Consider the following 57,271-nt stretch of genomic DNA (forward strand, 5'->3'; position numbering starts at 1 on the left):
CTGATATCAATTAAGCGCTGTCTATACTGGGTTATACAATCATTGACTGTTTGTAATTCAAATTCATTTAGGGCTTCACCTTTTACAAACTTGTGAGTTAACAACGTGCCTTTAAAGCCTTTATGCCATTGAATCAGCACCTCTTTATCTGTCCAAAGCTTCGCCTTACCCGCATCAACTTTTAACACCACATGTAGATGATTGCTCATCACGGCATAAGCACAAATATCAATCGCAAAAATGGTCGCTAATTCTACAATACGTGAATCAACCCACGCTCGGCGATGCTCAAAGTTCTCACCTGTGGATTTATCAAAACCACACAAAAACGCCTTACGTACCACACGCGAACAACAGTGGTAGTAAGGCGTATCTTCTAAACTCACGAGGGTTTGTCTTGGTCTAGCCATCTTCAAATACCGTTTAATAAGGGTAAATAAAGCCTAGTTCAGTGTTGAATATTTAACCAGTAGGAATGGGTGGCCATGTCATTTAATTTATTTTCGGGAATGGGTGGCCATGTCATTTTCGGTGGCCATGTCATTTTCCATTTTGAATGGGTGGCCATGTCATTTTAATAAAGCCTAGTTCAGTGTTGAATATTTAACCAGTTGGAATGGGTGGCCATGTCATTTAGAATATTTGACCAGTTGGAATGGGTGGCCATGTCATTTGTTTTAGCCATGTCATTTAGCCATGTCATTTAGCCATGTCATTTATCAATATCACCTGTTAATTTAAAATTCGTTTGTTGTTTAACTCAAAACAACTGACTCATTATCACACACATAATTAATAAGATAACAAAAATCTGGGTTACAATTAAATATTGGTATACACTTTATATCAATTACAGATATAAAGTGTGCACGTAATGAGTTTGTTGAAAGCGTTTTCAGATAAAATGGTTTTTGCAAAAAAACACGGTCATTCGGGCCTTTTTACAATGCATGACTTGAGCTTAATGCTTAATGTCAAGCTAGACGCCAATTTTCGCAATAGGATTTCTAGAGCATGTAAATCTGGCGTTCTTGAACGTGTAGCTAATGGAATTTATGTTTCACCCTACGCGCTACCTGACTCGACAGGAGTTTTAGAAAAGCTTGCAATGCTACTACGTTGGGATCATTTCAACTATATTTCTCTCGAATCTGAACTTAGTTACCAGGGCATCATTTCTCAAACCATGTTTAACTATTTAACTGTTATGACAACCGGTAGAAGTGCTACTTTCGAAACTATGTACGGCACTATTGAGTTTGTACACACTAAAAAGAATCTCGATAATATTCACGATTCGCTATATTACGACCATGGTAATGGGATGTTTCGCGCAAATCGCAAAAGGGCTACATCAGACTTACGTAAAGTTGGACGCAATCTTGATATGATTAACTAGAGGAATTGTTATGAGCTTTCTTGATGAATTGAAACACGCCGCTATTAAGGATAAGGTTGACTACCTTGGTCTGGAGAATGTGATTGAAAAAGAGATTCTTCATCATGATATTTTGAATGTTATGAAAGAGCATGGCTTACTCAATGATTTGACGTTCATTGGTGGCACTTGCCTTCGGTTATGCTATAACTCAAGCAGGTTGAGTGAAGACCTCGATTTTGCTGCAGGTCATGATTTTAAGCCTTCTCAGGTGGATGGATTTGAGAATGAAATAGAAGCTTATCTCAAAAGAAAGTATCAGTTGCCGGTTAGTTGCCGAAAGCCCGTAGATCCTTCAATAGAAAGTGGCTTAAACACATCTACCTGGAAAATTACAATAACAAAACACGCCTTTCGTCCCGATTTACCAAGTCAAAAAATGCATATCGACATTTGTTCAATTCCAGCTTTTGATCCGCAGCCTAGGCCGGTCCAAAACCATTACAACACTCAATCGCAGATCACTGGGCTAATGTTAAATGCCTCATCTCAAGATGAAATTCTCATCGACAAAATGATAGCTTTTGCTTACAGATCTCGACGTATAAAGCCGCGTGATGCGTGGGATATAGCTTGGTTAAAGCAGCAGCAAATCTCTCAAAATCCCGAATTACTGTTCCAGAAATTAGAAGCAAGAAAGTTAGATTTAGCTGAATTTGCTTTTAAATTAGATAAGAATGTATCCGTTTTGATGAGTAATGACGCATACAAGGTCGATTTTGATACAGAAATGAAGCGTTTTTTACCTTCTGATGTGTCAAAACGAACCCTAAGTGATGATTTATTTTGGCCGTACCTAAAGAATACAATTGATTCTGAGGTACAGACCTCAAGGCGAATAATTGAAGGTCAATCAGTACCAACCACATTTAAAATGTAAGTTAACAAGCCAGTGGGATTAGATAGAGTTTTTTAAAGGATTGAATGAGTTTTCTAATTCTGGGACGCAACTAATACAAATTAATAACGTTTGTTTTTAATGGCTAGTGTTACGCTAGCCATTATTCACTTTTGATGACTATCTAATCGATCGTATGGGCGCAGCACTAACAGGTCAGTCCATTATAGAGTGGTTGTTCTAAATGATTTCTTGTCCAAAAGTGAGTTTGAAAGTGATCAAACTTTATTATTAAAAAATAACTTTCATGCTCAGATAAATGATCAAACTATTGCCTTATCACCTTTCAAGATAACGCTAATTTTTTATCAATCTTTATTATGGTCACACAGTTAACGCAACTGAGTGAAACATTAATACAGGTATATAATCAGCCATTTGGATGTGAATGGTATACTGTTGATAAGCGACATTGATTTGGCATTTTATGAATATTGAACACTTAAAGTTATTTGTCCGTGTGGCCGCGACTCATAATATTAGCTTAGCTGGCCAAGAGTTAGGCTTATCACCTGCGGTTGCCAGTGCGCATATTAATAAGCTTGAAGATAATTTAGGGGTGCGCTTAGTACACCGAACTACCCGTAAAGTGTCGCTAACTGAAGAGGGCGAATCATTTTTGCCTCATGCAGTTGAAGTGCTTTGTAGTGTTGAGGCGGCGCGCGGCGCAGTGGGGGCTGGCGATTCAATCCCAACAGGCACCTTACGTATTGCTGCTCCTGCCTCTTTTGGTCGTATGCATATCACACCCGCTTTAAAGGGGTTCTTGCAACAATACCCGCAATTAAAAGCGGATTTTCGCTATTCAGATGCCATTATCGACTTAGTTGAAGGGGGATTTGATGTCGCTATTCGTGACGCGCAGCTAAAAGATTCGACCCTTGTTGCGCGTAAATTAGCGCCAGATAAACGCATTATATGTGCTGCGCCAAGTTATTTAGCTGAGTTTGGTGAACCTAAAACCCCACAAGATTTAGTTAATCATCAATGTATTAACTTAATGGGAATTGAAACTTGGAGTTTTGATACCCCGCAAGGCATGGTCAGCATTAAAACCAGTGGCAGCTTTAGAACCGATAACGGTGATGCTGTGCGCGATGCCACCATTGATGGCTTGGGGATTTCGCTTAATTCCACTTGGAATGCCTATCAAGCATTAGCGTCGGGTGAATTGGTGCAGGTGTTAACAGACTTTTCATTAATCAGCGAAACTGCTATTTGGGCAGTGTATCCTAGCTCGCGTTTAATTGCCCCTAAAGTGCGGGCATTTATCGATTACTTCCATGCTTATTATGGGCAACCACCTTATTGGGATAAATAACCCATAAGTTAGGCGTACCAGTTAGCGGCGCACCTTGTAAAAAGGGTTAACTCAGGGCGTGATCAACAAGGCTGCTCAGAGCAATTAATCTATTAAAAAATAAACCCCAACCATTAATACAATGATTGGGGTTTTATTATGTGTTAAATGCTACCAAGAAAAGGTTTGAATAACGTTGTCTTTTGCGCTTGGTAAGCGTTCAATTGTTTGGTTAATGCGGTTTAAAAAAGCAGTTTGCATTTGGGGTAATGCGCCTTTTTGCGGCACCATATTATTACCGTGATCGCCAAAGTAATAGGTGTCAAAGTTTAAGTTTTCAAGCAAGTATTGCTCTTCTTTTAATACTTGCAATTGCGTTGGCATAATAAACTCACCACGTTTTACTTCTTGCTCTAACACGGTCCCAGGTTGAATCGCTAACGCCATTGGCGCAATTTGCTCAGGTTGGGTGATATTCAAAATGTCGGTGGTTGCTTTAATGTGCTCCATTGAACGTTCACGTCCGCCTAAACCAAAAATAAACGATAACAATACATCAATGCCAGCTTCTTTAGCCATCGCCATGCCTTCAATGACATGTTCTGGTGTCATGCGTTTTTGAATGTTCTCAAGCACTAAGCGATCGCCAGACTCTAAGCCTGAATAAGCCATATCTAAACCGGCATCTTTAAGCTCTTTTAATTGAGCAACAGTTTTACGTCTAAAGTCATTTAAACCGCTATAAAGCGAAATTTGCTGCGCTTCTGGAAACGTTGTTTTTAACTTAGTGAGCACCTGTAATAAGTAATCTGTTCTAGCAGCCATTACATTGCCATCAATGAGGAATATTGACTCAACATAAGGGTGCATAATGCGTGCTTGCTCAATATCGTGCATAACATCGGCGATGTCGCGTACTTTAAAACGCTTGTCGTCAAACATGCTACAAAACGTACAGGTATTGATGCTGCAACCTAACGTTGTTTGGATCAGAATACTTTTAAACTCTGGCCAAGGTCGATAAACTTTACCCTCGTATCTCATGGTGCTATCTCCAGCCTTACGGGAATGTAAGGTTTTATTAATCAAAATTCCCAGAGCATTCGTGCTGTAAATAGGACTATTTGCTCCAGTAGAGACAGTGTAACAACGCTCTTTATCATTGATAATCTAGCTCGCTATGGAATCAGTTTATAGTTTTTGTTGAAAATTGGAGTGGGGTTTATATTGATTTTCGCTGTGTGGCTATCAGTGTGTGAGGTTAATGGTTTTTAGCTTATTGATTTTGTTGTAAAACAGCCAAAAAAATACCTAAACCGCAGTTTAGGTATATTGCATAACTTGATGGCTAAAGTGTCAATAACGCCACATGTTGTTTGGGTTGAATGGCGCTATTAAGTTAAATTTTCAGCCTAAAACCACGATAAAACAATCATTGCTGTCATCATTTCGTTATTTACTCATGCTGAGTTAAACAACTCGCACTTTTATTTAAGGGCATGGTTAAGCACTGAGTTAAGCACTGAGTTAAGCACTGAGTTAAGCACTGAATTAAGTGCTGAATTAAGTGCTGACTTAAATGCAGCGTTAAGTTCACCACTATGTCGAAGACTCTTCATCACTTAGTTAGCCATGCACTTCTGATTCAGCCCCTCATAAACTAGATAATTAAGCCAATAGTTGTTCTATGAGATCCACTAATTGTTGGTTCTTTTGCGGTTGTATGGCATCAGGATGTGGGGGCGCAAATGCCTGAATGTCATTGTCGTAATATTTACCATGTGCGGTGGCAAACTCATCACTGAGCGCTGCTCTAACTAAAATGTCAGCCCCAATACTTAAATCGCTGCCATGAATGCCATAAGCTTGTTTTACCATTTTGCTGCCCAGTAATGATTTAGGGTTAACTGACACCATCATCGGGCCAGTTTGCTTATAGGCTAAGCCTAATTGGGTTGTCCACATGGTCAGTGCTAATTTACTTTGCGCATAAGCGGCATTGTCTCCTAATGGATGCTTACCTGCTAATGCTGCTGAGTTTACCGGCGATTGCGCTGCTGAAGACAAGTTAACAATCCGGCCATTAGTATCAAATAATGGCAATAAAGCGGTGGTTAAACGATAAGGCGCAATGGTGTTAACCATAAAGCGAATATCTAAACCATCGTCAGTCATTGGGTTATTGTTGGCAAACACCCCAGCGTTATTAATCAAAACATCAAGATGTGCAAAGCGCTGTTTGGTTTCCACAATCATTTGTTCAACGGCAGATTTTGACGATAAATCTGCAATTAGCGTGTCGACTTTAGCTTGTGAATTGATGGGCGATAATTGGTTTTTTACCGATTCTGCTTTGACAGGGTTACGGCCATGAATAATGACATGATGGCCTTGTTCAACTAATTGCTTTGCAGTTTCAAAGCCGATGCCGTCAGTTGCACCGGTAACTAAAATAATTTTTTGCATCAATCTGTTCCTTTATTTTGGTAATGCTATCTCATTACTCACAGTCATATTGGGCTTGGCTTATAACGTTAACAGCGGAAAAAGGGGTTAAGCCCATTATTATCTTAGCGGTTATGCAATATCATCTGTTGCTTCAATTAAAGCATGATGACTGATCGAACCTTTTGTGCGTGCCTGTAAATGTGGGACATATTCAGGGTCACTCATAAAGTTTAAAGCCGCTTGCTTTGACGGCCACTCAATGATTATTCGCATAGCAGGAATGTCAGCTTGACCTTCTAGGCGCTCATGATTAGCTGTTCTTGCTAAATAGCGGCCACCATATTTAGCCATGACTTTACTGGCAGGACCAATGTAATCTGCTCCCCACCCTGAACTGGTTGGGGTGACTTCTAATACTGAATAATGCTTTGTCATGACGAGCTCCCATATTGTCATCTTTTAATCAATTACTTTGTCTTTAGTGAGGTGTATTTAATCCTAGCCGATTAAATACCATGCAACTGATTGTTGAATTATGACGTAGGTTAGCAGTGTTTAGCTAAAAGATAAGCTAGATAAATGACTAATGAGTTTTTAGATTTTGTTGATAATCGAGCTAATTTCACCCTCAATATTATATGCGTTATTAATAATGGGTGATAAATCGCATTATTATTTGTATCAGGCGCTATCATGCGCGTTTTTATTATTGACCAGCATTTATCATGAAAAAATCAATTTTTATTAGCTTGCTTCTCGCGTTCAGTTTAACAGGTTGTGGCGCTTCGCAAACCATTCACCAATTTGAGCAGAATCCTCAAAAAGTGTGTGTTGCAGTCCATAAGGATGTTCGAGAAGGAGTATTAAAGACGATAAAAAGCCAATTTGAAGCGCATAATATTCAAGTGACTACATTAGCTGCAAATTATAATTTATCTCATGGTCGTTACTCCCCATTATTGTTGAGTGATAAAACAAATAATTGCGATGCGATTGTCTTTTACACGGCAAATTGGAATTGGGATCTGGCCCTGTATATGAGCTTTGCTAACATTTGGGCGACAGATAAAACAATGACTCACAGATTAGCTGATGCGAAATATATTGGTGGCAAAGGGTTCAATTTTGGTAAATTTATTAATGCAGATGAAAAAATTAGAGAGTTGGTAGATAAAGTGTTGGTGAGCGGTTTGAAAAGCGGAACATAATCACAAAAATACTCATAAAGCAGTTTAGTCATAGTTATTATTGAAATGTAATCTATTGTTCGACTATATAAAGCAGCCTTAACATTGGGCTGCTTTTTTTGTAAAAAAAAATAGACGCATTAGTGGATTATTTATCGCTTAAGTCACTGTGAACTAGGCTGGCAGCCCAGATGAACTTAACAACTAATAACGATACTTTAAACGGAAGTTTAGCAAGCAAAAATAACACTGTGTTATAACGACAAAATAAGCTGCTGTGATAACGGTGGAGTGAATGATGAGCCATACCTCGAAACGCGCCTTTTTTATTGTTTTAGTCGTTTTTTCAGTGTGATAACTCGCCATGAAAAGTTATCCTTGATAACCGCTTCTGGTTAAAACGCCGTTAGTGCTCTCTTAATATCAAACCATCTAGTTGTAGGTTCATGTGGTATCAGCTCTTAAACAAAAAATGACACAACCGTCTTCGTATCATATCGGTCACAGTTGGTTTGGGTATTTTTACTTAACCGGCCAATATGCGCTGACGTTAACGACAAGCGGTATTGAATTCCATCGTCAGCAGGGGCGCTTTTTAGCGCGCTGTCGCCGGCCGCAATTAGCGCCTGAATCGTTAGTGTTCAGTTGGCCGCAATTGATCTCGCCACCTAAATTTGTCGCAAGCTTTTTAGGCTACCATCTCCAGTTTCAAGCTGACGGCAAACCGTATCAAATTCATTTTTTGAGTTACTTTTCTCAGCGTAAATTTAATCGCTTGGTTCATCGCTTATGGGCCAATGCCAATGAGCAAAAGCTCTGCGATTTAATTAACCGAGTCGAAACCACTATTCAATCTCGATACTTGCGTCAATCTATGCTTGATAAAATACGCCCAAGAATGATGCGTGAACAGCGGCGCTGGTTTCCTTGGTGTCAGGATGTGGAATTGTCGCCTAATTTGCAAATAGCGCTAAAAAAGTTAACCCAATATTGTCATTGGAATACTCGCGACATCGACCAAATTAGAGAGTCTTATATTCAATCTCAATTGCGTCGCTTTAGTGATTTTTTTGAACAAGTTGAATCGAACCCACTAACGGAAAAGCAGCGCCGAGCCTGCGTGATTGATGAAGACAATAATTTATTACTGGCAGGTGCTGGAACCGGTAAAACAAGTGTGATGGTTGGCCGTGCAGGGTATTTGGTTAAAAGCGGCCAAGCCCAAGCGGAGGACATTTTATTACTGGCTTATGGACGAAAAGCCGCCAATGAAATGGATGTCCGCATTAAGCAAAAGCTAGCGACTGACGCCATTAAAACCAGTACCTTTCATAGCTTAGGATTAAAGATTATTGCTGAGGTTGAAGGCAAAAAGCCTAGCTTGTCGCCTTGGGTTGATGATGAAAAAACTAAAAATAAATGGGTACAAAACACCTTAGATGCTCTGCTTGAAGACGGCAGTTATCGAAAGCAACTTTTTGAATACGTTAGCCAATATTATTACGTCGAAAAAAGCCCATTTGAATTTGAGTATGAAGGGGAATATTTTCAATATTTAAACGACAATGATATCCGCAGCCTTAAAGGTGAACGAGTTAAAAGCTTTGGTGAACTTTATATTGCCAATTGGTTTTTTTGTCATGGTATTGAGTATCAGTATGAAGCTAAATATCAGCATGAGGTAAACAGTGTTGAGTTTCGTCAATATCAGCCAGATTTCTATCTACCAGAATACGATATTTATATCGAATACTATGGCACTGACGACGATAATAGCACTGCGCCATACATCGACAATCAGCAATATTTAGCCTCAATTGAATGGAAGCGTGAATTACATAAAAGCCACCAAACAGTGTGTCTTGAGTTTTTTTATCATCAACATAAAAAAGGGCAACTAATTGATAAGTTAGCTCAGGCAATGTCATTGCAGCATATTGAGCCTAAGCCACTACCCGATGAAGCCATTTTAGCCACCTTGAATGAACTTGGCAGGGTGACAGAATTAGCCAAATTGTTTAGCCAGTTAATTGGGTTATATAAATCCGCTTGTTTAGATAATGCCGGCTTGGAAAACATATTTGTAAACGCGCCAGAGAGCAAGCAAACCCGTAAGGCATTTGAGCTGTTAGAGCCAATATTACAGCGTTATCAACAACAGTTAGTTGCCGCAGGTGATATTGATTTTGAAGACATGATTAGCAAGGCAATAGCTTATGTGCAACAAGGACAGTTTATTAGCCCTTGGCGCTATATTATGGTGGACGAGTTTCAAGATATATCCGAACCAAGAGCGCGGTTAGTAAAGGCGCTGACCGATACCGCGACTTCTGTTGTCGGTGCTCGTACTTCTCGCTCAAATGCATCGTTATTTTGCGTCGGCGATGACTGGCAAGCCATTTATCGCTTCAGCGGGGCTGATGTCCGTTTAACCACGCAATTTACCCACTACTTTGGCCCAACCGCAACAACCTCTTTAGATCAGACATTTCGCTTTAACAGCAGCATTGGTGATGTGGCCACCCAGTTTGTGACTAAAAACCCTGTGCAGCTTAAAAAAGATATTCGCAGTGTATCTCAAGTGGCATATCCGGCAGTGTCATTAATTCGCCGAGGCAACCACCAACAAGCCACTGATGCTGCCCCCAGCGCGAATGCCTTAGAGCAAGCCTTAGCGGCAATTAGTCAACGGGTAAGCGATAATATAGATAAACTAAAAACGAAGCCAACAGTGTATTTGCTAGGTCGATTTTGGTTTCAACTACCGGACAAAAATGGCTTATATCAACTAAATAAACAGTTTCAAAATTTACATATTGAATGTCAGTCTTTTCACGCCTCAAAAGGTAAAGAAGCTGACTACGTAGTGATTATGGGAATGAAAACCGGCGCACATGGTTTTCCGTCGCAAAAAATTACCCCGCCAATATTAGATGCCTTTTTACCCCAAGTTGAGGCATTTGAATTTGCTGAAGAGCGGCGTTTATTTTATGTGGCATTAACCCGTGCTAAACACCGTGTATATATAGTGGCTGATATGACCGATGCGAGCCCGTTTGTCATCGAACTAATAAAAGAAAACTATGCCATTGAGCAACATGAATTTAGCACTTCGTTAATCCAAAAAATATTTGCAGATATTCATTGCCAGCGTTGTAAAACAGGAACGTTGAGGCCAAGGACAGGCAAGGTTAAGACATTTTATTCCTGTTCACATTTTCCGCTATGCGACCATAAGGAACAAGGGTGTAGTGAATGCGGCAGCCCAATGACGCGCAATCGTTTTAATGGTTTTAACGTGTGCCTGAATGATGCTTGTGGCCATACTGCGCCATTATGCCGTATTTGCGGTGGTGATATGGTGCTCAGAAAAAGTGCTCGCGGTGAGTTTTGGGGGTGTCAAAATTATCGCGGAAACACCGCTTCTAGCTGCAAGCACGCTATCGATAAGTCAACAGTTGTTATGCCAAGTTAATGGTAGAGGCAGCAAGGCGTTATTTAATTTGTTGCTTTGCCTTGTTATCAATGGAAAAGGCGATTAAACATGAGGTTTATTGAGGGGGAAATGGTAGAGGGGGTTAGTCATCACTGGCTAGAAAAACACGCGGCACTCGACATGTGGTGTGAATGGCTAGAGCAACACATGAACCCTAGAGATAATGTAGTATTGCTTAACCCATTCAAAGGTCACTAATTAAAATGGTTTAAGCCTTTATTGCTTTCAATTGAGCACAAATGCTTTAACGCCTTTAGCGTGTAATCAGCATTTACCTGTTGTAGCGTGTAAATTGATAGAAGTGCCAGATTAAGTGGCCAGTATGATGAAAGGGCAAGATATGAAAGTGACTACCTCAAAGCAATTAAGTAACTGTTTAAAAGATACACGTTTGTCGATGCAGCTTTCACAGGGGAAAGTGGCAAGCAAAGTCGGTATTCGACAAGATACGGTGTCAAAGTTTGAGCAGAACCCAGACTCAACAAAACTAGCGACCTTATTTAAATTGCTTTCGTCACTCAACCTCGAAATTGAACTGAAGCCAAGGGGATCGGAGTATGATTCAGCGAGTGTGTAACCCTCCCTTAAAATTAGAATGTGTTATATAGCAGTTAAGTTTTATCGTAATCCTTGTTTAAAATATGCTCGATATAAGGGATGGTTATAGTGGGTTTAATTGTGGGGTCAAAATGTAAAACGGGCTTTCCATTGCTGGAAAGCCCGTTTCAATACAACAGCTTAAGAATTTCTTCTTAGTTCATGCCGTATCAGTTAATTCATTGTTTTGTGATCTTTTTAGATGTTCCGTGATTCTTATCTAGCCCTTTATATATAAGGTTTTTTGTCTTATTTGTGTTCTATTTTGTTCTTTGTTGTTTTAGGTTAGACTATCCTTTGTGTGTAACTATGCGTGTAACTGGCAAGGGATATGACAAAGAAAACTTTACTAACAGACACTAAGCTTAAGAAGCTCCTGAGAGCCGATTTAAGCAAACAAGAGTCTCACAGCGTTGGAATGGGTTTAAGTGTTCGAGTAACACCCTCACAACGTCAATCTGGAAGCGTTAGGCCTGATAACAACCTGCTTTGGTTGTATCGCTATCGTGTTGGAGATAGAGCCACCAGCCCCAAAGCATTAACGCTTGGCAAGTATCCAGAGATTAGTCTGTCTCAAGCTACCGCGATTAGGGATAAGTGTCGTAAGTGGTTGGCAGCAGGCAAAGATCCTAAGAACGAGCTAGCTATTCAGAAGCAAGATACCCTAAAACCTTTGACTGTTAAGCAAGGGCTTGAGCTTTGGCTAAGTGACTTCAACGCCAGAAAGCGTGTTAACGCAGAAAAACACTTTGCTCAGTTCCGAAAATACATATTTCCTACCCTTGCTGATCTTCCCTTAGAGCAAATCACTAAACCGATGTGGATTCGCTGCTTACATCGTTCTGATGATAAATGGTCAGTCGCTCGCGGTTACACACTCAATAATCTTAAGCAGGCTTTACGTTTCCTAAAGAAACAGGGACACAAGCTAGATACTGATGTATTTGAAATCGACTTTGACGACATAGGCGCAGCCAAGCAGAAGAAATCGAGCCGAGCGGCGGTAGAAGTGCCTGATGGAGAGGGAAACATTGAATGGGATGAATTGCGTGATCTAGTTGAGTTCAGCTTCAACGGAAAGATGGTTCCGTATTATCAAAACCTTTTACAAATCTTGTTGGTGACAGGGGCGAGGACTCAAGAGGTAAGGCTATCCAGGTCTAGTGAGTGGGATTTGAAGCGTAGGGTTTGGACTTGTCCAGCAGAACACAACAAGGTCAAAGACAAAGCGCGGCAAGCTGGTGGTATTGGCGATATTGTTAGACCTATCCCTGAGTTTATCTGTCCACTTATTGAGAGCCTAGTTACCAACAATCCAGACGGTTATCTTCTTGGTGAGCTTAAGCAAGCGCCAGCGGTGAGCGCATGGGGTGGCAAGCTGTCACAGCGTATTGGCTGGATTAGTGACGATGAAGTGAAGCAGCACAAGCAAGCTGGAAAGCCCCTCAAAGATCACCCTAAATTCTTTCGGTTCCATCACCTAAGACATACGTTTAGTACAGCATTGAATGAGCTTCAAACCGATAACTACGCCATTGAAATGATGCTCGGTCATGCGTTGCCAAGGATTGAGGGGAACTACAACAACTCAAGCGCAATGAAGCGTAAAGCTAATTTGCTTAGGGTTTGGTGTTCACATATTGAGAAGCTATTAGAGCGTGGTGAGTTGGCTAGCAACGTGGTGAGCTTTGGGGGTAGTCATGGCTAAGATTGGTGATACTGATTGGCGTTTGACTGACTTCCAAAAAAGCGAGCTGATTAACGGCTTGGGGTTGGGTGGTGATCATTACAGCAAGCTAGTAAGTCAGTTATTTGATGAAACTGAAAAGCAAATGAGACTGGCAGAGTTGCCGAGTGGTAACGGTAGGCCACTCAAGCAAGAGCGATTCGATAAGCTGATACAGCAGGCTACAGCGCTTCAAAGCACATTGAGTGAGCTAGACGGAATATCTAGGGCGTTTCTAGATAGTGAGGTAGTTCCCAAAGCTAGCCTTGTTGAAACCGTCAGATTAGAGTCAGAGTCGAGCTACGAACCAAGTCTGTCGGCTGTTTTGGATAGCTTGAAAAAGCAAACTGAGACCTATGTCAGAAATCACAAGGGATATCTCAGCAAGTGGGAAATGGTTTTAGAGCATTGCTTTATCGCCTATTGGGCGTTGGTATCCCACGATGCTTGGGGTATTGATATCGAATCACACCCTGATAGCACAAGGAAAAGATTCCAGTTCGCTCACAGTCGAAAGAGCCTGTTTGTTAAGTACTGCCTGATCGTTCTTAATGAGGATGAAAGTAATCCTTTGATAGGTGAGGATTCAATAAAGAACTGCCTCAAAAGCGCAGGTTGGTATCAGCGCAGAATGAGAGCCTTTGAAAGGGGGATAAACTAGGGAGGTTAAGGATATGGTTCCTACCCCCTTTAAATAGTCGCATACCAAGAAAATGAACCTCGAACAAACAACAAGAGAGGTTCAATATGTTTTCTTCCAGTCAGCGTTTTCTTACCACCAAGCAAGTTTGTGAGTCACTAGGCGTAGGCCGAACATGGCTCTATAACGCAGAGAAGCAAGGTCGCTACCCTAAAGGCGTCCGTCTTACTCCTCGCTGTGTTCGCTATCGTGCCGATCTCCATGAGCAATTTGTTCAAGGTGATTGGTCGCCAGAAGCAGCATAAAGGGGAGGCACTATGAAAAGTAAAAGCGCCACCCAGCATAAACCAAGCAGCGCCAAAACCGACACTGGCAGCTTAACATGCCGGCCACCAAGCAAGCTAGAAAAGTGCTTGATGACGTTCTTGGGTCAAGGGCTTAAAGGGGTTCATACCCTCGACCAGCAGGTTGCTAGTATATCGCACGTGAAGCGCATGGAAGCGACTGGCAAGTATTGGACGAGTTGTCTTAATACCGATGTGTCGACCATGAAGAAAAAAGGTATCCAGGTATCATCTAAATTTGAGCCTTATCAAAGTGCTTATGGTTATGTGGCTAACTTTAAGCGTTATTGGTTAGCGGATTCTAAAGCCGCTCTGAAAGCAGTTAAGCAGGTTAATTTGCTTCGTCAAAAGCGTAAGGCGACCACTCTACAAATGGAGCAGATTAAGGGCTTTTTATCTCCATATTTAAGGAAAGAAAAAGTTAGTGATTGCTAACTTTTAACCCTATATATACCAAGGGGTGAACAACATAGAACAACACCCCTAGGTTTTTTACCCCTCAAAATTGAAACTTATCCACAGCGCCCTTTATATACAGCCTTGCTTGCTGGGTTAGTAGTTACTAACTCTCTGCTAGGTAATTAATAATACCTATAGAGGGGCTTATTAGGCCTTTAGTCTTTATGACCCAAATAACTCATCAAAAATGGTTCGAATATCGTGATGAAATTTGGTCGATCAATTCATCAAAAAGCGGATTGAGGACGGACATACTCAAAGCAATACTGGGTGAGCTAGATGAAATGCTTTGTCGTCACAGAAAGGTGTTTGTTTGGCGGTTCGATCTTCACTTGCCATACCCCACTGATGACAACAAGCTGATCACGGACTTTAATCGCAGACTCAGAAAGCGAGTGGAGCGACTTTATGATAGTGAATATTGCTATGCTTGGGTGCGAGAGCATGAGAAAGCCAAGAGCCAGCACTATCACTTTGCGTTGATTCTCAATGGAAGCAAAGTTAATCATTATCACCAGCTAGCGGAATGGGTTCGAGATATTTGGGAGTATCACGGTTCAGTGTTCATAGGTGATGCTGGTGGGCGTCATAGTGGCTGTGACTATCACAACCTAGAACGTGATAACCATCAGGCCATTGATGCTGCTAGCTATCACATCAGTTACATGGCTAAGCCTAGAGGGAAAGGGTATCGTCCAAAACAAACCAAAGACTTTGGTTCTTCACGTCTAGCAAAACCTAACAAATGTTAAGTATTGCTAAGGTCATTCAATGATAAGTATGGTCAAGGTTTGTTAGATCTTAAGTAATCTAAAGGCTGAACGTTTAGTTATGTTTAGGTGTCACACGGTTTTCGTGACTAAGCCGTGACAGTTTCAGCGATGTTAACTCAGGTTATGGTATTTGGCTTACAATCTGTAAGTAATCATAAGGTTGTGGCTTGATGTTTCGGGAGGCTTTTGGATGAATCAATTAGAGCTACTAGCAACGGCTATCGTTACGGCCGACACTTGGACACCTCGCAGGTGGGTGGCTAAGTTTGGCGGTATTAACATTGCTCAAGCTACGCATTTAAATAAAGACTATCGAGAAGCGCGAAAGACCATGTTTGCGAGGCTACCAGAGCAGGCAAGCCAAGAGCACTATGGTGGATTGTCAGAACATAGGGTTTGTTATTAGGTTTTGAGCGTTCACGGTTTACCACGCTTCGTGTCTGATTAACCCAGTTAAACCAGTTGGGTTTCTTTGGGTTTTGTGACGGTCGCCTAGCGCTGAAATTTTTAATAATTATTACAGGGAAGTCATTTATGAATTTAAAAATGTTGGTGGCACTTGTCGGGATTAATCTTTGTTTGGTTGGTTATCTGGCTTTTTCGGGGCCATATGAGATAAGAGTGACACCACAAGGTGAGCTTATAGGATTTGGTGGAAAGCTCAAAGAGCTCGCTCAAGGTCGAGAGTTCTGGGTTAAACAGCTTCAATTGGTAGAAAGAGAAATTCGGTGGGAGAGAACGCAGCCACAGCGACAGGCTGAACTCTTAAATGGCCTAAATGAAATCAATGCTGAGGTTGAATACCAAATTGCCAGTTATCGGAATGATTACCCAGGCGAGGTAATGAGCCAAGCTGAACTATTGAGAGAACAGGCTAATAGTTTAAGTCAGCAGGCTAATCACTTGGAGCGTGAGCAAATAAACTCTGAACTTGAGCGCTATCGGTTAGTGAGGATTCAGGAGCTTGTAAGAACTCAATCAGCAATCAAGCAGAGGTTAGTGGGCTTTTAGTTGGTGGGTTTATGTTGCGTGTAACTATGCGTGTAACTACAAAAGAAAAGGGCTTGGTGAGAAATTACCAAGCCCTTTAATATCAATGATTTAGGCGTTTACACCTAGTTCATGCCGTATTTTTTTAATTTTTTACGTAGCGTGCCACGGTTGATACCTAGCATGTTTGCTGCACGGGTTTGGTTACCGCGAGTGTGCTGCATGATGATGTCTAGCAATGGTGCTTCAACTTCGCTTAAAACCATTTCGTAAACTTCTGAAGCTTCCTGACCGTCTAATTGAGAGAAGAAGTTGGTTACAGCGCGCTTAACTGCATCACGTAGTAGCTGTGGTTTGATAGTACCGTTTGCGGTTTCAATTTTACCGACGGTAAGTTGGTGAACTTCTGTGTTAGTAGTAGTCTGATCAAACATTCTATTTCTGCTCTTTATTAATTCTAAACTAATTCATCAAAATAACATTCCAAAAAGGAATGTTGCTGGGCAGCGCTTTCAAGCCGATTAAACTCAGCTCGAACAGAGCGCTGCTCCTCATTATTTAGGTACCATCCAACATGCTTCCTAGCAAATCGGACACCTTTAAATTCGCCATACAAGTCGTAAAGTTTATTAAGGTGCTCGAGCATCACTGTGCGTTGCTCTTGCGTCTTAATTGGCGATAACTTGTTACCTGTTTCCAAGTAATGCTGGATTTCTTTAAAAATCCAGGGCCTTCCTTGTGCACCTCTTCCAATCATCAGAGCATCGGCGCCGGTGTAGTCAAGTACAAACTTGGCTTTTTCTGGACTGTCGATGTCTCCGTTGGCGACAACTGGAATCGAGATATTCTGTTTTATTGCTTTGATTGTGTCGTACTCGGCAAAGCCTTTGTACATACATTGGCGAGTTCGACCGTGAACTGCTAATGATTGAATGCCACAATCTTGGGCAAGCTGGGCGATTTGAATTCCGTTACGGTTTTCTGGGTCCCACCCCGTGCGAATCTTCAATGTGACTGGCACATCCACAGCACCAACCACCGCTTGTAAAATGTCTTTTACTAGCGCGGGGTTTTGCATGAGTGCAGAGCCCGCTAATTTCTTATTCACTTTTTTTGCTGGGCAGCCCATATTGATGTCAATAATGTGCGCGCCTTGCTCAACATTCACTTGAGCGGCGTTAGCCATTAGCTCTGGATCTGCACCGGCGATTTGAACTGAGCGAATACCTTCTTCACCAGAATGCATCATGCGCTGGCGGCTTTTTTCTGTATCCCAAACATCGGGGTTAGATGAAAGCATTTCTGATACGGCTAAGGCTGCACCATAGCGTAAACAGAGGTTTCTAAAAGCTTGGTCGGTGACACCTGCCATTGGTGCCACGATCAGCTGATTGCTCAGTAGATAAGGGCCAATTTGCATTGTGAACTTCACCTTGCTCGTCAAAGGGGCGCTATAGTATCCGTTTTTGAGGTGCTTGAAAAGGTCAATAAATGACCTAAACGAAACTTTTTTTCTTGACTTTTAACTGAGAACATTAATTGCCAAAAAAAGTGTGAAATTTGTTGGGTTTTGAGGATTGGCGCGAGTTGTAGGGTGAAAATAATGTTGAATTTGTTACCTCAAACGAGGCAAGTTAATGGGAGTAATTTTTTGATTGTGTGAAATTTGTCCCATTAACTTTGTGTCTGACAAATAAATACCGCTTATTTGCGCACGCCGTTTAAGCGGCTCCAATCTTCTTTATGTGAAACGGGCTCCATTTCAAACCATTGGCTATAAAACTCTGCCACTTCTTGTGCTTGTTCATGCAATAAACCTGATAAGGCAAGTTGGCCACCTGTTTTGACTTTCTCTGCAATCAGTGGGGCGAGCTCTTTTAGCGGTCCGGCAAGAATGTTAGCAACTAAAATGTCAGCTTGAAGGTGTTGCGGTTGATTTTCTGGTAAGTAAAGTGCCAGTTGATCTGCTACACCATTGCGCTCAGCATTGGCTTTTGACGCGTCAATTGCTTGGTAGTCAATATCAACCCCTGTGACTTTCTTTGCGCCCAACTTAATGGCTGCAATAGCTAAAATTCCTGAGCCACAACCAAAGTCGATGACTTCTTTGTCTGATAAATCAAGGCTGTCTAACCACTCTAAACATAACGCGGTTGTTGGGTGAGTCCCTGTTCCAAACGCTAAGCCCGGATCAAGAATTACGTTAACTGCTTCTGGGTTAGGAATGTCACGCCAGCTTGGGCAAATCCATAAACGTTCACCAAATTGAATTGGGTGGAAGCTGTCCATCCATTCACGTACCCAGTCTTTGTCTTCTACTTGTTCTATTTTGTAGTTGATGCTTTCACCTAAATAAGGGAGCAACTTCAAACGTTCAACAACCGGCGCTAAGTCATGTTCGGCTTCAAATAAGGCGATGACGATGGTGCTATTCCACAGTGGGGTTTCGCCAAGCTTTGGCTCATAAATTGGGGTGTCTTTTTCGTCTTCAAAAGTAATAGAAACTGACCCTTCTTCCATTAACTGATCGCTAAGTGCGTCAGCGTGAGGGCCGTCAGTGACAATTCTAAGTTGGATCCAAGGCATGGTGATTCTCGTTTACGGTATATAGGCGGCTATTGTAAACCATGGTGGAGTTATCCCCAACTATTGCCAAGGGTGATTAAGGTTTGTGGGCGGTGAACGTTAACCTATGCAGATTAACTGGTGTGATAATAGCTGCGGGTAGTGAGCCAAGTTCTGCATGGGTTGCCAGTGTTTGGCGAATGGAGTTGTTCCATTTTGTCGGGGTGCGAAGGTTATCAGCGATCATAGGTGTATGATTTTCATGTGTCAGTGCTGGTGCGCCAAGGTGAAATATATTTTCGCGACGCAACTTCGTGAGTGGCGTTGCCGGTAGCAACACAACGTAGCGTCATTGACGGCTATGAATGTGGGTTGGGTTGTTTAAGGATAAAGGTGAGCGAACTCACTTTTATCCTTAGGCAATTGAATGGTTTTCATCGCCGAGGCTTTTGACTAAATAAAGGGTTATTCAAACCCTTCTAATACAATTTTACCGATACTGCTGTTAGTTTCTAATTGTTGGTGGGCTTTGATAAGGTTAGTGGCATTAATTGTCCCAAAGTGTTCGCCCATCGTGCAGGTTAAGGTGCCGTTATCAATGAGGGTTGCAACCTGATTTAACAACTGATGCTGCTTAATAATATCGTCTGTGGTGAACATGCTGCGGGTAAACATAAATTCCCAATGCAATGATAAGCTTTTAGCTTTCATTTTCATGATATCAATTGGCTGTTCTGGGTCATCAATCAGTGCAATTTTACCTTGTGGGCGCAATGCGCTGATTATCTCGTCAAAATGCGTATCAGTATGGGTTAAGCTCACTACATGAGTGACATCGTTAAAACCTGCATTAATGAGTTCTTGATGTAACGGTTTACTGTGGTCGATGACGGCATCTGCGCCAAGGCTCAGTACCCATTGACGACTTTTTTCCCGTGATGCGGTGCCAATTACGGTTGCACCAGTTAACTTTGCTGCCAACTGCACTAAAATTGAGCCAACACCGCCTGCTGCGCCAATGACTAAAATTCGGGCATCTTTAGCACTGCCATCTTGGGGTAAACCTAAACGGTCAAATAGCATTTCCCATGCAGTAATGCTGGTTAGTGGCATCGCGGCTGCTTGTGCGTGGCTAAGTGATGTTGGCTTGTGTCCTACAATGCGTTCATCAACTAATTGGTATTGAGCATAAGTCCCTGAACGGGTTACATCGCCGGCATACCACACTTCATCACCGACACTGAATAATTCAGTCTTGTCGCCAACAGCTTTGACTACACCGACCGCGTCCCAACCGAGTACCACGGCTTCGCCTGCTGGTGGCTGTCTACGTTGGCGCACTTTAGCGTCAGCGGGATTTACTGCAATAGCTTTAATTTCAATTAAGAGATCATGACCACTTGGGGTAGGTGTCGCCAAGGTGATGTCTTCTAATGCTTTTTCTGCCGAAATGGCCCCTGCTGTATAATAACCAATGGCTTTCATATTCACTCCGTTTAAGATGATTGTGGTATTAGTGACATGCATTTTGCGGCTATTTTTTGTTTAAATAAATAGGGTAATTATTGTTTGTTTTTCAATTATAAATTGATAATAAATTGGGATGATGAAGCAGTAATTATGCGTTTAGCGCAAGGGAAGTGTGGTTTACGCTCTGTAAGCTATGAGGCGTTTTACAAAGCACAAAGCACAAAGCACAAAGCACAAAGCATCAAGCGTAAAGCAAGCGCAGAGGAGAATGGCAAGGCTACGGTCGTCGGTTAGGTTGATGATATAAGCTAAAATCAACGCCTAAAGAGGCGAGCTAAGTGAGATTATTGGCCATTAACAGTGTTGATTACGCCTTTGCGGTTGCCAGTGGAGCCAGCTTAATGAGTTCAGCTAAGTTATTAGCGTCAAGCTTGTCCATCAATTTTGCCCGATGCACTTCAATGGTCCTCACTGATAAGAACAATGCTTGGGACATTTGTTTATTGGTTTGGCCAGCGATAACTAAATTAAAAATTTGTTTTTCACGTTCTGACAAGGTGTCAATTTTATCTATGTGTTGTTGTTTTAAGTATTGCTTTTGGCTAGTACGTAAACCTTTATCTATTGATGCTGAAAGCGCTTTACCTTGAACGGGTTTTTGAAAAAAGTCGAATGCGCCATTTTTAAAGGCATCAACGGCCATCGGCACGTCGCCATGGCCGGTAAGGAAAATAACTGATAATGGACTATTGGCTTCATTTAAGCGTTGGTGAATTTCGGGGCCGCTTAAATCTGGCATGCGTGCATCAAGAATGACACAGCCCGGTTGGGTGAGATCAATGGTCGACAAAAAAAGCTGACCTTGCTGAAAACAGTTAAGCGTGTAGCCAAACCCTTGCATTAAAAAACTGATGGCATCGACAATTGCAGCATCATCATCAACAAGATAAACAGGAAGCGATAGAGGTTGTTGCATGGCAGGGACACATTTGTACATTCGGTTACTGATATGTATCGCAATTTATGTTTTTGTGCGAATTAATTTACATGGAATATGAGTCATATCACGTTGAAGATGACCTTGGCATCGTAAGATGAACCCGCTTAGCTAATAAGGGGGATTTTTGTGCTAAAAGTGATCATGTTAAGAGTGTTGCTCGTGCTGTGGGTGATAAGTGTTTCGCCGTTATCTGCGGCTAAGGTAACAGACTTTCATGTTGGTGTACTGGCCAATTGGGGGAATCAACAAGCGACTGAGCGTTGGTCACCAATGATGCGCTACCTAGAGCAACAAGTGCCTAATACTCGCTTTCATGTTTATCCGGGTAACTTTGCAGCGTTAAATGCTGCCATGGAAGCTGGCAAGATTCAGTTTATCGTGACCAACCCTGGGCAGTATTTATATTTATCAAACCAATATCCTTTGTCGTGGTTAGCCACCATGCGATCGCGACGTCATCACGGGGCCACTTCAGCAATTGGTTCGGCCATTATCGTGCGCGCAGACAGTCAATTTCGTACGCTTTATGATTTAAAATCTAAACAAATTGTTGCGAGTGACCCGTACGCATTAGGTGGGTATCAAGCGACTGTGGGGTTATTGCATAAACGTGGCTTGGACCCTAAAAGCTTTTTTAAAAAAGTGAGCTTTTTAGGCTTCCCATTAGATCCCTTGTTATATCAAGTGCGTGACGGATTTGCTGATGCGGCTATCACCCCGCTGTGCACCTTTGAAGATATGGTGGAGCGTGGCCAAATCAATGCCGAAGATTACCGCATTTTAAACCCGAGTAAGCCCCAAGGTTTTGATTGTCAATGCAGTACTCGGCTTTATCCTAATTGGTCTTTTGCCGCTAATGAAAGTGTAGACATTAGCTTTACCAAACCCATTACACGAGCACTCATGGATTTACCTGCTGATCATCATGCGGCAATTCAAGCGCAATTAACTGGCTGGACAGCGCCGATTAGCCAATTAGCTGTGATTAAATTATTTAGCGATTTACATGTTGATACTGTGGGGGTTAATCGCTGGGAACTGTTTTCTTCTTGGCTGGATGAAAATCGGCATTGGGGCATATTAGCGATTTTTATTTTTCTGGTTGCTACGGTATACCATTTATGGATTGAGTACCGTTTTCATCAAAAGAGTGAATCGTTAGTCGAGTCAGAACGGCAACTTAAACAGCAGGAAATTGCCTTAGAACGCTTACAAAGTGCAGCCATTATAGGTGAGATTGGTGCAGGTTTAGCGCATGAAATAAATCAACCCATAGCCGCTATTACCAGTTATAGCGAGGGCGCGATTATGCGCTTGCAAAATAATCAACCTATTGACGTGGCTGCGGGACTGGCGTTACTTGAAAAAATTCATCAACAGTCGACCCGTGCTAGTGAAGTCGTACATCGTATTCGTGGATTACTTAAGCGAAAAGAAGCGGTGATGAGTGACGTGAATATTTTAACCTTAGTCGATGAAAGCATTGCACTACTAAGGCTTGAATTAGTGCAGCGCGATATTATCATTGAAACCAAGATAAAAGGTGAGCCATTTTTTATAACTGCCGATCGTGTTGGGTTATTGCAAGTATTGATTAATCTTATTAAAAACAGCATTGATGCGATAGAGGTATCAGAGCGAACACTTGCTGGGAGAATTAGGATTACAATGCACTTTAAAGAGAAGCAAGTCGATATGGCGATCATTGATAATGGCACGGGTATTTCACAAGCATCTTCAGCGTTAATTGCGACGTTTTTTAGCACGAAAAAAGAAGGGTTGGGGCTTGGACTCGCTATTTGCCATGATGTGGTTAAAGAGCATAAAGGCGACTTTAAATTGCAAAATAGAGTCGATGCGCAAGGTTGCATCGTGCGATTAAGTTTACCTAAAAGAGGCTGTGATACTCATGCGATTACCCCGAGCTAATGCTGGTTAAAACGTTACAAAGCGCAAGAAATAACAATGAATGTGGTTTACCACAATAGACAAAATAAACGACCTTAACCGGTCGTTTTTAAATTGTGAAAACCGTCACAAAGCCAATGACTGGTTAATCAATATGTGGTTTACCACAATATTCAAGCTCCCATCAGTGTTCAACAATGATGAAAACCTTAGAACAACGACAGCAACGTGATGACCAAGCTGATCTGTTCCGAGGTACCACTGTCAATTGGGAGAAAGACCATGAAACTAGATCGGCGTACCTTTATCAAAGGCGCGAGTGCAGGAACCGCAGGTTGTGTGTTTGCAACCTTGCCTGGTTCTATCGCGGCTTTGGGTAACTCTTTGATTAAGGGAAGCGAGCAATCTGTCGCCAGTATTTGTGAGATGTGTTCAACACGCTGCCCTATCACAGCACGCGTTGTTAACGGCAAAAATGTATCCATTATCGGTAATCCAAAAGCGAAGGCTTTTGGTGGTGCTGTTTGTGCCCGTGGTGGTGCAGGGCATAGCCAACTTTATGATAATCAGCGCATTGTTAAACCCCTAAAACGTGTAGGTGAACGAGGCGAAGGCAAATGGGCTGAAATCGAGTGGGATGAAGCGTATAGCATTGTTGCTGAAAACCTTAACCGCTTAAAAAAACAATACGGCCCAGAAAGTGTGGCGTTCTCATCTAAATCGGGTTCGTTATCAAGCCACTTTTTCCACTTGTCAAAAGCCTACGGCACGCCGAATACCTTTACTCATGCATCAACTTGTCCGGCTGCGTATATTGTTGCCGCTAAAGCCATGCTGGGCGGGCGAGTTCGTCGCGATTTAAGCCATTCTAAATACGTTATTAATTTCGGTCATAACTTGTATGAAGGAATTAATATGGCTGAAACGCGTGGCATGATGGAAGCGCAGATGGATAAAGGCGCCAAGTTGGTGGTGTTTGAACCTCGTTTTTCTATTGTTGCCGACAAAGCCGATGAATGGTACGCCATTAAACCCGGTACAGATATCACTGTGGCATTAGCAATTTGTCATGTACTGATTGAAGATAACTTATATGACAAAGCCTTTGTAGCGCAATATGTTGAAGGCTTTGATGAGTTTGCCAACGAAGTAAAAGCATATACACCTGAGTGGGCTGAAGCAATTTGTGACGTGCCAGCAGAAGATATTCGTCGTATCAGCCATGAATATGCTGCTGCTGCGCCACATGCTTTGGTCGATTTTGGTCACCGTGCAACTTTTACCACTGAAGAGTTTGAGTTACGCCGTGCTATTTACGCTGCCAACATTCTAATGGGTAATATTGAACGTAAAGGCGGATTATTCTTTGCTAAAAAAGCGGGCGCTTATAACAAGTTTGCCGGCGATAAAGTGGCTCCGACTCTGCAAAAACCGGGTGTGAAGAACATGCCTAAAATTGATGCAAAGCGGATTGATATGGTTGATGAACAGTATTCAATGCTGTGGTCATCAGGTGGTATTTATCAAACCATTTTAGATGCCACATTAGACGCGCATCCTTATCAGTTGCGTGGTTGGGTGATGAACCGAACCAATCCAATGCAAACCATGACCGATCGCGCGCGCATTGAACAAACCATGAAAAAGCTCGACTTCATTGTTTCTTGCGATATTTACATCAGTGAAAGCGCCGCTTATGCCGACATTATTTTACCTGAATCAACTTATCTAGAACGTGATGAAGAAGTGTCAGATAAGTCGGGTAAAAACCCAGCTTACTATATCCGTCAACGGGTCGTTGAGACAATTGGTGACACAAAACCGAGTTGGTTAATTTGGAAAGAATTGGCTGACCAAATGGAGTTAGGTGAGTATTTCCCTTGGGAAAATATGCAAACTTTGCAGTTATTCCAAGTGAATAAAGATCTCGATTTACTCAATAAAATTAAGCGTGAAGGTTGGGTGAGTTACGGTACGCCATTGATGTTACGTGAGCCAAGTGTACTTAACACTTTTGTTAGTGAGCATCCAAATGCGAAACCGTTAGATGATGATGGCACATATGCCAGTCAATTAAGCTTCAAAACACCGAGCGGCAAAATTGAACTGTCATCACCGAAAGTTGAGCAAATGTCAGCCGGTCGCGGTGTCATTAAATACCGCGAAGTGAAAATGAAAAAAGCCGATGAGCTGTTTTTCATTCAAGGTAAAGTTGCCGTGCATACCAACGCGGGGACACAAAATGTCCCGATGTTAGCCAACTTAATGTCTGATAACGCAGTGTGGATACATCCCGTCACAGCGGGTGCGCTTAACATTGCCACTGGCGATAAAATCCGCATCTTCAATGATACTGGTAGCGAAGAAGGTCATGCCCTTGTGACTCCAGGTATCCGCCCAGACACGGTGTTTGCTTATATGGGTTGCGGATCTAAAAACAAAGAGTTAGCTCGTGCATCTGGAAAGGGTGTGCACTGCGGTAACTTACTTCCTCATGTTATTTCTCCGGTTACAGGTATGAACTTACATACTGCCGGCGTCAAAATAGCCAAGCTTTAATCGGAGTTTATTATGACTAAACGTTATGTTCTTGTGCACGACGAAAACAAGTGCATTGGCTGCCAAGCATGTAATGTCGCTTGTCGCAGTGAAAATAATGTCCCTGAGTCGGTGACCCGAATTCAGGTTCGAATTGAAGGGCCACATGGTAACTTCCCTCACCTTCATTTTAAGTATAACCGTGTGTCGTGTGAGCAGTGTGAGAACGCGCCATGTGTCACGGTGTGCCCAACAGGGGCTGCTTATGTGAATAAAGATGGCATTGTGTCCATTAATGAAAAGAAATGTGTTGGCTGTTTATATTGTGTGGCTGCTTGTCCGTATAAAGTGCGCTTTATCAACCCAGAAACACGCGTGCCAGACAAGTGTGATTTTTGTAAAGAGACACGACTTGCCCGTGGTGAGCAACCTGCCTGTGTGGTGGTATGCCCAACACAAGCACTGACTTTTGGTGATGCTAACGATACATCATCTGAGGTGTGTAAGTTAATCGATACCAAGACCAACTATCTTAAGAAAGTTGAATTGGGAACCCAACCAAGGGTTTATCGCATTCCTAGCCGTAAAGGAGGGATTTAATAATGAATAATATCTGGGGCTCAATGGAGCAATATGATCCGGTGGTTTGGAACTGGATAATCGCAGTATATTTATTTATGGCAGGTTTATCAGCAGGTTCTATGCTGGTGGCTATCGGGTTGAAGTGGTACAAACAAAGCCGAGGATTACCAACCCAAGGGTTGCCGGTCCTTAAAGCCGCAGCAGTGATTGGCCCTGTGGCAATTTGTTTAGGTATGGCATTATTGGTAGTGGATTTAACCAAGCCATTTGAGTTTTACCATATTCTACTCAATTATAATTTGACCTCGGTGATGGCGTGGGGAGTGATTGCGCTACTTGTCTACATTCCATTGGTGTTTGTCTTTGCTGGATTAGTATTCGAAAAACAAGTACTACAGTATTTGCCTTGGTTAGCTGGCACATTAAAAATCTGTCAAAAACTAGAAAACAGCCTGAACAAACTGATTTTTGGCCTTGCGCTAGGGGTTGGGGTTTACACTGGATTCTTATTGTCAGCCATGATCAGCTACCCCATCCTTAATACTGCAGTGTTACCTGCGTTGTTCCTCGCATCAGCATTGTCTGCAGGTTCAGCAGGGAATATTTTAGTTGCGACCTTATTCTTTAGTAAAAAAGAGTCAGATTGTATTGAGCAAGTGCACCGCATTGAATACCCAGTCGCGTTTAATGAAGCATTATGTTTAGTGTTGTTGTTTGTTGGGCTTAACTTTTCAGGCCCTGCGGCGCAGGCTGCCACAGCGGCCATCAGCACAGGAGCATGGGCAAGCGTATTTTGGATTGGCGTGGTAGGTTTAGGCTTAGTGGTACCTGTATTGGCAAGTACATTAGCGCCTAAAGCAATGCGTCATACTAAAGGCTTCTTAATCTCGGTGTCATGTAGCACGATTATTGGGGTGTTAGCTCTTAGACACTTCGTTGTTTATGCCGGTCAGAGTTATATTAGTTAATTTATAAGGGATAAATACCCAAATAAGCGTAATAAAAAGCCGTTTAACGATATTGTTAAACGGCTTTTTTTTGTCTGCTTGACGAGCCTTAAGTCTCAATTGTCATTCATAAAATAACACTCATAAAAAAACCGCTAATAATATTAGCGGTTTTAAATTAAGCAGGGCTAAAACAACTTTATGATTTAGCGCGTTTCATTGCAGTGAAGAATTCATCGTTTGTTTTGGTCATTGCCAATTTATCGATAAGGAATTCCATGCCTGAAACTTCATCCATTGGGTTGAGAATTTTACGTAAAATCCACATTTTTTGTAGCTCGTCTGGCGTGGTCAGTTTTTCTTCACGACGAGTACCAGAGCGATTGAAATCAATGGCTGGGAAAACACGTTTTTCAGCGGCTTTACGAGAAAGGTGTAACTCTTGGTTACCTGTCCCTTTAAATTCTTCGTAAATGACTTCATCCATTTTCGAGCCGGTATCGACCAATGCAGTTGCAATAATGGTTAGACTGCCGCCGTTTTCAATGTTACGTGCTGCACCAAAGAAACGTTTAGGACGATGTAGTGCGTTAGCGTCAACACCACCAGTGAGTACTTTACCTGATGATGGAATAACGGTGTTGTAAGCACGGGCAAGACGGGTGATAGAGTCTAATAAGATAACCACGTCTTTTTTGTGTTCAACTAAACGCTTGGCTTTTTCAATTACCATTTCAGCCACTTGTACGTGACGTGATGCAGGCTCATCAAAGGTAGAAGCAATGACTTCACCTTTTACCATGCGTTGCATTTCGGTGACTTCTTCAGGACGTTCGTCAATAAGCAGTACCATTAACACCACTTCTGGGTTGTTATGGGTAATGCTTTGCGCCATGTTTTGCAGTAATAAGGTTTTACCGGCTTTTGGCGGCGCAACAATCAAACCACGCTGCCCTTTACCAACTGGCGAACACAAATCAAGAATGCGTGAAGTAATATCTTCTGTTGAACCGTTACCGCGTTCCATGCGAAGACGATCTTCTGCATGAAGTGGGGTTAAGTTTTCAAAGAGGATTTTAGTACGAGAATTTTCAGGCTTGTCGAAGTTAACTTCAGAGACTTTAAGCAGTGCGAAATAACGCTCGCCGTCTTTGGGTGGGCGGATTTTACCAAAAATGGTGTCACCGGTACGCATGTTAAAACGACGAATTTGACTTGGTGATACATAGATATCATCCGGGCCTGCTAAGTAAGAACCGTCTGAGCTTCTTAAGAAACCAAACCCATCTTGAAGAATTTCGAGGACACCGCCACCGAAAATATCTTCGCCACTTTTTGCATGGGCTTTTAGGATGGAGAAAATAATGTCCTGCTTACGCGAGCGGCCCATATTTTCAAGTTTCATGCTTTCAGCCAATGAAACTAGGTCGGATATTGAGGTGTCTTTTAATTCAGTTAAATTCATGAGTATGGAAGTCTTGTTTTGCACGACAAAGCTTACCGCTATCAATTAGTAAGGTTTAGAACAAATTATGATTGATTAGCGAGAAAGGGTTAATAGGAAGAATCTGGTGAATAAATTAGCACTATATGGATAGCACGTCCAGATTTTTAATGAAAAAGTGGCACAAATTGTTCACAACTTGTGCCACAAATCACTGAATGCTTGGGCAACCTAGAAATTAGATTTGAGCGTCAACGAATTCTTTAAGCTGGGTTTTAGAAAGTGCACCCACTTTGGTTGCCACTAACTCGCCACCTTTAAACATAAGTAATGTTGGAATACCACGTACGCCGTACTTAGCAGGTGTTACGTTATTTTGGTCAACATTTAATTTAGCTACGGTGATTTTGCCTGCATAATCTTCAGCAACATCATCTAAGATTGGGGCAATCATTTTACAAGGACCACACCATTCTGCCCAGAAATCAACAAGTACTGGGGTTTGTGACTTAATAACATCATTTTCGAAGCTATCGTCGCTTAGGTATACAATTTTATCGCTCATGTTGTTCTCCGGATTTGGTTCCATTGCTAGTTTATTGGTGGCTTACCATGTATATTGGGCTCGTAAAATCGCTTTTCAAGTGACCAAGTAAAATATCCATTTACTTTGATGACATTATTAATGCGTCACCATTCGACTTTTAATAACACGGATGAATAATGACGCTATTTCAAACCAAAGTTTCTATTTTTGCAACCCCAACAGGTATGCTGGTGCTATGAGCCAAACACATTTATCGACACAGAAGTTTGCTGACTTCCCTCTAAAAACTGAGGTATTAGCTGCATTGAACGAGAACGGCTTTGAATTTTGCACGCCAATTCAAGCGTTATCGTTACCTATTTTATTGCAAGCAAAAGACATTGCAGGACAAGCCCAAACCGGTACGGGTAAAACAATGGCTTTCCTGGTGGCTACTTTTAATCATTTATTAACTGTCGCTGCTCCAGAAACACGTAAAAACACCGAACCTCGCGCAATTATTATGGCGCCAACTCGCGAACTTGCGATTCAAATTGCTAAAGACGCTAACCTTTTAGCAAAGCACACTGGCTTAAAAGTCGGCATTGTTTTCGGTGGTGAAAGCTACGAAACACAACGCGAAGTATTAGATAAAGGCGTTGATATTTTAATTGGTACAACGGGTCGTATTATCGATTATGTTCGCCAAGGTGTGATTAGCTTAAATCACATTCAAGCGGTTGTGCTTGATGAAGCCGATCGTATGTTCGATTTAGGTTTCATTAAGGATATTCGCTTTTTATTCCGCCGCATGCCTGATGCTAAAGCGCGATTAAATATGTTGTTTTCTGCAACCTTGTCGATGAAAGTACAAGAGCTGGCTTATGATCATATGAATGATCCTGAGAAAGTTGAAATTGCCCCGCTTGAGAAAACATCAAAAAACATTAAAGAAGAGCTATTTTATCCTTCAATGGAAGATAAAATGCGCTTGTTACTGACCTTAATTGAAGAAGACTGGCCTGAAAAAGCGATTGTTTTCTCTAATACTAAACACAGCTGTGAAAAAGTATGGTCGTGGTTAGAGGGGGACGGACATCGTGTTGGTTTATTGACTGGCGATGTGCCACAAAAGAAACGTATTCGCATTTTGGAGCAATTTACCAGTGGCCAATTAGATTTATTGGTCGCTACGGATGTTGCCGCGCGTGGATTACACATTGCAGATGTGTCGCACGTCTATAACTATGACTTACCTGATGATTGTGAAGATTATGTTCACCGTATTGGTCGTACGGGGCGTGCAGGTGCTAAAGGGGTGTCAGTGAGTTTTGCTTGTGAAGAGTACGCCCTGAATTTACCCGCTATTGAAACGTATATTACGCATTCAATTCCGGTGAGTAATTACGATCACGAAGCTTTACTCGACGATATTCCAGCTCCTGTTCGTATTCAACGCAAACATCCAACCACTCGTACCCGTGACGGTAGTGGTGGACAAGGTGGAAATCGTAATAGTGGTAATAAACGTCCGCCACGCCATAATCGTAACCGCCGTCACGCATAATAAGCGCCAGCATAAGGCGCAAATAACAGAAGCACGCGATGTCATCTGAACTCTATGCTGCTATTACTTTGGGCTCTAACAGTTTCAATATGTTAGTTGCCCAAACACAGTCGGGAAAACCGACCATTATTGCTAAATATAAACGCAAGGTGCGTTTAGCTGAAGGGATCGGCTCTGATGGCATATTGTCAGAGCTTGTCATGGTTAGAGGGCTAGAGTGTCTTACCATGTTCGCTCAAAAGCTTTCTGAGCACCAAATTAGCAGTGATAATATTGCCGTGTTAGCGACCGCAACATTGCGTGTTATCAATAATGCAGATGAGTTTCATCGCCGTGCATTACCTATCTTAAATCACCCTATTGAAGTGATCTCTGGCCACCGTGAGGCCGAACTTATCTACCAAGGTATGACCAGTACGACTGCTGGAGACGATCAACGTCTAGTGATTGATATTGGCGGAGCTAGCACTGAATTTATCATCGGGGTACAAGACAAATTATTGTTTAAAACGAGCGTGCCGATTGGTGGTGTGTTATTTAACCAGCAAATATTTAATCAACCTTGTTTTAGCATTGCACACTTTGAGCAAGCTAAGTTAACAGTAGAACAAGCGTTAGGTAGCCATTTAGCGACTATTAAAGAGTGGGGTTGGACACAAACCTTAGGTGCCTCTGGTGCTGTGCAGTCAATAATAGCCTTACTGAAGCATCGACAATGTGAACTTGTTATTACCGCCGATGTATTACTGGGGTTACGCGATGAACTGCTTGGCCAAGCGTGTGGTCATGAATTTGAAATAGCGGGTTTGAGTGATGAACAAGCGCCAACGTTTGTTGCTGGAGTGGCCATTTTACTGGCATTGTTTGAACTGCTTGAAATCCATTCGCTATATTTAGCGGGCGGAGCATTGCGTGAAGGCGTTTTGCAAATGCTAGCGAATAACTTAACGGCACAACACTGATTACGCCGGTTTATCTTTAACGGTGCAATCTATAGCTGTTTTTTCATTACCTATCTATCAACCAACCTATCTACTTTCGGCATAAAAAAGCCTGACATTTGCCAGGCTGTTTTAGGTGCGGGTTAACTGCGTTTAGTTAACCGATTAAACATCTCTATTTATTGAGAATATTGTACAGGTCTTGCTCTAAGGTTACTGTTGGGCGCTCGATAATGGTGCCGATAGTTTTGTTATCTTGTTGCACAATAAATGTCGGAATACGCGTAAATTCGTATTGTGCTGCTAAACCTTCTGCATCAGCTTTTTTACGGTCAACACCAATAAATTTCACATTAATATTGGGGTTGTTGACTTGTTCCATGATTTTGATGAAACGGGGTGTTTCACGATGACAATCGGGACACCAAGTACCAATAATGACGACAATCTCTGTCGGAGTATCAATTTTTTTGAGTTGCTCAATGACGTTACTGTCACTGCTATAGTCTGTGAATTCTTTGTTGTATTGCTCAGGAAACGATTTTTCAATTGCTGCTGGGGTTACCAAACCGGTAATGATCACTTCTTGTTTCTCCTGACTACAGGTGGCCATAAAGCCTTGTTCTTCAGCTTCAAATGCACAACCACTGTTGGCCATTGCTGGGGTAATAATAAAGCTGGATGATAAAATGATTGTTGCTGAAACGAAAACAGTTTTGATGGTGTTTTGCATATAGTAATCAACTCCTGTAAAAGGTCTTGATTAACATTCAAACATCCACGCAACTATTTACATAGTATTGGTGAGGCAATTTGTAACCTAAGTCACTAAATTAGAACCTGATGTCTTAATGGTGTTGCTAACACGGCTTATCGCTCACTCTACTTTGTCGTTGTTACCTTTGAGTGGACACGACAAAAATGCCAGCTCAAATTAATTGGCTGGCATTTTTATTACGTACTCGTCGTTGGGTGACTATTTACTGCAACTGACGCACAAGACATTTATTTTGCTAAAATATTAAGTAAATCTTTTTCTAGGCTAACCGTAGGTTTCTCAATAATAGTGCCTAAGGTTTTTTGCTGTTGTTGCACAATAAAGGTTGGAACATTGTCAATTTTATAAGGTGCAGCCAAACCTTTAGGGTCTTTTAAGTCATGATCTACAGCAATAAACTTAACGGTTATGTTTGGGTTGTTAACTTGTTTAAGCAGCTTCATGAAACGAGGGGTTTCTCGTTGGCTATCAGGACACCATGTGCCAAAAGCAACAACCACTTGGGTTGGGGTGCTGATTTGTTGTAACTGTTTAATTGCGGCTTTATCGGCATTGTAATCTTGAAATTGGGCGCTGTAACTTGGCAGCGAGGTTTCAATTTCTTTTAATGTCATTGCGCCAGTAATTATGACTTCGTCAGGCTCTCTTGAGCAGGTTTGTAGAAATCCGCCTTCACTTGCGTTATTCGTTGTGGCATCACAAGCGGCAAATACTGGTGAAATGGTACTAACGGATAAAATAAGCGCTGCTGAAGCTAACGTCGCTCGGAGGATATTTTTCATAAACAAAGTATCTTTTTAATGGCAAGAAGCGTTATTCAAGCATTGAAAAGCGGATTGAAACAGCTTTTTTTATACAAAATGATACAAAGATCACTAAAAAGGAAAGCCGCAGCTTTCCTTTTTATCGTTATCAAAATTGAAGCGACCTGGGGTTATTTATCTTCTTTTAACCACTGCGCAGCTTGCTTGGCAAAGTAAGTTAAAATGCCATCAGCACCGGCACGCTTGAAACAAAGAAGCGACTCCATCACAATGGCTTTTTCGGCTAACCAACCATTTTGAATCGCTGCCATGTGCATGGCATATTCGCCGCTGACTTGATATGCAAATGTAGGCACGGCAAGTTCAGTTTTAACTCGGCGAACGATATCAAGGTAAGGCATGCCAGGCTTCACCATTACCATGTCAGCACCTTCTTGAATATCAAGTGCAACTTCATGTAGTGCTTCGTCGCTGTTTGCAGGGTCCATTTGATAGCTGTGTTTATTGCCACCTTTTAAGTTGCCCGCAGAACCTACTGCGTCACGGAACGGACCGTAGTAGCTTGAAGAGTATTTAGCTGAATAAGCCATAATTTGGGTATTAACGTGTCCAGCGGCTTCTAACGCTTGACGAATGGCACCAATACGGCCGTCCATCATGTCTGAAGGGGCAACCATATCTGCACCTGCTTCAGCGTGCGACAATGCTTGTTTAACCAAAATTTCACTGGTGACATCGTTAATAATATAACCGGTTTCATCAATAATACCGTCTTGACCATGAGTGGTGTATGGGTCAAGTGCCACGTCGGTCATAATACCTAGCTCTGGGAAGGCGTGTTTTAATTCACGTACAGCACGTTGAACTAGGCCTTCAGGATTATAAGCTTCTTCAGCCATTAATGACTTTTTGTCAGCAGGTGTGACAGGGAACAAGGCAATGAGTGGGATACCTAATTCAACCAATTCTGCCGCTTCTTTTAGCAGTAAATCAATAGAGTAACGTTCAACACCCGGCATAGAAGCCACTTGTTCTGTGCGGTTATTACCTTCTAGCACGAACATTGGGTAGATGAGGTCGTTAACCGACAGTTGGTTTTCCGACATTAAGCGGCGGCTGAAATCATGTTTACGCATGCGGCGCATTCTGCGCTGTGGAAAAGCACTGGTAATAATATTCACTTGCAACTCCTGATAAAGTTATTCTGTTGTTTGCTCGAAATAGCACACTTTGTTGCGACCATTTCGTTTTGCTTCGTATAAGGCTTGATCGGCATTATCGAGTAACTGTATTGGATGTTGATCATTTTCAATAACCGTTACACTAACGCCAATACTAATGGTGGAATAGAACGTATGTCCTTGCCATTGTATGACTAAATCGCTAACGGCTTTTCGCATCATCTCTGCCACTAGCATTGCCCCATCTGGGGTCGTGTTAGGTAATATAATAGCAAATTCTTCACCACCAAAACGTGATACTAGATCCGTTGGACGCTTTAACTGTTCACTTAATGTCTTGGCAATTAATTGTATGGTGTTATCGCCAGCAAGATGACCGTATTTATCATTGATTGGCTTAAATTTGTCAATGTCGACCATTAAAATCCCGACCGGGGTTTGTTGGCGTCTGCTAATACGTCCTTCAGCAGCTAAACGGCGGTCAAAAGCATGGCGGTTTTTCACCCCTGTTAATTGGTCGGTATTATTTTGTTCGGTGAGTTTTTGATTCACTTCGTTAAGTTCACGCAAGGTGACCTCAAGCTCTAAAGTGCGCTCTTGTACCATGTGCTCAAGCTTCTCATTTGTTTGCTCTTCTAGGCGCAGTACATCTTCACGACTTTCACGAATACGTTGTGCTTGTTCTAAGGCTTTTTGCTGGATACGCTGTTTTTCTTTGCGCTCGTCGTTATAGCGAATAGCAAGCACAGCAGCCATGGTGATGACCTCAAATATAAGGCCAAACATAATGGGTGTTTGTAGCTTTATATCGTAATCAATAAACCCAAAATACAATAATCCACTGACGCCGCCGCCAATTAATAACCCCACTCGACCAATGAAATAGAGCATGGCATTTTTAAGGCCATTAAACGCGCGGATTAAAGAGAACACCGCTAATAATATTAGCACTAACATGATTGCTGTAATAATGAGATAAAGGCCGATGCTGTAGTCAATAAACGGCATAATAAAACTTAATATAATCGATGCGGTTGCCAATGCTCGGCACACTCTGAGCATGTTAATGCTGCTGTATTTTAGTTGGAGTGCTTTTTCAGTGAACATTAATGAGAAGGCCAAAATAATTGGCAGATTAATGGTCAAAATGTGTTGTTGTATATAAGGCGAGTTAGGCCAGATAAACTGAAAGCCTACGCCGTGAACGGTGACAATCAGTAAGGCAATACTCAGTACATAACCACAATAATAGCTATAACTAAATGAGCCCGAAGCTAGGGCGATAAACAGGCTGAAAATGCTGATAGCGAACAGAAGGCCAATTTGAAAGCCGTGCAGTAAATTGGTTTTTTCTGTCATTTGAGTTAAGTCGTTTGATGACCATAACGTTAAGGGCAAATCCATGTTGCCTTTAGTATTAATTTTTATATAAAAAGTGTGCTGTTCATTGGCTGCAACGTGTATTGGATACAAAAATATATTACTGCGAATTGGGCGCGCATTAAATGGGTAAATATCGCCTAAGCTGTGAGTGTTAACCAAGGAGTCATTAATAAAGTGGTACAGTTCAATGTGATCAATTAATGGGTTATCAATTGCGATAATACGGGTGAGGGGAGTGGTGCCACCGTTAATCTTAAAGCTGACCCAGTAATTTTTTATCCCCAGTTTATGTGAGTTGCTTCGTTTAAATTTATGCCAATCAGAAAAAGGTTGAGAGCGTATGTCAGATAATTTGTTTATGTGTTGACTGTCATGGATATAAACCCAATCTTGCAAGTTGATTTTAGCTGTTGATTCAACGTTTAAGTTTAAAGGCTCCATTTCATTAGCGGTTTGCGATGCATAAGCGATAGACATCACATTCATCAACAATATGCAAAGTAGCAGTTTGATTATTCCACTGGCATTCACTGACTACTTCTCCAGCATCGAGATAGGTAAATTAAAAAAATCGCGCGCATTGTTATAACAATAATCTGCTAATTCAGTTATTGGTTGTTGTCGTAATGTGGCCATTGAGTCAACGATATAAGGAAGGTATTGCGGCAAATTTTTACTCGATTTAGGTTTTGGTCGCATGCTGCGAGGTAATAAATATGGGCTGTCAGTTTCAGCCAATATGCGATTATTTGGGATTAAAGGTACTAAACTTGCCAGGGATTGTCCGCGTCGCTCATCGCAAATCCAGCCTGTAATACCAATATAGAGATCTTGTGCTAAACAGGCATTTAATTGGGCTTCATCGCCGGTAAAACAATGTATTAATGCGGCGGGTAAATGAGGTCGATATTGTTTAACGATATCAATAAAGTCGTCATGGGCATCGCGGCAATGCATTAGCACTGGCATGTTAAGTTCGCAGGCAAGTGCTAGCTGTTTGGCAAACACGTCACGTTGCTGATTGCGCGGGGAAAAATCACGGTTGTAATCTAAACCACACTCGCCAATAGCGACGACCTGAGGTTGAGCTGCCAGTGTTGTGATGGTTGCTAAGCTGTCATTGTCCCATGACTTTGCATGATGTGGATGCACGCCAGCAGTGCTAAACAATTTATTGGGATATTGCTGACAGCTAAATACGGCTTGTTGGCTTTCTTCGATATCGCTTCCAATTACAATTAAAGGTGATACTTGATGGTCGATGGCATCAGATATCACTGTATCCATTTTGTCGGCTAATTGTGGGCTGAGAAGATTTACAGCGATATCGATATATTGCTTCATATTATTTAATACGTTTCACTTTTATTTTTGCGTTACGGTCAGTAACGCCAAGCGAAAATGAACCTAAAGCGGCTTTTTCAATAATAACTTCTTGATCTAGTTTTAACTTATAACGGCGCGACTGTGTTTGTTTCCATACTTGACCATTATCAAGTGTGATAATGAGTGCGCCGTAAGGATCTTTTTTAATTACCGTAACCACACCGCGGATCTCATTGACACTGACTGCTTTTACTTTTAAACCAAACTCGGCTTTAGACGCGGTTGGAGTAACGACTTGGGGTTGAACTGCAACTTGGTTAAGGCTTTGCTCCTGTGAGGTAACCTCGCTGGTGTCGACAGCAAGAGATTGACTAAGCTTGTCATAACAGACTAACCGTTCCAACTTGTCAGTTTGCTGAGCGCATTGAAGCATTTGTTGTGGTAGCGATGGTGATAATTGCTGAGGTAATTGTTCTGCTGCTTGTGCATTGATGGCCAGTAGGCTTACCGCTAAAGTTAATCCGCTGGGAAGTTGCGTTATTAAATTCCGATTACGTCGCATAATATTATCCTTATTATTATTGATATGGCTTTATTGGCTTAAGTATATGGCGTGAATTTTACACATTTGAGCTTAGTAACGGTAAACGTTATTTTTACATGATGTTTTATCGTGCTTATCCATCTATGTCTAGTCTGTATTGTGTTTCAGTGTCTGTTTTTACAGTAATTTAATCTTCATTGAGACAATGTTGATATTCAGGTTACGTTTGTTGTTATTCCGGTTTTTTTAATACAATAAAAAAGGGTGGAAAATCCACCCTTTTTAATTCATCTGCTGTGATTACTGCTATTTTTCTGGCTCTGCTTTTGTTTCAGACTCATCGCTTTGCTCTTCGTCCTCTTCATCATCACCTTTTGGCGTATACATTTTTGCCGCAATTAACCCGCCTTCAAATAACAATAACATTGGTATTGCGAGCATGGTTTGCGAAATGATATCAGGTGGCGTCAGTAACATACCTATGACAAAGGCACCAACAACGATATAGGGGCGTTTTTGTTGTAGCTCTTTTGGTGTCGTAACGCCTGCCCAACATAAAAGGACAACGGCTACAGGAATTTCAAAGGCTAACCCAAAAGCAAAAAACAGTTTTAAAATAAAGCTGAGATAGCTGCTGATGTCGGTTGCGACTTCAACCCCTTCTGGAGCAACACTGGTGAAAAAACCAAAAACAACTGGAAATACAACGTAATAAGCAAATGCTATTCCCATATAAAATAGCAGCGTACTGCTAACTAATAATGGCATAACAAGGCGTTTTTCGTGCTTATAAAGTCCCGGCGCGATAAATGACCAAATTTGTAATAATACGTAGGGTATTGCCACAAAAAAAGCTAACACTAAAGTGAGTTTAAATGGTGCAAAGAATGGTGCGGCAACATCTGTCGCGATCATACTGCCCGATGCAGGAAGTGCATCCATTAATGGCATTGCGACATATTGATAGATATCATTTGCCCAATAAACAAGGGCAATAAACACAATTAACACACTACCAACGGCTTTTAGAAGTTTGTTTCTTAGTTCAAGCAAATGACTAATAAGTGGCTGCTGTTGCGACATGAATTACCCGTTTGTTTTTGAATTAGCACTACTATCGCTGTCGCTATTATCAGCGGTTGGCTTAGCGTTATCCTGTGTCTCGGTTTTCAATGGTTCAACTTCGAAAGCCGGAGGCTCTACAGGCGGTTGTTCGTCAACTTGATAAGGACGATTGACCGATTGTGCAGCTTCTTTAAGCTGATCGATTGATTGTTGCAATTCAGGTGATAAATTTGAAAGGCCTTTGCTTTCAACTTTTTTCAAATCAGAATGCAACTGCTCAATTTGCAGCTCTTGTTCAAGTTCATCTTTTACAGAGTTAGCCATACGTTTCAAAGTACGTATCCAACCTGTAATTGAGCGGACTGCGACGGGTAATCTTTCGGGGCCGAGTACAACCAGCCCCAATATGCCTATCAGCAGCAGCTCCATAAAGCCGATACCGTCGAACATAATTGATTACGCCTGTTCTTTATCCTTTGACTCAGGCTTTTTTTCTTCAGCCTGCTGTGAAGTTTGAGCAACTTCTTTTTCTTCAATCGCCTTTGCTTCGTCTTCAGAAGACATGGCACTCTTGAAGCCTTTAACTGCACCGCCTAAATCACCGCCTAAAGAACGTAATTTCTTCGTTCCAAAAAGTAAAACAACAATTAATGCAACGATAAGAAGTTGCCAAATACTGATGCCGCCCATGAAGATTTCCTCTTAAACATTTGTAATGTAATAGTCTACTTAACTGTAAAATAACTGCCATGCTCTTAACACATGTATGAAAAACACGTCGATTATATTAAGTATTATGAACTTCTAATTAATAAGTGCTAGCTAAAATTTGCGATTCTTTGGTCTAGATCGCCATCCTATAAGCCATAGCACTGTACCTAAGCTAATGCTTACATAAGCTGGCCATAGTGTAACGTTTTGACTAAATAATATTGTGCCACAGATCAACAAAACGGCAGAAGTGATGAGAAGGTATTGGCTTTTTTGGTTTTTTTGTTGAAAGTTCAAATACTTATCTAGCATTTGTTGTTGTGAACCCAACAGTTTTCTGCCCATTTTTAAGTTGTCGATCACTAATTCAGGGATTTCAGGAAACTTATCTGACCAATATGGCACGTTGGCTTTCATTTTGTTAAACATGGCTTTAGGGCCAACTTGTTCTGCCATCCATTGTTCTAAAAATGGCTTGGCAGTTTGCCAAAGATCCAGCTGCGGATAAAGTTGACGGCCTAAACCTTCAATATAAAGTAAGGTTTTTTCCAATAATACCAATTGCGGTTGCACGACGATGTCAAATTTTCTGGCTGTTCTAAAGAGCTCGAGTAGGACGTGACCGAATGAGATTTCGTCTAAAGGTTTATTGAACATGGGCTCGCAAACGACTTTTACAGCTTGTTCAAATGCCAAAATATCGGTGTTTTCAGACACCCAACCAGACTCAATGTATAACTGGGCGATGCGATGGTAATCACGATTGAAAAAAGCGAGGAAGTTTTCGGCTAGGTAACGTTTATCTTGCTCTGTCAGTGTTCCCATGATGCCGCAATCAAGGCCTATGTAATATGGATTTTCAGGGTGCTCTGTGCTGATAAAAATATTACCAGGGTGCATATCGGCATGGAAAAAATTATCACGAAACACTTGAGTGAAGAATAATTCAACGCCACGTTCAGCAAGTAGTTTTAAGTTAGTGCCTTGTGCATTAAGTGCGTCAATGTCTGACACGGGGATGCCGTATACGCGCTCCATAACCATTAAGCGTGGATAACAATGTTCTTCATACACAAAAGGGATATAAAGAGCGCCTGATTCTAAAAAGTTATTGCGTAGTCTAATAGCATTAAGTGCTTCAAGTTTTAAGTTTAGTTCGCCTAAAATGGTGGTTTGATAATCTTCAATCACTTCAGCTGGGCGTAAGCGGTTACCTTCACCGAGTACACGTTCGAGCAAATTAGCCCCTTGTGACATCATTAATAAGTCTGCGCGAATTTTAGCTTCAACATTTGGGCGTAAAACTTTTAGCACCACTTCTTTGCCGTTCGATTTTAATATAGCGGTGTGTACTTGAGAAATAGATGCAGAAGCTAAAGGGGTATCGTTAAAGTCATCAAATAGTGATTCAATTGGGGCATTTAGCTCTTCTTCAATGGCTTTTCTGGCCAGACTTGAATCAAATGGAGGGACTTTATCTTGTAGCATGGCTAACTGATATGCCCACTCGTCGTCGAGTAAGTCGCGACGAGTAGACAGCATTTGCCCTAATTTGATGTAAACCGGCCCAAGTTCTTGCATGGCTAAACGGACGCGTTCTGCCGGGAGTGATTGCTTGTGTTTGTTACGTAACCAAAAAAAGCACATTCGAACCAGTGAAAAGTACCAAGGCCGCTTTTGAGGAGGAATGAGATCATCTATGCCGTAGTTTAAAACGATTTTGATAACATTGTAGCCGCGCTTGATACTTGCAATGGTCATGTAATTATTTTGTCTCTTAGTTTTGTTATTTGTTGGGCGAGTTGATCGGTATCGTTGACGATATCTTCTATGTTGTCTTTAAAATGCAGGTAGTCAATTTTGTGCAAAGTGAGTTTGTATTCTTCATTGAGCAATTGCCCCATATGATCGACGCTTTTCATTGCGACGTCTTTTGAAGTGTTAATGAGGCGTTTGCTTTGTTGAGTGAGGATATGGGCAGGTGCGTCACCAATGTATTTTGAGAGTGGTTCGGCAAAATCAAATTCAATTTGCTGTAAATAATGACTGAATGTTTGCAGTAATTGAATGTCACCTTTTAACTGCAGTTTATCTTGTTTGATGAGTTCGGTGAGGTTAGCACCTTCGGTAAGGGTATAGAGTGTTGAAGCATCAGCAATAACACTGACATCGGCTTGACCTTCGTAGTAACTAAAAACGTGTATTTGTTTGGCAAAGACAAAATACAGTGGCCAGTTTAACTGGCTTAACTTAATGCAAAGGACTTTTGAATGCAGTGTCTTTAACTTGGCATAATCAACTTTGGCTTGCGTAGGAAGGGCGGCGAAGCCCATTTCTATCGCGCTACAGGTGAGAAGTGCTAAGTGATTCACTCGCATTAAAACTTGTATCCTCGATGCAAAGCCACTACGCCATCGGTCATGTTGGTGTAGTCGACTTGTTCTAGGCCGGCATCAATCATCATTTGCTTTAATGTTTCTTGATCTGGATGCATGCGGATTGATTCAGCCAAATATTCGTAACTGTCGGCATCTTGAGTGATCATTGCGCCCATTTTAGGCAATACTTTAAAGCTATATAAGTCGTAGACTTTGCGCATTACTTCATGCTTTGGTTTTGAAAACTCAAGCACTAACAGTTTGCCACCTGGCTTTAACACACGGCGCATTGAACGTAAGGCCGCGTCTTTATCGGTTACGTTACGCAGACCAAATGCAATGGTGATTATATCAAAGTGGTTATCAGGAAATGGCAACGCTTCAGCGTTAGCTTGTACATAGGAAACGTTATTAACAATACCGCGGTCACGTAATTTAGTGCGGCCAACTTTTAGCATTGAGTCATTAATATCTGCAATGACAACGCTACCTGTATTACCCACAATGCGTGAAAATTTGGCTGTTAAATCGCCAGTACCACCCGCTAAATCGAGGATACTCATGCCAGGCCGCGCTGCTGCGACTTCAATGGTATGGCGCTTCCATAAACGGTGAATACCGAATGACATAACATCATTCATAATGTCATATTTGGCAGCCACAGAATGAAACACGTCAGCCACTAAGTCAGCTTTCTTCTCTGCTTCAACGGTTTTATAACCAAAATGAGTATTGTTTGAATTGTCTTCAGACATCGGTATTTTCCTATTATCCTATTTTACAATTTGTGAATATAGAGTGTATTCCATTGTCACAGTTTGCTGAATCGTTGTTCATTCAGTTTGTGATGGTTATCAATTGAAGTGCTAAAGTTAATCCTTTTGTTTTAGGCGTTAATTAGCTATACGCAAATGGGTTTTATTTTGGCTCAATTGAACAACGCATTTTTTGAGCATTAGAGCACGAATAAGGCGTACAAATCTACTTTAACCCACAGTATTAAGTCGGCCTTGAATGTAAGCATAAATTAATTCACTGACACTTTGGCCCACATCGCGCGCACCAGCTTGTGGGTTACTGTCGTGACAACTTGGTGCAGCCTCAGCAATATGACAATAAGCACTGTGACTGTGGTTGGCAATATAGTAAAGATAATGGCAAGCGTCGTTAAGCGGTATACCGGCCATTGTTGTCGCGCTGCTTGGCATTTTACTGATTGCGTCAACATCAAGCTCCACGCCAACAGGTGCAGCGGTTTGATTTAGTTTTTTCACGGCTTGTTCAAGTGCGCTGTCAAGGCGCAATTCTCGACGTACCCAAATTTGTTGGAAGGTATGCCAAGTGGCACCAAATAAACTTAACTGCTCTAATGACGCTTCGGTATTTTTAAGCTCATGCAAGCCTAAAATATGGTAGTCGTTTAACGCGCCATTGGCTGCGGCATAACTAAAGCCGTTACCGCTGTGGCGTCCTTCTCTTGGACGAAAGTCGCTGTGAGGATCAAGGTTTATGGCGCTTAATGCTTGCGAAAAGTGATGCTTAGCCGCGGTTAAAATTGGAAAGGCATTATTGTGCCCGCCACCAATGATGATAGGCTCTAGTTGGGCTGCAAATACCTGAGTTAGTATCGCTTCAACTGCATGATCAAGTTGTGCGGTTAAGTGCCTTAAATCCGGTATGCTGTCGATGGCGCTGAGTTCGTTTGCGCTGGTGTTAAGACTAATTTGCCCGACAATCAAACATTGGGAGGCATCGAAGAATCGATTTGATTGTAAGTTTAGCCACTGACTAAGGGTGGCATTAAAAGCGTTGTCTGCACCGCCTCGCCCTAAGTTCGCCCTGGGGCCAATGTCTTCTGCAATGCCAATAATGGCAAACCGAGCGCCAGCAGATTTTGCTTTGGTAAGCGCTTGTTCAAGTGGCATTTGCGCGTCAAGTAATTGCACTTGCTGACCTATTTTTACTTCACCATCACGCGGGCTTAATTGCGTTTGTAAGGCACAATGGGTATAAGGTAAGAGCATAAAACATCCTTGAAAGCCAATAAAAAAGCCAGCATAGCTGGCTTTAATCAATAAAGTTAATCATTGCAAGATACGTATTAGCATCATAAAAAGTGCGTGATGATTAATCAATATCTAATGGTTCTGGTGACAAAATGATACCGGTGTTATCAGCATAAACATGATCGCCGGGCAAAAAGGTTACGCCACCAAAGTTAACTGGAATTTCCACTTCGCCAACACTGTGTTGGTCTGCACCAACTGGAATGGATGCCATCGCTTGAATGCCGATATCGAACTCTTCGAGTGCGTCAACGTCGCGGACGGTGCCGTATACAATAATACCTTCCCAGTGATTATTGACCGCTTGTTCAACAATGCGAGCATCAATCAGAGCACGTCTAAGCGATCCTCCGCCATCGATGAGTAAGACTTTTCCTTCACCGTCTTCTTGAACTGCATCGGCAATAAGGCCGTTATCTTCAAAGCACTTGATTGTGCTAATGGCACCACCAAAAGAGCTGCAACCACCATAATTACTGAACATAGGTTCGACGACATCGACGACATCAATATACATATCACACAGTTCTGAGGTGTTGTATTCCATAGTTAACTCCTAATGGTAAGCCAAATTTTTACCTATTAAATAAGGCAAAGTTTTACCTATTAAATAAGGCAAAGTTTAATGAATTATATGAGCTTTTCTTGAAAATAAAAGCGGTATTAATCACGCACCGATGGTTATTTGATGATTTATTTGTTTACTATTTAGAACTCTTTGTTTTATTATTCAGTCGAAAGCGACGCGTTGTACCTTATTTTTTTACATTGTAGCGATGATATTGGTACAGATGCCGAACATTTTGATATCGAACGTAATGGCAATGAATCAATTGCTTAGCTTTCATTATATTCAGTTGATAAAACTGAAATGCACTCATTTGTTGGTTTTAGGGACGTGGTTCCTGATTAAATATTTAGCAAAGGCACAACAGCCTGAAAGAGGTTCTGATGGAAAACATGAATATGATTGAAGTTGTGGGGTATATGGCATCAGTGATGGTGGCTATCTCATTAATGATGAAGGATATTATTTGGCTTCGTTGGATTAATTTTGTAGGTTGCAGCTTGTTTGTTATTTACGGGGTGCAAATCGATGCTTGGCCTGTGGCTGGCATGAATGCCTTTGTCGGATGCGTCAATATTTATCATCTGGCTAAAATTTATCGTAAAAAGTTTTTTGCAACAGCCGCGGCATAACGTTAACGCTTGTCTGTTATGACTCACGTCGCCTTTGGGCGGCGTGGTCGTTTATCTGCTTAGTTAATTTTCCGCAAATACGAATGTTAAATACCGAATATAGTGCTAAATACCGAATATAAAGACGCAATATTAAGTTGTTGTCTTTACCACCTTGGGTGTCAGGCCTGCTGCACTCGATGTCAAAAATCACTGATTAAATACCCCATACCGTACTTCCAATATTCAATATTGCGTTTCTGATTGTTAGCTCCAGCCATAAGATATTGATACAAATATTTTAATTGTAATTTCAATTATCTTCTATCTTCTATCTGCATTTCTAGCTGTCATAAATATTTCGACAAACCGTCATGTAATCGTCATTGGTATTTTCTATGGTTTGTTTGCCATCAACGGCTTAGGTCTTAACCTAAACAACCCAAGGATTGATGTGATGAGAGTAGCCATAACAAAAATGGATAAAACGGCGTTTTATTATCTTGCAAGCTTAGGACGAGTAGCCAAGTGGCACACCCTCGCATTGCGGACGTCAGCTTGTGGCAATGGGCCTTTATATGTTGTGTTGTTTGTGGGCTTATTCTTTACCCATCAACAAGGTAGCGCGTTCTTCCACGCTGGCTTGATTAGCTTTGCTATTGAACTCCCTATTTACTTTGGGCTTAAAAATGGCATTCGCCGGGTGAGACCTTGCCATTGCTTAGCAGGCGTTCAAAGTTCGATTGAACCATCTGATAAGTTTAGTTTGCCGTCAGGACATAGTAGTGCAGCGTTTGTAATGGCGGGATTAGTGTATTGTTTTTTCCCCTTATTTGCGCCTATAGCCTTTATTTGGGCCACAGCGATTGCCTTATCTAGGGTGATATTAGGGGTGCATTATCCGCTAGATACTATTGCGGGTATGGGGCTAGGGATAGGAAGCGTTTGGTGTGCCAGCTTATTTTTTATTGGTGTATAGCGAAAAAACGGCAATGAATTTGTGATAAATCGAGCTCAGTAAGAACCCTAGCGGTTTGGCTACATTTTAAGGTTAATGCAAATAAGCAGAGGGAAGTGAGTGAATGAATTTACTTTATGGTGTGCAAGGTACAGGCAATGGTCATATTAGCCGTGCAAGAGTGATGGCCAAAGCTTTTGAACAACAAAATGTTAAGGTGGATTATTTATTTTCTGGACGTGATGACGATGAATATTTCGACATGGCATGTTTTGGTGATTATCAAACTCGCTCTGGAATGACTTTTGTGAGTGAAAAAGGCCGCGTGAAATACTTAAAAACGGGTAAACAAAACCTACAAGCGCCAATGCGTAAAGAGGTGAATGAACTCGATTTGTCAAAATACGATTTAGTGTTAAATGATTTTGAGCCTGTATCGGCTTGGGCGGCAAAACGTCAAGGTGTGACGTCGATCTCTGTTAGTCACCAAGCCGCTTTTAAGTATGGCGTACCTAAGCGTGGTATGAATTGGTTTAATGAATTACTGATTAACCATTTTGCACCAGCAGATGTGTCTTTAGGTTGTCATTGGCATCACTTTGGCTATCCCATATTGCCGCCTTTTGTTGATGTCACTCAAGATGTTCAAGGCGAAAACCAGCGTATTTTAGTGTATTTACCTTTTGAAGCGGCAGATGACATTGTGACATTTTTAAGTGCAACGCAAGCAGTAAACTTTGTTGTTTACCATAAACACATACCTTCAATGCCTTTACCACCACATATTCAATGGTGTGGTTTTGACCGACAAAGGTTTAAAACTCATTTGGCTAGATGTGGTGGCGTTATTGGTAATGCTGGCTTTGAATTAGCCAGTGAAGCGATGACTTTAGGCAAAAAATTGTTGGTTAAACCGTTAGTCGGTCAATTTGAGCAAACGGCAAATGTGGCAGCATTAGAGTTATTGGCTGCGGCGCAAAGCATGAATAAATTAGACGCTACTATATTAACACGCTGGTTAAAAGCCTCATCACCAGCACCTATTGCGTATCCTCAAGTGGGTGATGTGTTAGCTAAGTGGGTTGTTAAAGGCGATTGGTTTGAGCATAAAAGTTTATGTGACAACTTATGGCAACAAGTGTCGCTACCAGATAATTGGGCAAAAAAACAATAATGCTAATATTGATATTAATTTTGTCTTCCCCACAAAAAAGGTTCACCGAGGTGAACCTTTTTTGTGGGTGTGAGTTTAATCGTTATGACTGTAACGGAGTTATCCATTAATAAATTTCATCATCATGACTATTTCAAACGATGATTATCCAATGTCACTAAGTGCGAGTATTTAGCCACGCAATATCGCTGTCAATTATGGCGTTACCTTTAGGCTTTTAAAGAATGACGGGTGTGTAATATTTCTAATAACTTATCTTCCAATTCGAATCGAGACTCCATGGTTTGCGCGAGTGCGGAAAGGTCACCATCGAGTTGATATAAGATTTTTTCGTCAGCCATTTCAGAATATTTATCATTAAAATCGAGGGCTAAGTCGGTGCTTTTACTGATTTGTGGTAATAACAACTGGGCTGTGTTTTTGCTCGTCGCGCTGTTTTTTTCACATGCAGAGACTAGGTTGTCGTAAACCTCAAAATGACCTTCTGAAACATAATCAACTAGTTGTGCGCAAAACTGTTTTATTTCATCTGTACTTGGAAGTGACTTTTCTGCTCGGGTATATGGTGCAAGGCCAGCAAGGGTAAAGTATTGAATTAACAATTTACGTCTATTGTTGAGCCATTGATCGATGAGCGAGTTGGAGCCGCCCCATCTTTGTTCTGCTTTTTCAAGTTTTGTTAGCATTGACGTTCTCACTCATCGACTCTGTGTAATCACTAATGTATTGGACAATGTGTATCGTGATCAACTGTTTTATCACAATAATCTCAATAGTTATCATAGAAGTTAACTTACTGCTTCTGAGGCTAGGTATAAAGTTGTAGATTTTAGGCATAAAAAAACCAGTGATAGAAAACTATCACTGGTCAAATAAAGTTTTAAGGGCATCGATACTTCGTGCTTCTTGATTGTTCTTGCTAGCGCACAGTTTTTATACCAAAGGCGTAAACAAGGTGCAAGACTTTATAGATTAAATATGCAGCTTTACTCAAAATGGCTATTTTTGTGAACTAGTAATAGCTGTTTGTGAACATGGCGATATAGATTAAGGATTAGCTCACATAAATTTAGCTTTAGTGGTTACATTAATCACGTAAGTGCTAAACTACGCGCCAGCGGATATCACAATAAGTAGGAAAAAAGCCAAATGGCAGAACTAAAGAATGATCGTTATTTACGCGCTTTATTAAAACAACCTGTCGATAGAACGCCTGTCTGGATGATGCGTCAAGCTGGACGTTATCTACCTGAATACAAAGCAACTCGCGCACAAGCGGGTGACTTTATGTCTCTTTGTAAAAACCAAGATTTGGCTTGTGAAGTGACTCTTCAGCCTTTACGTCGTTACGACCTAGACGCGGCAATCTTGTTCTCAGATATTCTTACTGTACCTGATGCTATGGGCTTAGGCTTATACTTCGAAGCAGGAGAAGGCCCTCGTTTTGAGCGCCCAACAGATACCATTGATGCGATTAAAAAGCTATCAATCCCAGATCCAGAAGATCAATTAGGTTACGTCATGCGTGCCGTTAGCACTATCCGTCGTGAACTTAAAGGCGAAGTGCCATTAATTGGTTTCTCAGGCTCTCCTTGGACATTAGCAACCTATATGGTTGAAGGTGGTTCAAGCAAAACATTCGAAAAAATAAAAAAAATGGCATACGAAGAGCCAGCTACATTGCATTTATTATTAGATAAATTAGCTGATTCAGTTATTTTATATCTTAATGCGCAAGTTGCTAACGGTGCACAAGCATTAATGATTTTCGATTCATGGGGCGGTGCATTATCTCACCATGCTTACCGTGAGTTCTCATTACGTTACATGCAAAAAATCGTTGATGGCTTAACTCGCCACGCTGATGGACGTCAAGTACCCGTGACATTGTTCACTAAAGGTGGTGGACTGTGGTTAGAGTCTATGGCTGACACCGGTTGTGATGCTCTTGGTTTAGACTGGACTGTTGATATTGGCGATGCTCGTCGTCGTGTTGGTGAAAAAGTGGCTCTTCAAGGCAACATGGACCCATCAGTATTGTATGCTTCTCCAGAGCGTATTCATCAAGAAGTTGACCAAATTTTGTCATCTTACGGTGAAGGTACCGGCCATGTGTTTAACTTAGGCCATGGTATCCACCAACATGTTAATCCTGAACATGCTGGCGCATTTATTAATTCAGTACATGAGTTATCTGGTAAATATCACAAGTAAGTTTCCTCAGAATAATCCTGATTAAACTTATCATTAAAAAGACGAGCATTATGCTCGTCTTTTTTGTTAATCAATTTATTCAAAGTTCGTGGCGTGGGTCACATGAAAATCTTCACTTCGAATGATTATGTGAATATAACGATTTTTTTATTCAACAGAGTTTGATACGTTTATAATGGTTTATATTCTATAATGTTGTTACTTACTTTGATTGCCATTCTCTCTACAGGGGAGATTAGTGGCTGATTGCCTTGATATGAGAAAATAATTTATGAAAATCCAAATTATCGTTGCTTTAGTGTTCTTTGCAATATTTGCCGCATTACTTCCAGGCACCCATTACATCTATCTTGCTAATGCTGACTATTACATGGGCCAATTTGTCACTGTATCAGCGGTATTATTGATGTGGTTTAGTTTAGTTGCTGGTTTCGTTAGTCTTTTCTTCCATAAGTTGAAAGCACTTTATCAATCTATTTAAGTCGACCTTAAATAGTCAAAAGAGCCGGCACATTAGCTGGCTCTTTTAGTTATAACTGTCTTATATTCCCGATCCGTTGGTTAACTCAATCATAAACTGGCTTCCTTCACCAGGTGTTGATTGAATATCAATTTTGCATTGCAATAATCCCAGTAATTGCCTAACAATCGCTAACCCGACACCAAGTTGCGGTAAAGGTTGGTCATGTTCGAAATTTAAGGTGTTTTCTACCTTGTACTCAGTATCTTCGTTTTGATTCATTGAAAGCTGCCTAAGTGCTTCAACTTCATGTTGATGCATACCAGAGCCTGTATCTTTTACCGCTAACCACTGCTTGTCGCCTTGAGTTTGAGTATAAATTGAGATTTCGCCATCAGCAGGGGTGTAGCGCAGCGCATTATCGATAAGGTTATTGATAATGCGCTTCATTAATTGCGGATCGGTATAAATTGATGTGGACTGAATATGGCTGAAATTCAAGCTGACATTTAATTTATTGGCTCTGGGTGTAAAAGTATGTTCAATGTCAGCTAATAAGTCGGTTAATTCGATTTGTTGTAATTGTGCATGAATTTGTCCATTTTCTAAGGCGGCTAACTCCAGTAATTGGCCGAGTAACTGTTGCAGGGTTTGTCCTGAGTTGGCGGCATATTGAATAAGCGCGGGATCTCGAGAGTCCTTGGGTAAAATTAACCAAGTGTCTATATAACCTAATAAAGCCGTTAATGGGGTTTTTAGATCATGCGATAAGTGCAATAAGAAATCATGCTTAGCTTGTTGTTGACGTTTAACTTGCTGTTGTTGCTGATGGATTTGAATCAGTAAGGTGTTGATGTTGTCGCTTAGCTGGCTGATTTCGCCACCACCACGGGCACGTTGTAGTAGCTGTAAGTCCCCCGAGGCTGCACCTGATTGCAGTTGATGGAGTTCTTTCGCTAATTTATCGATAGGGCGGGTAAAATAACGCAATAAAATGACAAACAATAACAACGCAAATACAATCCAAAAGCCGATAGTTGCCCCCCAAACTTGTGGTTGGTTTTCTGCTTGAATAAGTGTTTGCCAGCTATCAAAGTCTTCCCCGCCAATAATGACATACAAATAGCCGCTATGGAGTCCGTCAGTGTTAACCAGTTTGGTGACTGAAAATATTTTCTGAGTGTCTGTTGAACGAGGATCTGTCCCTAAAATAGGTAATTCGTTGCCGTTTAAAAATTGCTGAATAATGGCGGTATCAACACGCTGTGTTTTAATTTTTTCGGCTTTGGCGTCATAAGCAATAACACGACCGTTAGGGTCTAATGTGTAAATCTCAAAGCTTGGCCCAAGAAGCATAAAGTCATGAAAGGCTTCTTTTAAAGCCGCATCAGATGTAATGCCTTGAGAAAGGAGCGGGTTAATATGCGCCATATGGTCGGCTAATTCTTGGTGCAATGATTGTTGAATTTGATTGCGACTAAATTGATGATTAAGTTGTAACCATTGCCATAGCGCCATAAAAAGCAATAACACAATGAGGGTCGATGAAATAAATAAGCGACTAAATAAATGATTCATTAATGCGTGACCGCCTGCGGTGGTGCAAATTTATAACCCACACCCCACACGGTAATAACTAACTCTGTTTCAGCACTGCAGCGGGATAACTTGTTGCGTAAGCGATTGATATGGCTATTAACCGTGTGTTCATAACCGTCATAGGTGTAACCCCATACCGCTTCTAATAGTTGATTGCGACTAAAAACTTGTTGTGGATGTTTAGCTAAAAATAATAATAAATCGAATTCGCGCGCGGTAAGTTCTAAAGGATGATTAAAGGCGGTAACTTGGCGGGTACTGGCATTGATGCTTAAGCCATCAAATTGCACTTGTGCTTGTTGTTCCTGTTGGGCGTGACCACGGCGCAATAAGGCTTTTACTCGGGCTCTAAGCTCTAGCACGCTAAAGGGTTTGATCAGATAATCATCTGCGCCTGCTTCTAAGCCCAAAACAATATCAGCTTCTGTGTCTTTGGCAGTAAGTAACATAATCGGTAAGGTTTTTTGTTGTTGTCTCAGTTGCTGACATAACATAATCCCATCTCCGTCAGGTAGCATACGATCAAGCAAAAGCAGGTCAATGCGTTTATGTTCAATGATCAATATGGCTTGTTTTAACGTGGTGGCGTGGCACACTTCATAATTCATGGCGTTGAGATTTAACATCACTAATTGCGCGAGATCTTGTTCATCTTCTACCAATAAAATTCGTTGAGCATGTCTATGTTCTGTATTGGCATTCATCCTTCTTCCTCAAGCGTTATATCAACCATTGCTCATAGAAGAAGCAGACCCGTAGGCACAGTAATAAATTTCAGTGTGATGCAAAAATAGTCAGTTTAATGATTTTTACATCACACTGTTCAGCGTTATTGCGCACGAGTTATTTTTACGCTAATTGCAGGGTTATCAAAGCGGTGTGACGGTGTGAGCACTGAGTCTGCTAAACCGTCGTACATTGAAATTACACCGGGATGGACATGGATAAAATCAACATCATCGCGGACACTGTTGTAGCCTTCACCACCGTCAGCAGGTCCTGGCATGCTGCCTTTTGCTTCGCTGTTTGCTTCAGTGCCAGCATCATATACCCATAATGTCATCATTGAGCTGTCATCCACTGCCATGGTAGTTAAGTCATAATTATTGACCCCAGCAAATGCATCATTAGTGTTGACTAACATCGTGGCAAGGCTAATGCTGGCAACGTCGGCTTCATTAATACTTAATGTGAGCGTTTCAGACATGCCAGGCATAATCGGACCATTACCATTAACAGTATGAGTTAAGCTTGATATTGCAGTTAAATCACTGCTATCTCCACCTTCTGCTAGCTTCTCAATGGCGACAGAAGCTGGTGCTCCCGCCATCCATAAAGACTGATCTGCGCCATGGGTAGCAATAAATACCGGCGATAAGGGTTGATTAGCGGATAAGTTAGTAACGGTGACATCAAACGTTTGCATCACCACTGGGGCGGGGGCATCTTCTTGAACAATCATTGGGTCGTCATCATCGTCAGAACAACCACTAATAAGCACTGCGCAAGTGGCGAGCGCAATAAGCTTATTTTTGTTTGATAAGGTCATAAATTTCATCATGTGCTCCTTATTTAACCATTACAACAACTTTGGCGACAGGGTTTAACCAGCGATGGATTCGGCTGTCTAGGTCACTTGCTCCGCCAACAGGGTCGGTGTCACCTAACACGCCAGGGTGAACATGAACGTAACTATTGGTTGCGTTATCCATTACCCCTGTTGCATTTTCGCCGCCATCACCACCGGGAGCCGCTGGAATACCGGGGACGCCTGACATGCCGCCGCCATTAATGATTTCATCGTTTGCCTCAGTGCCGGCATCATAAGCGTTAACATAAATGGTGTAAGTACCCGCTTCGGTTGGAATCACCCAGTTATCAAGCCCAACAAAGGCATCATTGGTTGGCAGCACCATTGCGACAATGGAAAGTACGTCATTGTCACCGGTGTCGAGCATGACATTACTGACACTGGCTCCTGCATTAAGTAACCCCATTGCAGGGTTTGCGCTGGTGACACCATTAATGCTGCTAACTAGCGCATCTAGGTCGGCTATATCACCACCTTCGGCCATTTTTTGTATTTCAGGTGAGGCCATTTGACCGACTTGGAATAAATGATTTGCACTGTCATGTGCGGCAATAAGTAATGGGGTGAAATGATTACCATGGGTTAAATTGGTGACACTGATCTCTAATTCAGCAGCAACATTGCTAAAACTAATTAACCCTGCAGCCAACACACTGGCACTGACTAATGTACGTTTCATAACCTATCTCCTTGTGTTTAATTAACAGCAAGTATGAGTAGGGGATGTCACTGGGGTATCGCTAAATTATCACAAAAGTTTAACAACGAGTTTTATCTATAAAATCATAATTTTAAATTTTAGTTATTTGCTTGAGGTTGGTTTTTCGTTGTGTAATTAGGCTAAATACCACTGCTATTATGAATGAATAACGCCATTAAATGTTAGTTGTAATCACCTATATCAAAATGAATAGCAACGGTTTGAGGCGCTGAATTTAGATTCATTAGTGCAAAGTGTTAACTTAAAAAAAAGGCTGAAATTGGCTACCAGCCTAGGTTTAGTGTCTATACTGTATTGACGGAGCGTTAAGATAGTTAAGGTAAGGAGTACCGATGAAAGACAGTTATCAACAGATAATCGAGTTAGATCTAGAAATGGCGCGTTTAGAACGTATCTATTCAATGTTAAGGCCATTACAGCTTTTCAGCATGATGCCATTTTTTGTGGTGTTTGTTTATTTTGCTATTCAAAAGTGGCCCTTGTTTTAAGTATTTTCTGGTAACGATTATCGACCTAATGCAAAGCCCAGACGTGTTTTACTTCTGGGCTTTAATATAGCTGTTATTCGCTAATAAATGTTTTGCCTAGTTCATCTCTGTTTTGATTTTCTACCCAACCTTGTATCAAACCTCATTCGATATTAGCGCCGTTTTGCAGCGCATTGGTTGGTCCATTCAACACCTTTCAGCGCGATAAAATAAGCTTTTTGTCATTGAGTTGGCAAGGCTTGCCGTTAAGGTTGGTTTAACTCATTAGGTTATTATTTAAGATATTATGCGTCATTAGTCATTTTCTATACCAGAGGTAGTAATGGAGCTGAGTCTTTTTAATCCGCGATTAACTAATACGATAACCCAGCAGACAATTGAATTTTTTAAGGGCGTATTTAGTGACGCCGAAAGTGAAGCTGAAGGCAATATGATTGCTCAGTTAGTGGCAGATTTAATCACCACCACAGCAGAGCCTGAATTAATCGGTTTTAGTGCAACACATGAAAACACCTTAGTGGGATGCATATTGTTAAGCCGTTTCAGCTTACCTAACGGCCAAAGTAGTTTTATTTTATCTCCCGTTGCTATTAGCACTACAGAGCAAGGAAAAGGTATTGGGCAGGCATTAATTAACGATGCTATCGCCCATTTAAAAGCCCAAAAAGTAGAGTTGGTGTTTACTTACGGTGACCCTAACTTTTACGCCAAGGTAGGATTTTTGCCAATTAGTGAAGATGTGGTATCAGCGCCGCAGCCTTTGTCATACCCCCATGGTTGGTTAGCGCAGTCATTAACTGAGCAACCGCTGGTACCGATAATAGGCAAAACCCAATGTGTTGCAGCGTTAAATGATCCATCTTATTGGTAACGCTTGGATTATCAGCGCTTAGGAGATGACAGTTTGAAGAATGTGCCAACTCATTAAATAAAGATGAATTTAAAAGCGATGATTGAGGCAAAACCCAATGTGTTGCTGCGTTAAATGATCCATCTTATTGGTAACGCTTTGATTATCAGCGCTTAGGAGATACCAGTTTGAAGAATGTGCTAACTCATTAAATAAAGATGAATTTAAAAGCGATGATTGAGGCAAACGAAATACGCTGCAGCTTTTATTCACTTAAGGCGCATGTCGTTGTGTTTGGCCTGAGCGAGTAACGTTGTCGTCAATACAATTGATGATTGCTTGAGCAATACATATTTAAATCACAATTGGCTTCTATACTGGAATAGAGCTTAACAAAGCAAGGAAGCACAAAATGTGGCGTCCAGTGGTTGGATATCTTGTTTAAGCCAAAGGAGTTGATGTGAATAAGTTAATAATCCCCATTTTGCTTACAGCCAACGTCATGTGTTTTTCTATGGCGGCGATGGCTGGCGTTGCTTCAATAACGAATGCACCGATACACCTTGTGGAAGCCGAAGTTGTTAGTGTTGAGCAAGCTGATACCACAGTTTCAACGATTGATGATATCCCCCTCGCAAAGCGAATATATTTTTTCCAGCACAAAATTTTACCGCAGTGGTTGTTTGAGTCTAATGAGCAGTTTTTTGCGGATTTACGCCTTGGAGAAAATGAACAATTCTTTGAAACTGCTGCCAAAGTAGTTAACGCAGCCTTTGCTGATAATATCAATATCACCCCATTAAATGATCGCAGCGCATTTCTCATTACTTTCCCCGCCCCAACGGCTTCACCCAATTGTTATTTTGTGTTGATAAAAAAACAAGGTGGGCAGTTTCGCTATTACACTTTTGAAAAACGTTTTGAGCTGGCAGATGGGGACTTTTTTGCCATTGTCGGTGGTTGGGATAATAAAGGAGCACACGCTAATTACGGCCCAAGGCGGTATCAAACTGAGCAGGCGTTTGTCGCTGATGTGTTAGCAAAAGAGTGATGTTAGTTTTTTGATGGCGGTGTTTCTTTTACTTTCAGTTGCTCAAAGCAAGATCAAAGTCGTGGTGCTTCGCCCACACCAGAATCAAGGGGGAAAGCGCTTGTCCCCATACTTTATATACTAAGAGTAATCCCTCAGCGCTCCGGCGAAATTTAAAAAGCAAAATTTCCAACGGAGTATTATTTAGCTTTTAGCTTCATTTGGTTCCGCTTCGTTCATCTTCAACAATCACTAACGCTTACGATGGGGCGTCCCTTCCCCTCGAAAGCTAGCCTGAATCTTAAGTGCAGGATGCACCAAATGCCTTGCAGCACATGGATGTGCGAGAAAGGCCATGGCCAGACTCACACAATTTTCTTGATGATCTCAATTCAATTGTTGGCTTCAAACTCTATGCCTGAGCTTTTAGAATTTTCAAATGAAGTACAATCGAAGAAGTAATAATTCTAGTGTAGATGCAGCAGCGAGCTTCCAAAACATGGATGTTTTGGCAGAGCTTACAGGGACGTACTTGCTGCGTCTCGCAGTTGTATCTGCACATAAGGTCACTTTTTTACATCCATGTGATCGCGACATTCGATACATCCTGTATCTTCCAGCAGCAGGCAATGGATTAAGTTGAAGTTGAGGACTTCTATTTGTTACTGAACATATACGATCTATCGGCTGAGAAAGTCGTGGCGCTTCGCCCACACCAGAATCAAGGGGGAAAGCGCTTGTCCCCATACTTTATATACTAAGAGTAATCCCTCAGCGCTCCGGCGAAATTTAAAAAGCAAAATTTCCAACGGAGTATTATTTAGCTTTTAGCTTCATTTGGTTCCGCTTCGTTCATCTTCAACAATCACTAACGCTTACGATGGGGCGTCCCTTCCCCTCGAAAGCTAGCCTGAATCTTAAGTGCAGGATGCACCAAATGCCTTGAAGCACATGGATGTGCGAGAAAGGCCATGGCCAGACTCACGCAATTTTCTTGATATTCTCAAGCCTGATGAATTAAACAGAA

At 41.5% G+C, this 57,271-nt stretch carries 58 protein-coding genes and 1 pseudogene; 28 read left to right on the plus strand and 31 right to left on the minus strand.

Annotation, left to right across the window (positions count from 1 at the left end; all coding sequences use genetic code 11):
* Nucleotides 1-410 (minus strand): annotated as a pseudogene (locus tag G3R48_RS05795) (transposase); the annotation flags it as partial.
* 464 nt (nt 411-874) lie between these two features.
* Between G3R48_RS05795 and abiEi the strand changes: the two are divergent.
* The 3 genes from abiEi (at nt 875) to G3R48_RS05810 (ending at nt 3,657) form a co-directional block, all read left to right on the plus strand.
* Nucleotides 875-1,399 (plus strand): type IV toxin-antitoxin system AbiEi family antitoxin, encoded by a 525-nt coding sequence (gene abiEi, locus G3R48_RS05800; protein WP_153662007.1) that lies wholly within the window; start codon nt 875-877, stop codon nt 1,397-1,399.
* Between the two features lie 10 nt (nt 1,400-1,409).
* A complete protein-coding gene (locus G3R48_RS05805) occupies nt 1,410-2,318 on the plus strand; it encodes a nucleotidyl transferase AbiEii/AbiGii toxin family protein (protein ID WP_153662005.1) in 909 nt (302 codons plus the stop codon).
* A gap of 445 nt (nt 2,319-2,763) precedes the next feature.
* Nucleotides 2,764-3,657, plus strand: coding sequence for a LysR family transcriptional regulator (locus G3R48_RS05810; RefSeq protein WP_153662003.1), 894 nt, complete (start codon nt 2,764-2,766; stop codon nt 3,655-3,657).
* A 150-nt stretch (nt 3,658-3,807) separates the two neighbouring features.
* Here the strand turns inward: G3R48_RS05810 and G3R48_RS05815 are convergent, their stop codons facing one another.
* From G3R48_RS05815 to G3R48_RS05825, 4 genes are all read right to left on the minus strand, one after another.
* Nucleotides 3,808-4,680, minus strand: coding sequence for a radical SAM protein (locus G3R48_RS05815; RefSeq protein WP_153662001.1), 873 nt, complete (start codon nt 4,678-4,680; stop codon nt 3,808-3,810).
* Nucleotides 4,681-5,123: 443 nt separating this feature from the next.
* The gene (locus G3R48_RS17325; RefSeq protein WP_267253680.1) at nt 5,124-5,255 is read right to left on the minus strand and encodes a hypothetical protein; all 132 of its coding nucleotides are present in this window, start codon (nt 5,253-5,255) and stop codon (nt 5,124-5,126) included.
* A 49-nt stretch (nt 5,256-5,304) separates the two neighbouring features.
* On the minus strand, nt 5,305-6,102 hold the full coding sequence (locus tag G3R48_RS05820) for an SDR family NAD(P)-dependent oxidoreductase (protein WP_153661999.1): 798 nt from the start codon (nt 6,100-6,102) through the stop codon (nt 5,305-5,307).
* A 111-nt stretch (nt 6,103-6,213) separates the two neighbouring features.
* Nucleotides 6,214-6,519 (minus strand): DUF1330 domain-containing protein, encoded by a 306-nt coding sequence (locus G3R48_RS05825; protein ID WP_153661997.1) that lies wholly within the window; start codon nt 6,517-6,519, stop codon nt 6,214-6,216.
* A gap of 290 nt (nt 6,520-6,809) precedes the next feature.
* On the opposite strand from G3R48_RS05825, the gene G3R48_RS05830 reads away from it, so the two are divergent.
* From G3R48_RS05830 to G3R48_RS05880, 11 genes are all read left to right on the plus strand, one after another.
* Nucleotides 6,810-7,292 (plus strand): Sbal_3080 family lipoprotein, encoded by a 483-nt coding sequence (locus G3R48_RS05830; RefSeq protein ID WP_153661995.1) that lies wholly within the window; start codon nt 6,810-6,812, stop codon nt 7,290-7,292.
* A gap of 451 nt (nt 7,293-7,743) precedes the next feature.
* Complete coding sequence (locus G3R48_RS05835; RefSeq protein ID WP_153662156.1) at nt 7,744-10,746, plus strand: UvrD-helicase domain-containing protein; 3,003 nt, start codon at nt 7,744-7,746, stop codon at nt 10,744-10,746.
* Between the two features lie 69 nt (nt 10,747-10,815).
* Nucleotides 10,816-10,965 carry a hypothetical protein gene (locus tag G3R48_RS05840; RefSeq protein ID WP_153661993.1) on the plus strand — a complete coding sequence of 50 codons (150 nt, stop codon included), beginning with the start codon at nt 10,816-10,818 and terminating at the stop codon, nt 10,963-10,965.
* Nucleotides 10,966-11,089: 124 nt separating this feature from the next.
* Nucleotides 11,090-11,344, plus strand: a complete 255-nt coding sequence (locus G3R48_RS05845; RefSeq protein WP_425516751.1) for a helix-turn-helix domain-containing protein — start codon at nt 11,090-11,092, stop codon at nt 11,342-11,344.
* A 351-nt stretch (nt 11,345-11,695) separates the two neighbouring features.
* Complete coding sequence (locus G3R48_RS05850; RefSeq protein ID WP_153661991.1) at nt 11,696-13,072, plus strand: tyrosine-type recombinase/integrase; 1,377 nt, start codon at nt 11,696-11,698, stop codon at nt 13,070-13,072.
* Nucleotides 13,065-13,751, plus strand: a complete 687-nt coding sequence (locus G3R48_RS05855; protein ID WP_153661989.1) for a hypothetical protein — start codon at nt 13,065-13,067, stop codon at nt 13,749-13,751. Before G3R48_RS05850 ends, G3R48_RS05855 begins: the two co-directional genes overlap by 8 nt.
* 86 nt (nt 13,752-13,837) lie before the next feature.
* Nucleotides 13,838-14,035 (plus strand): helix-turn-helix transcriptional regulator, encoded by a 198-nt coding sequence (locus tag G3R48_RS05860; RefSeq protein ID WP_153661987.1) that lies wholly within the window; start codon nt 13,838-13,840, stop codon nt 14,033-14,035.
* 12 nt (nt 14,036-14,047) lie between these two features.
* Nucleotides 14,048-14,509, plus strand: a complete 462-nt coding sequence (locus G3R48_RS05865; RefSeq protein WP_153661985.1) for a hypothetical protein — start codon at nt 14,048-14,050, stop codon at nt 14,507-14,509.
* Between the two features lie 188 nt (nt 14,510-14,697).
* Complete coding sequence (locus G3R48_RS05870; protein WP_153661984.1) at nt 14,698-15,285, plus strand: YagK/YfjJ domain-containing protein; 588 nt, start codon at nt 14,698-14,700, stop codon at nt 15,283-15,285.
* A gap of 211 nt (nt 15,286-15,496) precedes the next feature.
* Nucleotides 15,497-15,712 carry a hypothetical protein gene (locus G3R48_RS05875; protein ID WP_153661982.1) on the plus strand — a complete coding sequence of 72 codons (216 nt, stop codon included), beginning with the start codon at nt 15,497-15,499 and terminating at the stop codon, nt 15,710-15,712.
* A 128-nt stretch (nt 15,713-15,840) separates the two neighbouring features.
* Nucleotides 15,841-16,317, plus strand: a complete 477-nt coding sequence (locus G3R48_RS05880; RefSeq protein WP_153661980.1) for a hypothetical protein — start codon at nt 15,841-15,843, stop codon at nt 16,315-16,317.
* 104 nt (nt 16,318-16,421) lie between these two features.
* Here the strand turns inward: G3R48_RS05880 and fis are convergent, their stop codons facing one another.
* The 5 genes from fis to G3R48_RS05905 all read right to left on the minus strand — a co-directional run bounded on the left by fis (nt 16,422) and on the right by G3R48_RS05905 (nt 21,307).
* Complete coding sequence (fis, locus tag G3R48_RS05885; RefSeq protein WP_055023591.1) at nt 16,422-16,730, minus strand: DNA-binding transcriptional regulator Fis; 309 nt, start codon at nt 16,728-16,730, stop codon at nt 16,422-16,424.
* A 23-nt stretch (nt 16,731-16,753) separates the two neighbouring features.
* Nucleotides 16,754-17,716 carry a tRNA dihydrouridine synthase DusB gene (gene dusB / locus G3R48_RS05890; RefSeq protein ID WP_153661978.1) on the minus strand — a complete coding sequence of 321 codons (963 nt, stop codon included), beginning with the start codon at nt 17,714-17,716 and terminating at the stop codon, nt 16,754-16,756.
* Nucleotides 17,717-18,000: 284 nt separating this feature from the next.
* Nucleotides 18,001-18,882 carry a 50S ribosomal protein L11 methyltransferase gene (gene prmA / locus G3R48_RS05895; protein WP_153661976.1) on the minus strand — a complete coding sequence of 294 codons (882 nt, stop codon included), beginning with the start codon at nt 18,880-18,882 and terminating at the stop codon, nt 18,001-18,003.
* A gap of 444 nt (nt 18,883-19,326) precedes the next feature.
* Nucleotides 19,327-20,346, minus strand: coding sequence for a zinc-binding alcohol dehydrogenase family protein (locus G3R48_RS05900; protein WP_153661974.1), 1,020 nt, complete (start codon nt 20,344-20,346; stop codon nt 19,327-19,329).
* Nucleotides 20,347-20,698: 352 nt separating this feature from the next.
* Nucleotides 20,699-21,307 (minus strand): response regulator transcription factor, encoded by a 609-nt coding sequence (locus G3R48_RS05905; RefSeq protein ID WP_153661972.1) that lies wholly within the window; start codon nt 21,305-21,307, stop codon nt 20,699-20,701.
* Between the two features lie 165 nt (nt 21,308-21,472).
* Here G3R48_RS05905 and G3R48_RS05910 point away from each other — a divergent pair, with 165 nt between their 5' ends.
* The 4 genes from G3R48_RS05910 to nrfD all read left to right on the plus strand — a co-directional run bounded on the left by G3R48_RS05910 (nt 21,473) and on the right by nrfD (nt 27,327).
* Complete coding sequence (locus tag G3R48_RS05910) at nt 21,473-23,260, plus strand: sensor histidine kinase (RefSeq protein WP_153662152.1); 1,788 nt, start codon at nt 21,473-21,475, stop codon at nt 23,258-23,260.
* Between the two features lie 261 nt (nt 23,261-23,521).
* Nucleotides 23,522-25,798 carry a thiosulfate reductase PhsA gene (gene phsA / locus G3R48_RS05915; RefSeq protein WP_153661970.1) on the plus strand — a complete coding sequence of 759 codons (2,277 nt, stop codon included), beginning with the start codon at nt 23,522-23,524 and terminating at the stop codon, nt 25,796-25,798.
* Nucleotides 25,799-25,810: 12 nt separating this feature from the next.
* Complete coding sequence (locus G3R48_RS05920) at nt 25,811-26,377, plus strand: 4Fe-4S dicluster domain-containing protein (RefSeq protein ID WP_153661968.1); 567 nt, start codon at nt 25,811-25,813, stop codon at nt 26,375-26,377.
* 2 nt (nt 26,378-26,379) lie between these two features.
* Nucleotides 26,380-27,327: an NrfD/PsrC family molybdoenzyme membrane anchor subunit gene (gene nrfD / locus G3R48_RS05925; protein WP_153661966.1), complete on the plus strand. Its 948-nt coding sequence runs from the start codon at nt 26,380-26,382 to the stop codon at nt 27,325-27,327.
* Nucleotides 27,328-27,505: 178 nt separating this feature from the next.
* Here the strand turns inward: nrfD and rho are convergent, their stop codons facing one another.
* Entirely contained in the window at nt 27,506-28,771 is a 1,266-nt protein-coding gene (gene rho, locus G3R48_RS05930; RefSeq protein WP_153661964.1) for a transcription termination factor Rho, read from the minus strand.
* Nucleotides 28,772-28,988: 217 nt separating this feature from the next.
* Complete coding sequence (gene trxA, locus G3R48_RS05935; RefSeq protein WP_153661962.1) at nt 28,989-29,315, minus strand: thioredoxin TrxA; 327 nt, start codon at nt 29,313-29,315, stop codon at nt 28,989-28,991.
* Nucleotides 29,316-29,532: 217 nt separating this feature from the next.
* Here trxA and rhlB point away from each other — a divergent pair, with 217 nt between their 5' ends.
* Nucleotides 29,533-30,843: an ATP-dependent RNA helicase RhlB gene (gene rhlB / locus G3R48_RS05940; protein ID WP_153661960.1), complete on the plus strand. Its 1,311-nt coding sequence runs from the start codon at nt 29,533-29,535 to the stop codon at nt 30,841-30,843.
* A 38-nt stretch (nt 30,844-30,881) separates the two neighbouring features.
* Nucleotides 30,882-31,805, plus strand: coding sequence for a Ppx/GppA phosphatase family protein (locus G3R48_RS05945; protein ID WP_153661958.1), 924 nt, complete (start codon nt 30,882-30,884; stop codon nt 31,803-31,805).
* 154 nt (nt 31,806-31,959) lie between these two features.
* Here the strand turns inward: G3R48_RS05945 and G3R48_RS05950 are convergent, their stop codons facing one another.
* The 14 genes from G3R48_RS05950 to rraA all read right to left on the minus strand — a co-directional run bounded on the left by G3R48_RS05950 (nt 31,960) and on the right by rraA (nt 44,527).
* Nucleotides 31,960-32,517: a thioredoxin family protein gene (locus G3R48_RS05950; RefSeq protein ID WP_153661956.1), complete on the minus strand. Its 558-nt coding sequence runs from the start codon at nt 32,515-32,517 to the stop codon at nt 31,960-31,962.
* A 272-nt stretch (nt 32,518-32,789) separates the two neighbouring features.
* Entirely contained in the window at nt 32,790-33,344 is a 555-nt protein-coding gene (locus G3R48_RS05955) for a TlpA family protein disulfide reductase (protein ID WP_153661954.1), read from the minus strand.
* A gap of 152 nt (nt 33,345-33,496) precedes the next feature.
* On the minus strand, nt 33,497-34,507 hold the full coding sequence (hemB, locus tag G3R48_RS05960; protein ID WP_212593241.1) for a porphobilinogen synthase: 1,011 nt from the start codon (nt 34,505-34,507) through the stop codon (nt 33,497-33,499).
* Between the two features lie 18 nt (nt 34,508-34,525).
* Nucleotides 34,526-36,367, minus strand: coding sequence for a sensor domain-containing diguanylate cyclase (locus G3R48_RS05965; protein ID WP_228497315.1), 1,842 nt, complete (start codon nt 36,365-36,367; stop codon nt 34,526-34,528).
* Between the two features lie 57 nt (nt 36,368-36,424).
* Nucleotides 36,425-37,234 (minus strand): TatD family hydrolase, encoded by an 810-nt coding sequence (locus G3R48_RS05970; protein ID WP_153661952.1) that lies wholly within the window; start codon nt 37,232-37,234, stop codon nt 36,425-36,427.
* A 1-nt stretch (nt 37,235) separates the two neighbouring features.
* Nucleotides 37,236-37,778, minus strand: a complete 543-nt coding sequence (locus tag G3R48_RS05975) for a hypothetical protein (RefSeq protein WP_153661951.1) — start codon at nt 37,776-37,778, stop codon at nt 37,236-37,238.
* Between the two features lie 288 nt (nt 37,779-38,066).
* Entirely contained in the window at nt 38,067-38,843 is a 777-nt protein-coding gene (gene tatC / locus G3R48_RS05980) for a twin-arginine translocase subunit TatC (RefSeq protein ID WP_153661949.1), read from the minus strand.
* Nucleotides 38,844-38,846: 3 nt separating this feature from the next.
* Nucleotides 38,847-39,275: a Sec-independent protein translocase protein TatB gene (tatB, locus tag G3R48_RS05985; protein WP_153661947.1), complete on the minus strand. Its 429-nt coding sequence runs from the start codon at nt 39,273-39,275 to the stop codon at nt 38,847-38,849.
* A 6-nt stretch (nt 39,276-39,281) separates the two neighbouring features.
* Nucleotides 39,282-39,515 carry a Sec-independent protein translocase subunit TatA gene (gene tatA / locus G3R48_RS05990; RefSeq protein WP_153661945.1) on the minus strand — a complete coding sequence of 78 codons (234 nt, stop codon included), beginning with the start codon at nt 39,513-39,515 and terminating at the stop codon, nt 39,282-39,284.
* Between the two features lie 132 nt (nt 39,516-39,647).
* Nucleotides 39,648-41,297: a ubiquinone biosynthesis regulatory protein kinase UbiB gene (ubiB, locus tag G3R48_RS05995; protein ID WP_153661943.1), complete on the minus strand. Its 1,650-nt coding sequence runs from the start codon at nt 41,295-41,297 to the stop codon at nt 39,648-39,650.
* Nucleotides 41,294-41,914: a ubiquinone biosynthesis accessory factor UbiJ gene (locus tag G3R48_RS06000; RefSeq protein WP_153661941.1), complete on the minus strand. Its 621-nt coding sequence runs from the start codon at nt 41,912-41,914 to the stop codon at nt 41,294-41,296. Before G3R48_RS06000 ends, ubiB begins: the two co-directional genes overlap by 4 nt.
* Nucleotides 41,914-42,669, minus strand: coding sequence for a bifunctional demethylmenaquinone methyltransferase/2-methoxy-6-polyprenyl-1,4-benzoquinol methylase UbiE (ubiE, locus tag G3R48_RS06005; RefSeq protein ID WP_153661939.1), 756 nt, complete (start codon nt 42,667-42,669; stop codon nt 41,914-41,916). Before ubiE ends, G3R48_RS06000 begins: the two co-directional genes overlap by 1 nt.
* A 231-nt stretch (nt 42,670-42,900) precedes the next feature.
* On the minus strand, nt 42,901-43,938 hold the full coding sequence (locus tag G3R48_RS06010) for a formimidoylglutamase (protein WP_153661937.1): 1,038 nt from the start codon (nt 43,936-43,938) through the stop codon (nt 42,901-42,903).
* Nucleotides 43,939-44,041: 103 nt separating this feature from the next.
* Nucleotides 44,042-44,527, minus strand: a complete 486-nt coding sequence (gene rraA / locus G3R48_RS06015) for a ribonuclease E activity regulator RraA (RefSeq protein WP_153661935.1) — start codon at nt 44,525-44,527, stop codon at nt 44,042-44,044.
* 404 nt (nt 44,528-44,931) lie between these two features.
* Between rraA and G3R48_RS06020 the strand changes: the two genes are divergently transcribed.
* The 3 genes from G3R48_RS06020 (at nt 44,932) to G3R48_RS06030 (ending at nt 47,291) form a co-directional block, all read left to right on the plus strand.
* Nucleotides 44,932-45,180, plus strand: coding sequence for a YgjV family protein (locus G3R48_RS06020; protein ID WP_153661933.1), 249 nt, complete (start codon nt 44,932-44,934; stop codon nt 45,178-45,180).
* A 436-nt stretch (nt 45,181-45,616) separates the two neighbouring features.
* The gene (locus G3R48_RS06025) at nt 45,617-46,138 is read left to right on the plus strand and encodes a phosphatase PAP2 family protein (protein WP_153661931.1); all 522 of its coding nucleotides are present in this window, start codon (nt 45,617-45,619) and stop codon (nt 46,136-46,138) included.
* 103 nt (nt 46,139-46,241) lie between these two features.
* Nucleotides 46,242-47,291, plus strand: a complete 1,050-nt coding sequence (locus G3R48_RS06030) for an MJ1255/VC2487 family glycosyltransferase (RefSeq protein ID WP_153661929.1) — start codon at nt 46,242-46,244, stop codon at nt 47,289-47,291.
* Nucleotides 47,292-47,500: 209 nt separating this feature from the next.
* On the opposite strand, the gene rsd is transcribed toward G3R48_RS06030, so the two are convergent.
* Nucleotides 47,501-47,977 (minus strand): sigma D regulator, encoded by a 477-nt coding sequence (rsd, locus tag G3R48_RS06035; protein ID WP_153661927.1) that lies wholly within the window; start codon nt 47,975-47,977, stop codon nt 47,501-47,503.
* Between the two features lie 463 nt (nt 47,978-48,440).
* Between rsd and hemE the strand changes: the two genes are divergently transcribed.
* Entirely contained in the window at nt 48,441-49,505 is a 1,065-nt protein-coding gene (gene hemE, locus G3R48_RS06040; RefSeq protein ID WP_153661925.1) for a uroporphyrinogen decarboxylase, read from the plus strand.
* Between the two features lie 271 nt (nt 49,506-49,776).
* A complete protein-coding gene (locus G3R48_RS06045; protein ID WP_153661923.1) occupies nt 49,777-49,986 on the plus strand; it encodes a hypothetical protein in 210 nt (69 codons plus the stop codon).
* A gap of 60 nt (nt 49,987-50,046) precedes the next feature.
* On the opposite strand, the gene G3R48_RS06050 is transcribed toward G3R48_RS06045, so the two are convergent.
* From G3R48_RS06050 to G3R48_RS06065, 4 genes are all read right to left on the minus strand, one after another.
* Nucleotides 50,047-51,543: a sensor histidine kinase gene (locus tag G3R48_RS06050; RefSeq protein WP_153661921.1), complete on the minus strand. Its 1,497-nt coding sequence runs from the start codon at nt 51,541-51,543 to the stop codon at nt 50,047-50,049.
* On the minus strand, nt 51,543-52,268 hold the full coding sequence (locus tag G3R48_RS06055) for a response regulator transcription factor (protein ID WP_153661919.1): 726 nt from the start codon (nt 52,266-52,268) through the stop codon (nt 51,543-51,545). Before G3R48_RS06055 ends, G3R48_RS06050 begins: the two co-directional genes overlap by 1 nt.
* 125 nt (nt 52,269-52,393) lie before the next feature.
* Nucleotides 52,394-53,122 (minus strand): spondin domain-containing protein, encoded by a 729-nt coding sequence (locus G3R48_RS06060; protein ID WP_228497313.1) that lies wholly within the window; start codon nt 53,120-53,122, stop codon nt 52,394-52,396.
* Nucleotides 53,123-53,132: 10 nt separating this feature from the next.
* On the minus strand, nt 53,133-53,834 hold the full coding sequence (locus G3R48_RS06065) for a spondin domain-containing protein (protein ID WP_153661915.1): 702 nt from the start codon (nt 53,832-53,834) through the stop codon (nt 53,133-53,135).
* 374 nt (nt 53,835-54,208) lie between these two features.
* Between G3R48_RS06065 and G3R48_RS06070 the strand changes: the two genes are divergently transcribed.
* The 3 genes from G3R48_RS06070 to G3R48_RS06080 all read left to right on the plus strand — a co-directional run bounded on the left by G3R48_RS06070 (nt 54,209) and on the right by G3R48_RS06080 (nt 56,265).
* On the plus strand, nt 54,209-54,364 hold the full coding sequence (locus tag G3R48_RS06070; protein ID WP_153661913.1) for a hypothetical protein: 156 nt from the start codon (nt 54,209-54,211) through the stop codon (nt 54,362-54,364).
* Nucleotides 54,365-54,686: 322 nt separating this feature from the next.
* A complete protein-coding gene (locus G3R48_RS06075; protein ID WP_153661911.1) occupies nt 54,687-55,235 on the plus strand; it encodes a GNAT family N-acetyltransferase in 549 nt (182 codons plus the stop codon).
* A gap of 439 nt (nt 55,236-55,674) precedes the next feature.
* Nucleotides 55,675-56,265, plus strand: a complete 591-nt coding sequence (locus G3R48_RS06080; RefSeq protein WP_153661909.1) for a hypothetical protein — start codon at nt 55,675-55,677, stop codon at nt 56,263-56,265.
* Nucleotides 56,266-57,271: the final 1,006 nt, after the last annotated feature.

It is taken from the genome of Shewanella intestini (genome assembly GCF_018221465.1).
In the GTDB taxonomy this organism is placed as follows: Bacteria; Pseudomonadota; Gammaproteobacteria; order Enterobacterales; family Shewanellaceae; genus Shewanella; species Shewanella intestini.

What these genes read in the sequence shown, in the direction of transcription:
- rraA (WP_153661935.1), bottom strand. Translation starts at nt 44,527, where the DNA reads ATGGAATACAACACCTCAGAACTGTGTGATATGTATATTGATGTCGTC.
- G3R48_RS05835 (WP_153662156.1), top strand. Translation starts at nt 7,744, where the DNA reads ATGACACAACCGTCTTCGTATCATATCGGTCACAGTTGGTTTGGGTAT.
- G3R48_RS06000 (WP_153661941.1), bottom strand. Translation starts at nt 41,914, where the DNA reads ATGCGAGTGAATCACTTAGCACTTCTCACCTGTAGCGCGATAGAAATG.
- G3R48_RS05950 (WP_153661956.1), bottom strand. Translation starts at nt 32,517, where the DNA reads ATGCAAAACACCATCAAAACTGTTTTCGTTTCAGCAACAATCATTTTA.
- G3R48_RS05815 (WP_153662001.1), bottom strand. Translation starts at nt 4,680, where the DNA reads ATGAGATACGAGGGTAAAGTTTATCGACCTTGGCCAGAGTTTAAAAGT.
- tatC (WP_153661949.1), bottom strand. Translation starts at nt 38,843, where the DNA reads ATGTCGCAACAGCAGCCACTTATTAGTCATTTGCTTGAACTAAGAAAC.
- rsd (WP_153661927.1), bottom strand. Translation starts at nt 47,977, where the DNA reads ATGCTAACAAAACTTGAAAAAGCAGAACAAAGATGGGGCGGCTCCAAC.
- G3R48_RS05965 (WP_228497315.1), bottom strand. Translation starts at nt 36,367, where the DNA reads ATGTCTATCGCTTATGCATCGCAAACCGCTAATGAAATGGAGCCTTTA.
- G3R48_RS06075 (WP_153661911.1), top strand. Translation starts at nt 54,687, where the DNA reads ATGGAGCTGAGTCTTTTTAATCCGCGATTAACTAATACGATAACCCAG.
- ubiE (WP_153661939.1), bottom strand. Translation starts at nt 42,669, where the DNA reads ATGTCTGAAGACAATTCAAACAATACTCATTTTGGTTATAAAACCGTT.
- G3R48_RS06025 (WP_153661931.1), top strand. Translation starts at nt 45,617, where the DNA reads ATGAGAGTAGCCATAACAAAAATGGATAAAACGGCGTTTTATTATCTT.
- G3R48_RS06065 (WP_153661915.1), bottom strand. Translation starts at nt 53,834, where the DNA reads ATGAAACGTACATTAGTCAGTGCCAGTGTGTTGGCTGCAGGGTTAATT.
- phsA (WP_153661970.1), top strand. Translation starts at nt 23,522, where the DNA reads ATGAAACTAGATCGGCGTACCTTTATCAAAGGCGCGAGTGCAGGAACC.
- prmA (WP_153661976.1), bottom strand. Translation starts at nt 18,882, where the DNA reads ATGCCTTGGATCCAACTTAGAATTGTCACTGACGGCCCTCACGCTGAC.
- rho (WP_153661964.1), bottom strand. Translation starts at nt 28,771, where the DNA reads ATGAATTTAACTGAATTAAAAGACACCTCAATATCCGACCTAGTTTCA.
- tatB (WP_153661947.1), bottom strand. Translation starts at nt 39,275, where the DNA reads ATGTTCGACGGTATCGGCTTTATGGAGCTGCTGCTGATAGGCATATTG.
- G3R48_RS05975 (WP_153661951.1), bottom strand. Translation starts at nt 37,778, where the DNA reads ATGCGACGTAATCGGAATTTAATAACGCAACTTCCCAGCGGATTAACT.
- G3R48_RS17325 (WP_267253680.1), bottom strand. Translation starts at nt 5,255, where the DNA reads ATGAAGAGTCTTCGACATAGTGGTGAACTTAACGCTGCATTTAAGTCA.
- dusB (WP_153661978.1), bottom strand. Translation starts at nt 17,716, where the DNA reads ATGCAAATTGGCCCTTATCTACTGAGCAATCAGCTGATCGTGGCACCA.
- G3R48_RS05910 (WP_153662152.1), top strand. Translation starts at nt 21,473, where the DNA reads ATGTTAAGAGTGTTGCTCGTGCTGTGGGTGATAAGTGTTTCGCCGTTA.
- G3R48_RS05840 (WP_153661993.1), top strand. Translation starts at nt 10,816, where the DNA reads ATGAGGTTTATTGAGGGGGAAATGGTAGAGGGGGTTAGTCATCACTGG.
- G3R48_RS05945 (WP_153661958.1), top strand. Translation starts at nt 30,882, where the DNA reads ATGTCATCTGAACTCTATGCTGCTATTACTTTGGGCTCTAACAGTTTC.
- G3R48_RS05855 (WP_153661989.1), top strand. Translation starts at nt 13,065, where the DNA reads ATGGCTAAGATTGGTGATACTGATTGGCGTTTGACTGACTTCCAAAAA.
- G3R48_RS06060 (WP_228497313.1), bottom strand. Translation starts at nt 53,122, where the DNA reads ATGAAATTTATGACCTTATCAAACAAAAATAAGCTTATTGCGCTCGCC.
- G3R48_RS06045 (WP_153661923.1), top strand. Translation starts at nt 49,777, where the DNA reads ATGAAAATCCAAATTATCGTTGCTTTAGTGTTCTTTGCAATATTTGCC.
- G3R48_RS06020 (WP_153661933.1), top strand. Translation starts at nt 44,932, where the DNA reads ATGGAAAACATGAATATGATTGAAGTTGTGGGGTATATGGCATCAGTG.
- G3R48_RS06070 (WP_153661913.1), top strand. Translation starts at nt 54,209, where the DNA reads ATGAAAGACAGTTATCAACAGATAATCGAGTTAGATCTAGAAATGGCG.
- G3R48_RS05955 (WP_153661954.1), bottom strand. Translation starts at nt 33,344, where the DNA reads ATGAAAAATATCCTCCGAGCGACGTTAGCTTCAGCAGCGCTTATTTTA.
- G3R48_RS05900 (WP_153661974.1), bottom strand. Translation starts at nt 20,346, where the DNA reads ATGAAAGCCATTGGTTATTATACAGCAGGGGCCATTTCGGCAGAAAAA.
- rhlB (WP_153661960.1), top strand. Translation starts at nt 29,533, where the DNA reads ATGAGCCAAACACATTTATCGACACAGAAGTTTGCTGACTTCCCTCTA.
- G3R48_RS05820 (WP_153661999.1), bottom strand. Translation starts at nt 6,102, where the DNA reads ATGCAAAAAATTATTTTAGTTACCGGTGCAACTGACGGCATCGGCTTT.
- nrfD (WP_153661966.1), top strand. Translation starts at nt 26,380, where the DNA reads ATGAATAATATCTGGGGCTCAATGGAGCAATATGATCCGGTGGTTTGG.
- G3R48_RS06010 (WP_153661937.1), bottom strand. Translation starts at nt 43,938, where the DNA reads ATGCTCTTACCTTATACCCATTGTGCCTTACAAACGCAATTAAGCCCG.
- G3R48_RS05875 (WP_153661982.1), top strand. Translation starts at nt 15,497, where the DNA reads ATGAATCAATTAGAGCTACTAGCAACGGCTATCGTTACGGCCGACACT.
- trxA (WP_153661962.1), bottom strand. Translation starts at nt 29,315, where the DNA reads ATGAGCGATAAAATTGTATACCTAAGCGACGATAGCTTCGAAAATGAT.
- G3R48_RS05905 (WP_153661972.1), bottom strand. Translation starts at nt 21,307, where the DNA reads ATGCAACAACCTCTATCGCTTCCTGTTTATCTTGTTGATGATGATGCT.
- G3R48_RS05920 (WP_153661968.1), top strand. Translation starts at nt 25,811, where the DNA reads ATGACTAAACGTTATGTTCTTGTGCACGACGAAAACAAGTGCATTGGC.
- fis (WP_055023591.1), bottom strand. Translation starts at nt 16,730, where the DNA reads ATGTTTGATCAGACTACTACTAACACAGAAGTTCACCAACTTACCGTC.
- G3R48_RS05850 (WP_153661991.1), top strand. Translation starts at nt 11,696, where the DNA reads ATGACAAAGAAAACTTTACTAACAGACACTAAGCTTAAGAAGCTCCTG.
- G3R48_RS05860 (WP_153661987.1), top strand. Translation starts at nt 13,838, where the DNA reads ATGTTTTCTTCCAGTCAGCGTTTTCTTACCACCAAGCAAGTTTGTGAG.
- tatA (WP_153661945.1), bottom strand. Translation starts at nt 39,515, where the DNA reads ATGGGCGGCATCAGTATTTGGCAACTTCTTATCGTTGCATTAATTGTT.
- G3R48_RS05805 (WP_153662005.1), top strand. Translation starts at nt 1,410, where the DNA reads ATGAGCTTTCTTGATGAATTGAAACACGCCGCTATTAAGGATAAGGTT.
- ubiB (WP_153661943.1), bottom strand. Translation starts at nt 41,297, where the DNA reads ATGACCATTGCAAGTATCAAGCGCGGCTACAATGTTATCAAAATCGTT.
- G3R48_RS05810 (WP_153662003.1), top strand. Translation starts at nt 2,764, where the DNA reads ATGAATATTGAACACTTAAAGTTATTTGTCCGTGTGGCCGCGACTCAT.
- G3R48_RS05970 (WP_153661952.1), bottom strand. Translation starts at nt 37,234, where the DNA reads ATGAAGCAATATATCGATATCGCTGTAAATCTTCTCAGCCCACAATTA.
- G3R48_RS06050 (WP_153661921.1), bottom strand. Translation starts at nt 51,543, where the DNA reads ATGAATCATTTATTTAGTCGCTTATTTATTTCATCGACCCTCATTGTG.
- G3R48_RS05825 (WP_153661997.1), bottom strand. Translation starts at nt 6,519, where the DNA reads ATGACAAAGCATTATTCAGTATTAGAAGTCACCCCAACCAGTTCAGGG.
- abiEi (WP_153662007.1), top strand. Translation starts at nt 875, where the DNA reads ATGAGTTTGTTGAAAGCGTTTTCAGATAAAATGGTTTTTGCAAAAAAA.
- hemE (WP_153661925.1), top strand. Translation starts at nt 48,441, where the DNA reads ATGGCAGAACTAAAGAATGATCGTTATTTACGCGCTTTATTAAAACAA.
- G3R48_RS05830 (WP_153661995.1), top strand. Translation starts at nt 6,810, where the DNA reads ATGAAAAAATCAATTTTTATTAGCTTGCTTCTCGCGTTCAGTTTAACA.
- G3R48_RS06055 (WP_153661919.1), bottom strand. Translation starts at nt 52,268, where the DNA reads ATGAATGCCAATACAGAACATAGACATGCTCAACGAATTTTATTGGTA.
- G3R48_RS05880 (WP_153661980.1), top strand. Translation starts at nt 15,841, where the DNA reads ATGAATTTAAAAATGTTGGTGGCACTTGTCGGGATTAATCTTTGTTTG.
- G3R48_RS05870 (WP_153661984.1), top strand. Translation starts at nt 14,698, where the DNA reads ATGACCCAAATAACTCATCAAAAATGGTTCGAATATCGTGATGAAATT.
- G3R48_RS05865 (WP_153661985.1), top strand. Translation starts at nt 14,048, where the DNA reads ATGAAAAGTAAAAGCGCCACCCAGCATAAACCAAGCAGCGCCAAAACC.
- G3R48_RS05845 (WP_425516751.1), top strand. Translation starts at nt 11,090, where the DNA reads ATGATGAAAGGGCAAGATATGAAAGTGACTACCTCAAAGCAATTAAGT.
- G3R48_RS06030 (WP_153661929.1), top strand. Translation starts at nt 46,242, where the DNA reads ATGAATTTACTTTATGGTGTGCAAGGTACAGGCAATGGTCATATTAGC.